This is a genomic window from Streptomyces sp. NBC_01803, from assembly GCF_035917415.1.
GTDB lineage: Bacteria > Actinomycetota > Actinomycetes > Streptomycetales > Streptomycetaceae > Streptomyces.
This window is the reverse complement of sequence record NZ_CP109073.1, coordinates 338,408-396,078: the sequence shown is the minus strand read 5'-3', so window position 1 is coordinate 396,078 and position 57,671 is coordinate 338,408. Positions and strand designations below refer to the sequence as shown.

47 protein-coding genes, 1 tRNA gene and 4 pseudogenes (2 of these 52 running past the window's edge) are annotated in these 57,671 nt (G+C 71.8%); 26 read left to right on the top strand and 26 right to left on the bottom strand.

The window, feature by feature from the left end; translation table 11 throughout:
- Positions 1-597: the 3' portion of an AMP-dependent synthetase/ligase gene (locus OIE51_RS01795; protein WP_326594956.1), read on the top strand. It extends 1,338 nt beyond the left edge of the window; the window shows 597 of its 1,935 coding nt (coding positions 1,339-1,935); its start codon lies off the left edge, out of view; its stop codon occupies positions 595-597.
- Positions 598-633: 36 nt separating this feature from the next.
- Here the strand turns inward: OIE51_RS01795 and OIE51_RS01790 are convergent, their stop codons facing one another.
- The 7 genes from OIE51_RS01790 to OIE51_RS01760 form a co-directional block, all read right to left on the bottom strand.
- A complete protein-coding gene (locus OIE51_RS01790; RefSeq protein WP_326594955.1) occupies positions 634-2,181 on the bottom strand; it encodes a hypothetical protein in 1,548 nt (515 codons plus the stop codon).
- Positions 2,178-4,358 (bottom strand): hypothetical protein, encoded by a 2,181-nt coding sequence (locus tag OIE51_RS01785; RefSeq protein ID WP_326594953.1) that lies wholly within the window; start codon positions 4,356-4,358, stop codon positions 2,178-2,180. Before OIE51_RS01785 ends, OIE51_RS01790 begins: the two co-directional genes overlap by 4 nt.
- A gap of 563 nt (positions 4,359-4,921) precedes the next feature.
- Entirely contained in the window at positions 4,922-5,716 is a 795-nt protein-coding gene (locus OIE51_RS01780; protein WP_326594951.1) for an SGNH/GDSL hydrolase family protein, read from the bottom strand.
- Between the two features lie 170 nt (positions 5,717-5,886).
- Positions 5,887-5,960, bottom strand: a tRNA-Met gene (locus OIE51_RS01775).
- A gap of 82 nt (positions 5,961-6,042) precedes the next feature.
- Complete coding sequence (locus tag OIE51_RS01770; RefSeq protein WP_326594949.1) at positions 6,043-6,621, bottom strand: hemerythrin domain-containing protein; 579 nt, start codon at positions 6,619-6,621, stop codon at positions 6,043-6,045.
- A gap of 523 nt (positions 6,622-7,144) precedes the next feature.
- A complete protein-coding gene (locus OIE51_RS01765) occupies positions 7,145-8,773 on the bottom strand; it encodes a serine/threonine-protein kinase (protein ID WP_326594947.1) in 1,629 nt (542 codons plus the stop codon).
- Positions 8,774-9,088: 315 nt separating this feature from the next.
- Positions 9,089-11,308, bottom strand: a complete 2,220-nt coding sequence (locus OIE51_RS01760) for an NADP-dependent isocitrate dehydrogenase (RefSeq protein WP_326594946.1) — start codon at positions 11,306-11,308, stop codon at positions 9,089-9,091.
- 542 nt (positions 11,309-11,850) lie between these two features.
- Here OIE51_RS01760 and OIE51_RS01755 point away from each other — a divergent pair.
- On the top strand, positions 11,851-12,627 hold the full coding sequence (locus tag OIE51_RS01755; RefSeq protein WP_326594944.1) for a hypothetical protein: 777 nt from the start codon (positions 11,851-11,853) through the stop codon (positions 12,625-12,627).
- Between the two features lie 459 nt (positions 12,628-13,086).
- Here the strand turns inward: OIE51_RS01755 and OIE51_RS01750 are convergent, their stop codons facing one another.
- The 4 genes from OIE51_RS01750 to OIE51_RS01735 all read right to left on the bottom strand — a co-directional run bounded on the left by OIE51_RS01750 (position 13,087) and on the right by OIE51_RS01735 (position 17,470).
- On the bottom strand, positions 13,087-14,349 hold the full coding sequence (locus OIE51_RS01750) for a glycosyltransferase (protein ID WP_326594943.1): 1,263 nt from the start codon (positions 14,347-14,349) through the stop codon (positions 13,087-13,089).
- Positions 14,350-14,518: 169 nt separating this feature from the next.
- The gene (locus OIE51_RS01745) at positions 14,519-15,376 is read right to left on the bottom strand and encodes a class I SAM-dependent methyltransferase (protein WP_326594941.1); all 858 of its coding nucleotides are present in this window, start codon (positions 15,374-15,376) and stop codon (positions 14,519-14,521) included.
- Positions 15,377-16,054: 678 nt separating this feature from the next.
- Positions 16,055-16,651 carry a dihydrofolate reductase family protein gene (locus tag OIE51_RS01740; RefSeq protein WP_326594940.1) on the bottom strand — a complete coding sequence of 199 codons (597 nt, stop codon included), beginning with the start codon at positions 16,649-16,651 and terminating at the stop codon, positions 16,055-16,057.
- Between the two features lie 477 nt (positions 16,652-17,128).
- Complete coding sequence (locus tag OIE51_RS01735; protein ID WP_326594939.1) at positions 17,129-17,470, bottom strand: hypothetical protein; 342 nt, start codon at positions 17,468-17,470, stop codon at positions 17,129-17,131.
- Between the two features lie 108 nt (positions 17,471-17,578).
- On the opposite strand from OIE51_RS01735, the gene OIE51_RS01730 reads away from it, so the two are divergent.
- The 4 genes from OIE51_RS01730 (at position 17,579) to OIE51_RS01715 (ending at position 20,302) form a co-directional block, all read left to right on the top strand.
- Positions 17,579-17,992, top strand: a complete 414-nt coding sequence (locus OIE51_RS01730) for a hypothetical protein (protein WP_326594937.1) — start codon at positions 17,579-17,581, stop codon at positions 17,990-17,992.
- 285 nt (positions 17,993-18,277) lie between these two features.
- Positions 18,278-18,619, top strand: a complete 342-nt coding sequence (locus OIE51_RS01725) for a hypothetical protein (RefSeq protein WP_326594935.1) — start codon at positions 18,278-18,280, stop codon at positions 18,617-18,619.
- Position 18,620: 1 nt separating this feature from the next.
- Positions 18,621-18,941: a hypothetical protein gene (locus tag OIE51_RS01720; RefSeq protein ID WP_326594934.1), complete on the top strand. Its 321-nt coding sequence runs from the start codon at positions 18,621-18,623 to the stop codon at positions 18,939-18,941.
- Positions 18,942-19,096: 155 nt separating this feature from the next.
- Positions 19,097-20,302, top strand: a complete 1,206-nt coding sequence (locus OIE51_RS01715; RefSeq protein ID WP_326594933.1) for an ROK family transcriptional regulator — start codon at positions 19,097-19,099, stop codon at positions 20,300-20,302.
- Between the two features lie 210 nt (positions 20,303-20,512).
- Here OIE51_RS01715 and OIE51_RS01710 read toward each other — a convergent pair whose 3' ends face one another.
- Together OIE51_RS01710 and OIE51_RS01705 are read right to left on the bottom strand one after the other, a co-directional pair.
- Positions 20,513-21,148, bottom strand: a complete 636-nt coding sequence (locus OIE51_RS01710; RefSeq protein WP_326594932.1) for a DUF305 domain-containing protein — start codon at positions 21,146-21,148, stop codon at positions 20,513-20,515.
- A 92-nt stretch (positions 21,149-21,240) separates the two neighbouring features.
- A complete protein-coding gene (locus OIE51_RS01705; RefSeq protein WP_326594931.1) occupies positions 21,241-21,648 on the bottom strand; it encodes a DUF6153 family protein in 408 nt (135 codons plus the stop codon).
- A 179-nt stretch (positions 21,649-21,827) separates the two neighbouring features.
- Here OIE51_RS01705 and OIE51_RS01700 point away from each other — a divergent pair, with 179 nt between their 5' ends.
- Positions 21,828-22,271 carry a MarR family winged helix-turn-helix transcriptional regulator gene (locus tag OIE51_RS01700; RefSeq protein ID WP_326594930.1) on the top strand — a complete coding sequence of 148 codons (444 nt, stop codon included), beginning with the start codon at positions 21,828-21,830 and terminating at the stop codon, positions 22,269-22,271.
- Between the two features lie 265 nt (positions 22,272-22,536).
- Here OIE51_RS01700 and OIE51_RS01695 read toward each other — a convergent pair whose 3' ends face one another.
- The 6 genes from OIE51_RS01695 to OIE51_RS01670 all read right to left on the bottom strand — a co-directional run bounded on the left by OIE51_RS01695 (position 22,537) and on the right by OIE51_RS01670 (position 27,901).
- On the bottom strand, positions 22,537-23,589 hold the full coding sequence (locus tag OIE51_RS01695) for a C40 family peptidase (RefSeq protein WP_326594929.1): 1,053 nt from the start codon (positions 23,587-23,589) through the stop codon (positions 22,537-22,539).
- Between the two features lie 836 nt (positions 23,590-24,425).
- Positions 24,426-25,025, bottom strand: a complete 600-nt coding sequence (locus OIE51_RS01690; protein WP_326594927.1) for a transglycosylase SLT domain-containing protein — start codon at positions 25,023-25,025, stop codon at positions 24,426-24,428.
- 492 nt (positions 25,026-25,517) lie between these two features.
- The gene (locus tag OIE51_RS01685) at positions 25,518-25,658 is read right to left on the bottom strand and encodes a hypothetical protein (RefSeq protein ID WP_326594925.1); all 141 of its coding nucleotides are present in this window, start codon (positions 25,656-25,658) and stop codon (positions 25,518-25,520) included.
- Positions 25,659-25,969: 311 nt separating this feature from the next.
- Entirely contained in the window at positions 25,970-26,719 is a 750-nt protein-coding gene (locus tag OIE51_RS01680) for a GAF and ANTAR domain-containing protein (protein ID WP_326594923.1), read from the bottom strand.
- 5 nt (positions 26,720-26,724) lie between these two features.
- Entirely contained in the window at positions 26,725-27,459 is a 735-nt protein-coding gene (locus OIE51_RS01675) for a GAF and ANTAR domain-containing protein (protein ID WP_326594922.1), read from the bottom strand.
- A gap of 52 nt (positions 27,460-27,511) precedes the next feature.
- Entirely contained in the window at positions 27,512-27,901 is a 390-nt protein-coding gene (locus tag OIE51_RS01670; RefSeq protein ID WP_326594921.1) for an STAS domain-containing protein, read from the bottom strand.
- 398 nt (positions 27,902-28,299) lie between these two features.
- Between OIE51_RS01670 and OIE51_RS01665 the strand changes: the two are divergent.
- Together OIE51_RS01665 and OIE51_RS26810 are read left to right on the top strand one after the other, a co-directional pair.
- Positions 28,300-28,676 (top strand): annotated as a pseudogene (locus tag OIE51_RS01665) (LysR substrate-binding domain-containing protein); the annotation flags it as partial.
- A 231-nt stretch (positions 28,677-28,907) separates the two neighbouring features.
- Positions 28,908-29,339, top strand: coding sequence for a CHAT domain-containing protein (locus OIE51_RS26810; RefSeq protein WP_442811842.1), 432 nt, complete (start codon positions 28,908-28,910; stop codon positions 29,337-29,339).
- Here the strand turns inward: OIE51_RS26810 and OIE51_RS01660 are convergent.
- The 3 genes and pseudogenes from OIE51_RS01660 to OIE51_RS01650 all read right to left on the bottom strand — a co-directional run bounded on the left by OIE51_RS01660 (position 29,281) and on the right by OIE51_RS01650 (position 32,158).
- Positions 29,281-31,080, bottom strand: a complete 1,800-nt coding sequence (locus OIE51_RS01660; protein WP_326594919.1) for a glycoside hydrolase family 15 protein — start codon at positions 31,078-31,080, stop codon at positions 29,281-29,283. The genes OIE51_RS26810 and OIE51_RS01660 overlap by 59 nt on opposite strands.
- Before the next feature lie 165 nt (positions 31,081-31,245).
- Positions 31,246-31,444, bottom strand: a pseudogene (locus tag OIE51_RS01655) (short-chain dehydrogenase); the annotation flags it as partial.
- Between the two features lie 303 nt (positions 31,445-31,747).
- Positions 31,748-32,158 (bottom strand): Fur family transcriptional regulator, encoded by a 411-nt coding sequence (locus tag OIE51_RS01650; protein WP_326594918.1) that lies wholly within the window; start codon positions 32,156-32,158, stop codon positions 31,748-31,750.
- 505 nt (positions 32,159-32,663) lie between these two features.
- Between OIE51_RS01650 and katG the strand changes: the two genes are divergently transcribed.
- Positions 32,664-34,895 (top strand): catalase/peroxidase HPI, encoded by a 2,232-nt coding sequence (gene katG, locus OIE51_RS01645; protein WP_326594916.1) that lies wholly within the window; start codon positions 32,664-32,666, stop codon positions 34,893-34,895.
- Between the two features lie 103 nt (positions 34,896-34,998).
- On the opposite strand, the gene OIE51_RS01640 is transcribed toward katG, so the two are convergent.
- Both OIE51_RS01640 and OIE51_RS01635 read right to left on the bottom strand, forming a co-directional pair.
- Complete coding sequence (locus OIE51_RS01640) at positions 34,999-35,355, bottom strand: hypothetical protein (protein ID WP_326594913.1); 357 nt, start codon at positions 35,353-35,355, stop codon at positions 34,999-35,001.
- 788 nt (positions 35,356-36,143) lie between these two features.
- Positions 36,144-37,016 carry a lamin tail domain-containing protein gene (locus tag OIE51_RS01635; RefSeq protein WP_326594911.1) on the bottom strand — a complete coding sequence of 291 codons (873 nt, stop codon included), beginning with the start codon at positions 37,014-37,016 and terminating at the stop codon, positions 36,144-36,146.
- Between the two features lie 802 nt (positions 37,017-37,818).
- On the opposite strand from OIE51_RS01635, the gene OIE51_RS01630 reads away from it, so the two are divergent.
- Complete coding sequence (locus tag OIE51_RS01630; protein WP_326594909.1) at positions 37,819-39,213, top strand: DUF7507 domain-containing protein; 1,395 nt, start codon at positions 37,819-37,821, stop codon at positions 39,211-39,213.
- A 419-nt stretch (positions 39,214-39,632) separates the two neighbouring features.
- Here OIE51_RS01630 and OIE51_RS01625 read toward each other — a convergent pair whose 3' ends face one another.
- Entirely contained in the window at positions 39,633-40,328 is a 696-nt protein-coding gene (locus tag OIE51_RS01625) for a type 1 glutamine amidotransferase domain-containing protein (RefSeq protein WP_326594908.1), read from the bottom strand.
- A 362-nt stretch (positions 40,329-40,690) separates the two neighbouring features.
- On the opposite strand from OIE51_RS01625, the gene OIE51_RS01620 reads away from it, so the two are divergent.
- The 6 genes from OIE51_RS01620 (at position 40,691) to OIE51_RS01595 (ending at position 48,393) form a co-directional block, all read left to right on the top strand.
- Positions 40,691-41,593, top strand: coding sequence for a LysR family transcriptional regulator (locus OIE51_RS01620; RefSeq protein WP_326600458.1), 903 nt, complete (start codon positions 40,691-40,693; stop codon positions 41,591-41,593).
- Positions 41,594-41,767: 174 nt separating this feature from the next.
- Positions 41,768-43,669 carry a WD40 repeat domain-containing serine/threonine protein kinase gene (locus tag OIE51_RS01615; protein WP_326594906.1) on the top strand — a complete coding sequence of 634 codons (1,902 nt, stop codon included), beginning with the start codon at positions 41,768-41,770 and terminating at the stop codon, positions 43,667-43,669.
- A gap of 482 nt (positions 43,670-44,151) precedes the next feature.
- Positions 44,152-45,621, top strand: a complete 1,470-nt coding sequence (locus OIE51_RS01610) for a radical SAM protein (protein ID WP_326600457.1) — start codon at positions 44,152-44,154, stop codon at positions 45,619-45,621.
- 56 nt (positions 45,622-45,677) lie between these two features.
- Positions 45,678-47,087, top strand: coding sequence for a hypothetical protein (locus tag OIE51_RS01605; protein ID WP_326594904.1), 1,410 nt, complete (start codon positions 45,678-45,680; stop codon positions 47,085-47,087).
- A 169-nt stretch (positions 47,088-47,256) separates the two neighbouring features.
- Positions 47,257-47,361, top strand: coding sequence for a hypothetical protein (locus tag OIE51_RS01600; protein ID WP_326600456.1), 105 nt, complete (start codon positions 47,257-47,259; stop codon positions 47,359-47,361).
- Positions 47,362-47,469: 108 nt separating this feature from the next.
- On the top strand, positions 47,470-48,393 hold the full coding sequence (locus OIE51_RS01595; RefSeq protein WP_326594903.1) for a hypothetical protein: 924 nt from the start codon (positions 47,470-47,472) through the stop codon (positions 48,391-48,393).
- A 56-nt stretch (positions 48,394-48,449) separates the two neighbouring features.
- Here the strand turns inward: OIE51_RS01595 and OIE51_RS26805 are convergent.
- Positions 48,450-48,548, bottom strand: a pseudogene (locus OIE51_RS26805) (hypothetical protein); the annotation flags it as partial.
- Positions 48,549-48,742: 194 nt separating this feature from the next.
- On the opposite strand from OIE51_RS26805, the gene OIE51_RS01590 reads away from it, so the two are divergent.
- From OIE51_RS01590 to pstA, 9 genes and pseudogenes are all read left to right on the top strand, one after another.
- Complete coding sequence (locus OIE51_RS01590; protein ID WP_326594901.1) at positions 48,743-49,681, top strand: terpene synthase family protein; 939 nt, start codon at positions 48,743-48,745, stop codon at positions 49,679-49,681.
- A 76-nt stretch (positions 49,682-49,757) separates the two neighbouring features.
- A complete protein-coding gene (locus OIE51_RS01585; protein WP_326594899.1) occupies positions 49,758-51,377 on the top strand; it encodes a prenyltransferase/squalene oxidase repeat-containing protein in 1,620 nt (539 codons plus the stop codon).
- Positions 51,378-51,434: 57 nt separating this feature from the next.
- The gene (locus OIE51_RS01580; RefSeq protein WP_326594898.1) at positions 51,435-52,667 is read left to right on the top strand and encodes a wax ester/triacylglycerol synthase domain-containing protein; all 1,233 of its coding nucleotides are present in this window, start codon (positions 51,435-51,437) and stop codon (positions 52,665-52,667) included.
- 235 nt (positions 52,668-52,902) lie between these two features.
- A pseudogene (locus OIE51_RS01575) lies at positions 52,903-53,020 on the top strand (IS630 family transposase); the annotation flags it as partial.
- Positions 53,021-53,653: 633 nt separating this feature from the next.
- Positions 53,654-54,439 carry a phosphate ABC transporter ATP-binding protein PstB gene (gene pstB / locus OIE51_RS01570; protein WP_326594897.1) on the top strand — a complete coding sequence of 262 codons (786 nt, stop codon included), beginning with the start codon at positions 53,654-53,656 and terminating at the stop codon, positions 54,437-54,439.
- A gap of 4 nt (positions 54,440-54,443) precedes the next feature.
- Complete coding sequence (locus OIE51_RS01565; protein ID WP_326594896.1) at positions 54,444-55,190, top strand: response regulator transcription factor; 747 nt, start codon at positions 54,444-54,446, stop codon at positions 55,188-55,190.
- Positions 55,191-55,434: 244 nt separating this feature from the next.
- The gene (locus tag OIE51_RS01560; protein WP_326594895.1) at positions 55,435-56,409 is read left to right on the top strand and encodes a phosphate ABC transporter substrate-binding protein PstS family protein; all 975 of its coding nucleotides are present in this window, start codon (positions 55,435-55,437) and stop codon (positions 56,407-56,409) included.
- 54 nt (positions 56,410-56,463) lie between these two features.
- On the top strand, positions 56,464-57,429 hold the full coding sequence (gene pstC, locus OIE51_RS01555) for a phosphate ABC transporter permease subunit PstC (protein ID WP_326594894.1): 966 nt from the start codon (positions 56,464-56,466) through the stop codon (positions 57,427-57,429).
- On the top strand, positions 57,430-57,671 hold the 5' portion of the coding sequence (pstA, locus tag OIE51_RS01550; RefSeq protein ID WP_326594892.1) for a phosphate ABC transporter permease PstA. It continues 706 nt past the right edge of the window; only the first 242 of its 948 coding nucleotides appear in the window; it begins with the start codon at positions 57,430-57,432; its stop codon lies off the right edge, out of view.

Here is a 57,671-nt window from a genome sequence, read left to right as displayed (position 1 = left end):
GGGAACTCGGTGCGGATCGGCGACGACGGCGAGGTGCTGATCAAGGGCGGCACCGTCTTCGGGGGGTACTGGAACAACCCGGCCGCCAGCCACGAGGCCCTGGACCCCGACTCCTGGTTCTCCACCGGCGACCTCGGCGCTCTCGACGCCGACGGCTATCTGAAGATCACCGGCCGGAAGAAGGACATCATCATCACCAACGGGGGCAAGAACGTCTCCCCCGCCGTCCTGGAGGACCGGCTGCGCAGCCGCCCCCCGGTCGGGCAGTGCGTGGTGGTCGGCGACAAGCAGGCGTACATCGGCGCGCTGATCGCGCTGGAGCCGGACGCGCTGCACCACTGGCTGACGGTGCGCAAGCGTCCGCTGGACACGCCGTTCGAGGAGCTGAAGCAGGACAAACAGCTCCTGGCCGACGTGCAGCGGGCGGTGGACTACGCGAACGAGGCCGTCTCGCGCGCCGAGTCCATCCGCAAGTTCATCCTGGTGGAGGGCGACTTCACGGAGGAGAACGGGCTGCTGACCCCGTCGCTGAAGGTCAAGCGCAAGGCGGTGACGGAGGCGTACGCCAAGGACATCGAGGAGCTCTACGGCGGCTGACCCCGGCGCGCTCGCCGTCGGCTCGTGAGGCGTCGCTCAGTTCCGGTTGGCCACCGCGCAGTCGGCGGGCGGGGGAGCGCCCTCGGGCCAGGCGACGCCCTCGAATGCGATCTCGGTGGTGTCGCCCTCGCCGGCCCTCAGTCGGACCACGGCCACCGCCTTGTTGTGGGCGCGGCCGTAGTTGTCGAGGCAGATCCAGCCGGTGACGCCCGCCACCCGGTTGTCCTCGCCGCGGACCTGCGGCCAGCCCTCGCTGATGTCGGACAGCGCGGGGATGGTCACGTCGTCCACGGTGGCGTTGCGGATCCCGGTCACGGCGGTCCGCACCGCGTCGTGCATGATCATGGTCCGGCCGTCCGCGAGGTTCACCCGGCCGGTCAGGCCGGCGTCGTCGATCAGCGTGAGGAAGTCGTCGTACTGCTCCTCGGAGCCGCCCGTGGCCGGCGCGTCGGGGCCCGACCACTCCTCGGGATGGCCGTGGGCGGTGTAGATGACCTCGACGCCGCTGCGCAGGGCGTCGAGGTCCAGCTCGTCGTCGGTGGCCAGGGTGGAGGCGGCGGAGATGGTCATCACGTCGTAGGTCTGGTCCTGACACCCGCGCCGCCCCAGGGCGTTGACGAACAGCCGGAGCTGGACCGGGCGCCCGGCGAAGTAGAGGGTGTCGATGGTCTCGGCGTCGCAGATGTTGTTGACCATCCGGTCGAAGACGTTGGGCAGATTCCCCTCCTGGTTGTAGTCCTCGGGCGAGGTGAACGGCTCCTCGGTGCGCGGGGTGCCCTCCGTCCGCGCGCGGAAGACCTCGCGGAGCGAGGCGACGTAGTTGTCGTCCTCCCGCTGGTCCGCCACCAGCAGGGTGCGTTCGGGATCCACACCGCCGGCGAAGTCGATCAGGGCCTCGGCCTGGTCCCCGCTGTCCGCCACCACCTTCACCAGGCCCGGGAAGGCGTCGGGCTCCTCCGGGCTGTTGCCGATGTCGTCGGCGGTCACCGGCCCGGTCACCACGGGGATGCCGTGCTCGTCGGTGAGCTCGCGCAGCGCCGACTTGTTCTCGGGAATGCTGACGTCGAATCCGGTGACGACCCGCAGGTTGTCCTCGGGGGAGCGGGCCATCTCCGCGAGCTGGTCGACCATCGGCTCCCACCAGACGCTCCGCTCACCGGGGTTGGCGAGGACCAGGCGGATGAGCGGGGGCGCCTCGTTCTCCCGGTGATTGGCGCGGTACTGCGCCAGGTAGGCGCCCTGCACCTGGGTGAGCACATGGTCCTTCTGCACGGGGTCGGGGTCGGTGAACGGCAGCACGAACGCGACCGTCACATACGGCAGGCCCGAGCTCTCGACCTCCGCGTTCTCCATCGCGACGCGGCCGAAGACATCCCGCAGGTACTCCTCGCCGAAGGCATACGAGCCGTCGGTCACGCCGACGCACTCGCCGTCGCGCGACACCACGCCCGGCGCGCAGGAGTCGTCGGGTCCGAAGACCCGGTACCCGAGCCAGCCCGTCGCCCCCAGCACGGCCAGCGCGAGCACCACGGCCAGCACCCGCACCCGCGGCGGCCAGCCCCTCATGACGCCCATGATCCTCATGTGTCGTCCCCTCCCCCCATCGGCACCGGAAGGTCCGGCGCCTGAATGCCCTCGGTCAGCCTCGCGGGCCAGGCGTGCAGCGCCGCCCGCCAGACCTCGTCGTCGTGCAGCATGGAGAGCGTCAGCAGCCCGGTCCGCACCCGCTCCACGTCGTCCTCGTCGGGCACCGCCGTCAGCGGGTCGGCCGCCTGCCACACCCCGCGCACCAGTCGGCTGATCGCCCGGTGCACCACCGGCCCGTCGGCTCCCGCGCAGGCCGGGCAGGGGCCGAGGCCGGGCACCGGCTCCGGGGCGGGTCCCCACGGCGGGTGCGGCGCGGCGCAGACGACGTTCACCGAGGCCAGCCAGGCGCGCGGCCCGATGTCGGCGGCGGCCAGGCGCTGGTGCAGGCAGCGGACGACGATCTCCAGCCGGCCCAGGGCCATGGTGTGGTGCAGATAGCCGAGCCGGTGGCCCACTGTGTCCTCGGGCAGGTGGGACGGGTTGTGGACGGCGCGCAGCAGGCGGTGCGTCTGTCGCCACTCGTCGGGTGAGGAGCGGCGCGTCAGCCGGTGCAGGAGCAGGGCGCGCAGCGCCCGGTCACCGATCAACGGGGTCTCGGTGGCCGACGGACCGGCCGGCTCCGTCGGCCAGGGCCAGGGCGCCTGGTACCAGTGGTCGCCGGCCAGCTCGGCGGTGACCGCCGCGAGCCGCCGGTCGGCGGCCCGCGCGCCCAGCTCCGGGTCCGGGTCCGGGTCCGGGCCCGGGTTCGGCGCGGGGTCCGGGTCGCGGTCGCCCAGCGCCAGCCAGAGGCGGCGCGCGGCCTGCTCGTCGAGCGCGGGCGCGAGCAGCGTCAGGTCTTCCCGTAACCGCTGGTCGGGGAGCAGCAGTTCGGCCAGCCGGTCGGCGACGGACCGGGCACGCTCCGAGGCCGGGATGTCCAGCAGCTCCGGTCCGCGCAGCTCGCCGCCGGCCCGCTTGCGGTCCGCCACCGCGTCCACCATGATCCCGGCGCAGCCCGGCCGGCCGCCGCTGAACCGGGCGATGAGTCGGGAGAGATGCGGCGGATAGCCCGCGTCGCCCGGGGCCCGGCGGGCGCTGAGCATGGCGCGGATGTCGTCGGCGCCCGCCCGCGGTATGCCGAGCCGCAGCAGCGGCCCGTCGGGCTCCGGGGTCTTCCGGCCCACCTGGCGGGTCGTGGGCGGCGCGGTCCCGTCGCCCAGCGAGGTGACGACGACCACGGGCAGGTCGGTCGGCTTGCGCGGGTCGCCCGCGGCGTCCGCCAGCGCCCGGCGGGCGCTCAGCAGCCGCTCCAGGAAACGGGCGCCGACCGGCGTGTGGGCGTTGTCCAGCAGCACCAGCGGGCGTGCCGCGCCGAACGTCCGGCTGAGCGCGCCGTAGTGGTCGGCGATGTCCGCGAGGAACGCCTCGATCAGCAGCTCCTCCACCGCGCGGCGCCCGTCGTCCTGCATCTGGAAGTCACCGACCATGGTGAACAGCCGCTGTTCGGCGCTCCCTTGGTACTGGGTGAGGCGTCCGCGCCACCAGCGCAGCGCGCCCCGGTCCGCCCAGCTCGACAGCAGCGGACCGCGGGCGGTCTGCAGCACCGCGGTGGCCACCGCCTCAAGTCCGGGCAGGCCGGGCAGGCTCGCCAGGTACGGGACGAGGGCGTCCAGCCACTGCCGGACGGTCTCCCGCAGCCGCCGCTCGTTGGGCTGCGGCTGCTTGAGCAGGGCCCGCAGCTCGTTCTGGGCCTGGGCCAGGGCGTCCGGGGTGAGGCCGGAGTCCGGGGGCTGCCACGCGGTGGTCGGCAACAGGCCGCAGGAGAGCCGGGGGAAGAAGAGCCGGCGGCGGAAGGAGCGGGCCGGCAGGCCGAGTTTGTAGGAGAGAAGGTAGAGCAGGTGCGTCACCGGCGAGGCGTTGGCCGACTCCTCCCCGGCGACATCGGCGAGGCCCGGCTCGCCGAACCCGGGCGCCGCCAGGTCGGCGAGCGCCAGCGGGACGCGGTTGCGGTAGCCGGCGGACAGCGCGTCGAGCAGCGCGCTCTTGCCGGCGCCCCGGCCGCCGACGATCTGGACCACCGGGCCGCCGCCGGGGAATTCACGGGCGACCCAGGCGTCGCCGAGTCGCTCCACCCCGACCAGCCGTGGCACCAGGCCGTCCAACAAGGCTTCCTGGCCGTATAGCTGATCCCCCATCAAGTCCCCCCGTTCGCCCCTGCTGCAGAGGATATCGGTGGCGGTTGCCGCGCGTTACCCGGACCTTCACTCCTCGCGCATCTTCGTCGGCGTTCAACGGTTATTGTGCGCGGCGGGCCGGGGTCGCGCGGTTCAGCCGGGGCGGGCACGCGCGGCGCGAGCAGGGCGACGTCGTCCTCGCTGTCGGCGGGCCGGACGCGGCTCAGCGGCGGGTCGCGGAAGGCGTCCGGGGGACGTCGGGCCGCCGCAGCCGGCCAGCCCCCTGGCCGAGGGGGTGCCCGGGGGACTCGACCAGGCCGTCGGTGGAGAGGACCACGGTGGACCGGGGCGGCGGGGGAGACGGCGGCGTCGGCGCGGGTGGTGACGATGCCCGTGCCGAGCGGCAGGCTTTGCCCGGTGTCGAGGAAACGGGACTGCCCGTCGTGGTGGACCACCGGGGGCGTTCACCAGCATCGACAAAGTCACCGCCTACGACCTCGGCTGAGCATCCGGTACCGGCGCCGGACCGTGCCGGGCCGGGGGCTCGGCGCCGGACGTCGCCGGCGCCGAGCGGTCGGGCCCGGTCAGTCCTTGGCGTTGAGGACGGGCAGGTAGCCGTTGGAGTGACCCAGGGAGGTCGGGTGGTAGGACTCCCAGGTCGGGTAGGCGAGGTCGTGGAGCCAGTCGTCTCCGGAGCACAGCTCATGGCTGGAGAAGGTGGCGCGCACGTCGCCGAAGACGAAGCCGTGGGCGGAGGCGCGTGAGGAGGTGACGGAGTTCAGCAGGTCGGCGGCGTCGTTGATGGCCTCGCGCTGGTCCTCGCCGAGTCCGGGGCACCACCAGGACGGCTCGATGTACATGCGCGGGTAGCCCAGGACGACGACGCGCGCGTTGGGCGCCCGGGAGCGGATGGCCCGGTACACCGCGTCGAGCCGGGCCGGGAGCGTGTTGCTGATGTAGTTCCGCGCCGTGGCGACGCGGTTCTGGCAGGCGCTGTCGGAGCCGGTCACACAGGTCGTCATGACGTCGGCGAAACCGGCGTCGTTGCCACCGACGGTGACGCTGACCAGCCCGGTGGACGAGCTCAGCGAGCTGAGCTGATAGTTCGTCACGTCCGTGGTCACGGCGCCGGAACAGGCGGGGAAGGAGAACGAGGAGGGGCTGTTCGCGGCGGCCCACCGCGCGGGGTAGGCGTTGTTGCTGCGGTGGCAGTCGCCGCTGGAGCCGATATAGCTCCCGGCGCCGTTGCCGGCGGAGTACGAGTCTCCCAGGGCCACGTAGGCGGGCCCGGCGGCTTGCGCCGGGCCCGTTCCCATCAGGGCGAGTACGAAGGTGAATATCAGCAGGGAGACGGCTGACAGGGACCGGGTGAGTCTCACGGAACCTCCATGGGCAGGATCGCTGCGGCAACTGTTCTACCGCGTGATCCGGCTCATCAGAAGTGTCCATGTCAAAAATTCTTCCGCTCGCCACGCGCCCGACGACAACGGCCGGGCCTGCCCGGACGCGACGAAGGCCCGGATCCTCATCGGATCCGGGCCTTCTCTCGTAGCGGGGACAGGATTTGAACCTGCGACCTCTGGGTTATGAGCCCAGCGAGCTACCGAGCTGCTCCACCCCGCGTCGACACGCTGAACTGTACGGCATCGCGGCCGCGAATCCCAAACGGCGGGTGACGCGGGCGGGGGAGCCCGGGCTCGTGGCGTCAGTCCTTTGACATCGCCTTCCGGACGGCGTCCCGCGTGCGGTCCACGACCGATGCGAGGGGGCCGAGCGCCATGTTCTTCTTCCCGCTCTCCGCGCCGGGGTGCGGGTGGGTCGGCGCCGTAGCCTCGGCGGCCTTGACCGCCTTGGCCATCTTCGCCAGCCGCTCGGGGTCGGTGTGCGCCCGCAGTTCGCTGAACTCTAGCCGCTCCTCGGCCTCCGCGTGTTCGAGCACCGCGTCCCGCAGCGAGAGGAACAGCGGCATGAAGTCCGGGTCACCGGGGTTCATGTCGTCCAGGCGGCTGAGCACCTCCTTGGCCTTCCGCTCCTCCTCCAAGCGCTGGTCGACCACCTGGTCGCCCCCGGCGAAGGTCTTGCGGGCGGCCGGGTGGACGACCTCCTCCTCGGCGGTCTCGTGAACGGCCAGCAGCCGCCGCAACCGGCCGAACGCCTCCTGGCGCGTGTCGCCGGTCGCCTCCTCCACCAGCGTGAACAGCTCGCGGATCTGCTGGTGTTGCCGCATCAGCAGGGCCACCACGTCGTTGTCCGTGCCCGCGGCGTCACTGTGTGTTTGGGCCATCTGTTCCTCCATTCGGGTCGTCACTGACGGGGACTGACCCAGGTACCCGGATCTGCCGAGAACAGTGCGGCACGATCCCGTTCCGGCGGCCGAGGGAAACGGCGGGCGCGCGCTCCTTCACTCCGATCGGCGTGCGCGGTTACTCCTTCCAGCCTGCTCCGCCGCGCCGGTGAGCACCCGGACGGCCGCTCGGCGGATCCGTCCGGGTAGGTCGCGCGGCCGACGTGACTGTCGGGGAACTCCGTCAGCTCGTGGCGAGCCGCTCGGCGAGGAGGACCGCCGAACGGTGGACGGTCCGGGCGCGCGAGTCGTGGCCGCCCGCGCACCACGACGCGTTTGACGCGTTCCGCGACGGTCGCCGGCGCGGCCGGGTCCGGCACGAAGCGCGTGAACGGCCGGATCCAGGAGGCGCCCAGGTCCATCGGTAGGCCGTCCCGTCCCGTCCCGTGACGTGACGTGTCGGGCCGGGCCGGGCGCGACGACCGGGCGTGGCGGCGAGCTCCGCCGCGCCCGCTCTGGACGCTCACCCGCGGCGCAGGTCGGCGCTGCCGGTCGTCTCGAAGAAACCGGCGTCATTCACGAAGCTGTACCGCAGGGTGTTCTCGTCCACCGGGGTGAGGGTGATGTCCACCTCGTCCACACACTCCGTCTGCCCGAAGGTGAGGTGCTCCAGGACATCGACCCGGTAGTCGGTCGCCTCGCGCAGCGTCCAGGTGCCGCCGCACTCCAGCCGCGTGTAGTCGACGGTGGCGACCTGTTCGCCGACCTCGCCGCCGCTGTACTCGACGATCACGTCGTACGGCGGGGTGCCGTCGCCCTCGTCGACCGTGCCCTCCCAAGTGCCGGTGAAGTCGAACGCCGTCTCCGGCCCGGCGGAGCCGTTGTCCGCGGGCTCCTCGTCGGTGCCGGACTCCTCCGGCGGCGGGGACTGCTCCGCCGTCCGCTCGTCCTCGGGCTCGGTGCCGACATCGGCCGCCTCGTCCTGTCCGTCCCCACCGTCGCCCTCGCCGGCGCCGCCCACGGCGTACACCAGCCCGGCGACGGCCACCACGGCCAGCGCGGCCCCGACCACCACGCCCAGGCCCCGGCGTCGGGACGCGGGTACGGGCGGGGGGAGGGGCGGAGTGGAGATCGTGGTGGACGGATGTGCTCCCGGTGGCGGTGGGGTGAAGCTGGCCGCCGAGGTCATCGTCGGTACGTTATGCGCCGTCGGCACCGGCGGAACGGCGCTCACCGTCGTCGGCGACGGACCCTCCAGGGCCAGCAGCCCGGCCGCCTCCCGGCCGAGCCGCGCCGTCAGGGTCGGCGGCAGCCAGACGCCCTCCGCGCTGTCCGGGTCGTCGTGCCGGGCGGCCTCCGCCGCTATCTCCGCCGGGGAGGGCCGGTCCGCCGGCTCCTTGGCGAGGCAGCGCTCCACCAGCTCCCGCAGCGGCCCGGCGGCGAGCCCGTCCAGCCGCGGCGGCTCCATGACGACGCGGAACATCAGCGCGTGCGCCGCGGAGTCCCCGCCGCCGAACGGCCCGGTCCCTGTCGCGGCGTAGGCCAGCACCGCGCCGAGACCGAAGACGTCGCTCGCCTCGGTGGAGCGTTCGCCCCGCACTTGCTCCGGCGCCATGTACCCGGGTGACCCCACCGAGACGCCCGTCCGGGTCGCCATGCTCGCCTCGGCCGCGCGGGCGATGCCGAAGTCGATGACGCGCGGGCCGTCCAGCGTGAGCAGCACGTTCGACGGCTTGAGGTCACGGTGCGTCACCCCGGCGGCGTGAATGGCCGTCAGCGCCCGGGCCAGCCCCTCCGCCAGCCGCCACACGGAGAACCCGGGCAGGGGGCCGTGCAGTTCGTCCACCACGTGGGTCAGCGAGGGGCCGGGGACGAACCCCGTGGCCAGCCACGGGATCTCCGCCTCGGTGTCGGAGTCCAGCACCGGCGCGGTCCACTCCCCGGCCACCCGCTGCGCCGCCGCCACCTCCTGGCGGAAACGGCGCCGGAACTCGGGCTCGTGCGCGAAGTGCGGATGGATCAGCTTGACGGCCACGGTGCGCCCGTCCGGCGTCCGGGCGAGGAAGACCTGCCCCATGCCGCCGGTGCCCAGCCGGCCCAGCAGCCGGTACGCGCCCAGCGTCTGTGGATCCGTCGGCCCCAGCGGCTTCACCGCCCGGCTCCTGCCCGGCGCGCCCACGTGAGAACCATCGTTCGCAACCCCCTGAAGTGTCCGGTCCGGTCGGCCGGAAGTCATCGTGCCGCACATTCTGGCGTCCCACCGGCCCCCGGACCACCACCGGCCGTCGGTTGTGCCCGAACGCGCACAGGAGACCGCCGCGTCCGTGACCGTCCTGTCGTGGGACGTGGGACGTGGGACGTGGGACGTGCGACCGGGGCGAGGCGGGGGCCGGCGCCCGCGGGGGACAACAGGGGAAGGGCCCTCGGCCCTTCCCCGTTGATGACGTGACCGTCCCGGTGGACTCCGTCAGCCGAGAGTCGCCAGGGCCTCGTTGAAGCTCTTCGACGGACGCATGACGGCCGCCGCCTTGGCGGCGTCGGGCTGGTAGTAGCCGCCGATGTCGGCCGGCGAGCCCTGGACCGCGAGGAGCTCGTCGATGATGGTCCGCTCCTGCTCGGTGAGCGTCCGGGCGAGGTCGGTGAACGCCTCGGCGAGCCGCGCGTCGTCGGTCTGCCCGGCCAGCTCCCGCGCCCAGTAGAGCGCCAGGTAGAAGTGGCTGCCGCGGTTGTCGATGCCACCCAGGCGGCGGCTGGGCGACTTGTCCTCGTTGAGGAAGGTGGCGGTCGCGCGGTCGAGGGTGTCGGCGAGCACCTGGGCGCGCGCGTTGTCCGTCGTCTGGGCGAGGTGCTCGAAGCTGACCGCCAGCGCGAGGAACTCGCCCAGGCTGTCCCAGCGCAGGTAGTTCTCCTTGACGAGCTGCTGGACGTGCTTGGGCGCCGAGCCGCCGGCCCCGGTCTCGAAGAGGCCGCCGCCGTTCATGAGCGGGACGACCGAGAGCATCTTGGCGCTCGTGCCCAGCTCCAGGATCGGGAACAGGTCGGTCAGGTAGTCACGCAGCACGTTTCCGGTGACCGAGATGGTGTTCTCGCCCCGGCGGATCCGCTCCAGGGAGAACGCGGTCGCGTCGACCGGCGCCATGATCTCGATCCGCAGACCGTCGGTGTCGTGCTCCGGCAGGTACTCCCGGACCTTCTCGATCAGCGTCGCGTCGTGCGCGCGGCCCTCGTCGAGCCAGAAGACCGCCGGGTCGCCGGTGGCGCGGGCGCGGGTGACGGCGAGCTTCACCCAGTCCCTGATCGGCGCGTCCTTGGTCTGGCACATGCGGAAGATGTCGCCCGCGCCGACCGCCTGCTCCAGCACCGCGTTCCCGGCATCGTCGACGACCCGCACGGTGCCCGTGGTGGGGATCTCGAAGGTCTTGTCGTGGCTGCCGTACTCCTCGGCCTTCTGCGCCATCAGGCCGACGTTGGGCACCGAGCCCATCGTCGCGGGATCGAAGGCGCCGTTGGCGCGGCAGTCGTCGATGACGACCTGGTAGATGCCCGCGTAGCTGCTGTCGGGGAGGACCGCGAGGGTGTCCGCCTCCTGGCCGTCCGGGCCCCACATGTGGCCGGAGGTGCGGATCATCGCCGGCATGGACGCGTCCACGATCACATCGCTGGGCACGTGCAGGTTGGTGATGCCGCGGTCGGAGTCGACCATCGCCAGGGCGGGGCCCTCGGCCAGCTCGGCTTCGAAGGACGCCTTGATCTCCGCGCCCCCGGGCAGCGCTTCCAGTCCCTGGAGTATGCCGCCGAGCCCGTCGTTCGGCGTCAGGCCCGCCGCGGCGAGCGTCTCGCCGTACGCGGCGAAGGTCTTCGGGAAGAAGACGCGCACCACGTGGCCGAAGATGATCGGGTCGGAGACCTTCATCATCGTGGCCTTCAGGTGCACCGAGAACAGCACGCCCTCGGCCTTGGCACGGGCCACCTGCGCCGCCAGGAACTCGCGCAGCGCCGCGACGCGCATGACGGAGGCGTCGACGACCTCGCCCGCCAGCACCGGCACCGACTCCCGCAGGACGGTGGTGCCGCCGTCGTCGCCCGCCAGCTCGATGCGCAGCGAGCCGGCCTCGGCGATGACCGCGGACTTCTCGGTGGAGCGGAAGTCGTCGGCGGCCATGGTCGCGACGTTGGTCTTCGAGCCGGACGTCCAGGCGCCCATCCGGTGCGGGTGGGCCTTGACGTAGTTCTTCACCGACGCGGGCGCGCGGCGGTCGGAATTACCCTCGCGCAGCACCGGGTTGACGGCGCTGCCCTTGACCTTGTCGTAACGGGCGCGGATCTCCCGCTCCTCGTCGGTCTTCGGGTCGTCCGGGTAGTCCGGCAGCGCGTAACCCTGCTCCCGCAGCTCGGCGATGGCCGCCTTGAGCTGCGGAATCGAGGCCGAGATGTTCGGCAGCTTGATGATGTTCGCCCCGGGCGTCTTGGCCAGCTCACCGAGCTCGGCGAGCGCGTCATCGATGCGCTGGGTCTCCTCAAGACGCTCGGGGAAGCCGGCGATGATCCGGCCCGCCAAGGAGATGTCGCGGCTCTCGACGCTGACACCGGCCGTCGCGGCATACGCCTGGACCACCGGCAGGAACGAGTACGTCGCCAGGGCCGGGGCCTCGTCAGTGTGTGTATAGATGATGGTCGAGTCAGTCACCGATACTCCGCTCCACGTGTTTCGTCTCGATGTCAAGATAACTCGTGATCGACCTTCCCGGACACCGGCCCCCATGTCGAGCCGCCGGGCCGGACGGCGCCAAGGTCATCCCTCCGGGGGCGCGAGGCGGACCCGGCCCCGCGCTTCACGGGCGCCCTCGTCCCCCGCGTTCACCATGGGGAACGAGTCAGTGTGCTGGGTGCGGGAAACCGCCGCGTTCGGTGGCGGCCTCCGAACGCCGTAGTTCGCCGCCGGAGGGTGTCTCGGGTGAGCTCTCCGGTGCGTCAGCCGTCGCGATGGCGAATGAGGAGAACCTGGGGTGTTCCGTCGCGAGAAGCCCGACCGGCCGGAAGGTGAACCCGGCCGGGTCGTCGACATCCGGTCCGCGGTGCGTGGACCGCACCGGCCGGTCCCTTGCGCGGGGCGCGCCCGCCGTGGCGGTTCTGTGCGGATCACCGCCCCGGCACAACCTCCGGCCAACGCCGCGGGTCGTCACCTTCGCACGTCCGACTCTTCATCATCGATTCACCTACGGGGCATCCATGACACTTCGCCGCAGCGCCGCGAGCGCCGCGCTGACCCTGGCCATGGCGTCCGCCGCCGTGCTCATCGCCTCCCCGGCCCACGCAACGGACATCCAGCCGGGCACCGGCGCGCAGGAGTGCGCCGACCTGACGCGCGACGAGGCGCTCACCGTGGAACTGATCGGCGTCCCCGATCCCATGGTCGCGGGCGAGTGGGCCGAGTCCACCTACCGCGTCACCAACACCTATGACCACCCGGTCGACACCCTCTACACCTTCGTCGAGGTCGGCGCCTACGACTCCTCATCGGGCGCGGACATCGCGAGTGAGAACCAGTGGTACGTCGACGGTGCCTGGGTCCCCATCGAGCCCGGACAGGTCGACACGGGCGTCTACTTCGGCGAGACCGGCCCCCTGCTGCCGGGCGAACACGCCGAGGCCCGGATCAGGACACGGCTCCAGGCGGACCCCCCGGAGGGCACCATCGGCTCCGCCGCGTTCTCGGCGACCTGGCCCGCCGGGTACGGCGTCTGCTACAGCTCGGCCAGTGACCTGGAGTTCGGCGTCACCACCGCCGAGCCGGCCCCCGGCAACGAGCCCGAGCCGGCCACCGGCGGCGCGACCACCCCCGGGGACGGCGAGCCGACACCGGTGACGCCCGTGGCCGCCCCGGAGCCCGAACTCGCCGCCACCGGCTCGTCCACCGGTCTCGCGCCGCTCGCCGCGGCCGGCGCCGTCGCCCTGGCACTCGGCGCGGGCATGGTCCGCACGGTGCGCCGACGCGCGACGAGGTGAGCGTCGCCCCGGGCCGGCGCGGTCGGCGGCCCGTCAGCGCAGTCACAGCCGTACGGCCCGGGGCAGTTGGTCCACCACGTCGCCCTGGCACTCGGCGCGGGCATGGTCCGCACGGTGCGCCGACGCGCGACGAGGTGAGCGTCGCCCCGGGCCGGCGCGGTCGGCGGCCCGTCAGCGCAGCCACAGCCGTACGGCCCGGGGCAGTTGGTCCACCACCAGCCAGGCCGCGCGGATCCGCCTGCTCGCCGCGTCCGGCCCCTGCGACGCCCGCCTGGACCGGGCGGACATCGGCCGACCTGGGCGTCCGGAAGGGGCAGGGCCCAGGATCTGAGGGAGCGTTTCGGCCACGGCGGCCCGCGGCCCGCGGCCCGCGGCACGCGGCGACGCCGTCCTCCGGTGGTGCGAGCGGCACGGCTGACGGACGGCCGCTGGGGCTCACTCCGGACCGCCGCAGTGGCCTCACCGTTCGGCGACGGTCTTCTCGATCAGGTCGGCCGCCCGCCCGACGGCGTCCTCGCCGCGCAAGAGCGCGGCCAGCCGCCGCGCGCGGCGGCGGACGTCCGGGGCGAGCACCGCCGCCGCCGCGCGCGTCAGCGCGCGCTCGCTCAGGTCGGTGAACAGCAGCGTGCGGCCCACCCCGAGCCGTTCCAACTGGCGTCCCCAGAACGGCTGGTCGAACGCGACCGAGCAGACGACCGTCGGCAGGCCCGCCCCGATCGACGCGGCCGTCGTCCCCGCGCCACCGTGGTGCACGGCGAACCGGCAGCGGGGCAGGACGGCGTCGTGGTTGAAGCCGCCGACCACACGGACCCGCGCCGGGTCCACGCCCCCGGCACCGATGTCGAACGCGCTCCACCCGGCGCCGACCAGGGCACGCACCCCGAGCGTGCGGCTGACCTTCTCGATCACCGCGAGCGTGCCGGGAACATCCCGCACGGGCATGCTGCCGAAGCCGAAGAACGCGGGTGGCTCCCCCGCCGCGAGCCACTCCGCCAGCGCGGGGTCCACGGCGTCCTCACCGAGAAGACGCCGCTGCTCCCGCGACAGCCCGAGGAAGCCGACGAGCGGGCGGTGCGGGTCCCAGTCGGCGAGCTCGGGGACGATGTGGCGGCTGTACGCCTGGAGTTCCGCCGCGCCGGAACGCGCCAGCCGGACGGGGGTGGGGTCTTCGGCCGGGGGCAGGCCGAGCTTCGCGCGGAACCGGTTGACGTAGCCGCCGGTCATCCGCCACTCGGCGTGGTACGCGAGGGTGTGCGTCAGGCGGTTGACGAAACGCGGGTAGCGGTGCTGCGGGACGAACACCGAGGGGAACGCGCCGTTCTGGCGCCTCGGCGCGTGGTGCAGACACACCAGCGGAATGCCCCGCGCCTCGGCGATGCACGCCGTCTCGTCCTCGGTGATCAGCCCCGTCACCATCACATCGGCGTCGCGCGCCATCTCGGTCAGCACCGCCTGCGGCCCGTCGGCGACCTTGAGCTTGTAAGCGAGCAGGCCCTTGACGTACTTGCCGCTCTGGCCGTCCGCCAGCAGCCGCCGGCCCTCCTCGGACTCCAGGAAGTCCTTCGCCCTGACCCCGATGGAGACGGTCGTCAGACCCAGTCGCGCCCCGAAGTCCAGGAGGTCCGCGGGCAGCGCCACCGAGACCTCGTGCCCACGCCTCGCGAGTTCGGCCGCGAGGACCACGGTGGGCTGGACATCGCCCCTGCTTCCCAAGCCGGTCATGGCTATGTGCACGGTCCCGGACCTCTCCCCGGCCGAAGGTGCGGAAAGCCACCACGATAGGAGCCTCCCGGGACCCGACCACGCCCGGTCGTCTTCTTTGTGCGCACCCGGCCAAGCGAGCCCGGGCGTTGCTCATCGGCCGCACAGGAAACCGGCGACCCTCACGGCCTCACGGCTTCGGGGCACGGGCCTCGATGATCCGGACGCGGTCGGCGCCGGGACCGTCGACGCCGGGCAGGATGTCGCGGAACTCGGCGGGCCGGTGGAGCGTCGCCGTGGCGAAGCCCGCCCCCCGCAGCGCCGCCTCGGCGTCGGTGGCGGCGGTGTACGGGAAGTGCAGGCGCCCGCGGACCACGGTGGAGATCACCCGCTTCGTGGCGGACTCCAGCGGCCCGCTGTTCTCCTGCCCCAGATGCAGGTCCGACAGATAGACACCGTGCGGGAAGCGGCCCGTGAGCTGAGCGATCCGCGTCCACAGCGTGGTGAGGGCGGCGGGCTCCAGATAGCTCAGCAGCCCCTCGGTGATCACCGCCAGACCCCGCTCCGGGTCGAGCCGCCCGGACAGCTCCGCCAGGCTCAGCGGCCCGCTCTCCTCCAGCACGTCCACCGCCTCCACGAGGTGCCGGCCGGCCGACGGGCCCATCCGGGCCAGGGTCCGGCGCTTGCGCTCGGCCATGCCCGGCAGATCGGCCTCGACGTAGGTGATCCGGTCCCCGAAACGGGTGGCGAACGACCGCCCGCGCGGCGACATGCCGGCCGCGAGCTCCAGCACCTGCCCGACCCGGCCGGAGGTGATCTCCTCGGTCAGCAGATGGTCCATCACCCGGTGCCGGGCCAGCAGCAGCCCTTCGAGCGTGGGACCTCCGAAGGCTCTGCTGGCCGCCATCAGCGGCCTCAGCCCATACCACGCCAGGCGGCCCTGCGAGGTGGCGAACTCGCGAGCCCCGACGCCGTGGCGCGCCCACACGTACCCCGTGTAGTGGGCCGTGGGGCTGATCCTGGCGGAATCGCTCGATGAGGGTGTCATAACGGCGTCCTAGGGTCGCGGCGGGCGCCGGACCGGGGGACGCGGGCGCGGAGGCGCCGAGGGACTCGCCGGCAACAGGCGCCCGCCGGGGGAGGGTGGCGGAGCTGCCGCGGTGTGGTGCTTCGCGTCCGGCAATCCTACGCGGGCGTGCCGGCCACTCCTCACCTTCTCTCACATCGCTTCACCGGGCCTGGCGTCCGGCCACGTGAGGGCAACTGTTCGCTCACCTCGGGAGTCACATCGGGAGTGGATGCCGTGCCCTCGGCATCGCATCACGACCTAGGGGCCATGAAGATTGTCTTTCTGCTCAACAACGCCTATGGCATAGGCGGCGCCATCCGCTCCGTGGCGACGCTTTCCGACGCCCTTGCCGCCCGCCGGGAGGTCTGACCGCGTGGCGGCGGGGGCCGCTTCGCGTCCGTCCGCACGAAGGACGGCGGACGTTTCCGGGGTCTCACGACCGCGTGGCTCCTGGCCACTCTCACGGCGGACGCCCCGGCGCGAGGCGACTTCGGCGCCGGGTGCCCTCTCGGACGACACCCCGAGTACGTCGATGTCCGCCGCACACAGGCGCGGCCCGGGAGGTGGGCACGGACTGGTAGGAACCCCGGGGAGCCGTGGTTCGCCGCTCGCGCCGGGCGCCGGAACCGTAGGGTTCGGCGCCCCGCTGCGTCGTGCCTACTTCTCGGTGGCCGGTCGGTAGGTGGAAACCTGCACGCCGGCGGGGCTGGTGACGGTGGAGACCAATTCGAGCGTCCGGAGCCCACCGTCGTCGGGGAAGATCGTCTTGCCGCCGCCGAGGAGCACCGGCTCGATCATGAGGCGGAGTTCATCGACCAGGCCCTCGCCCAGCAGGGTGCGCACCAGGGTGGGGCTGCCCATGACCAGCAGGTCGCCGCCGTCGCTCTCGCGCAGCTTCTGGATGCGGGCGACGGCCTCCTCGCCGGGGATGCGGGTGGTGTTGTGCCACGTCAGCTGGTCGTCGCCCAGGGTCTGGGACACGACGTACTTCGGGATGGCGTTCATCCGGTCGGCGAACGGGTCGCCGGCCCGCGCGGGCCACGCCGCGGCCATGGTCTGCCAGGTGCGGCGACCGAACAGCAGCGCCTCGGCGCCGGTCATCGCGTCGTCGAAGGCACCGCCCACGATCTCCGGATCGAAGAACGGGTGCGACCAGCCGCCGTGGGCGAAGCCGCCGTCGGTGTCCTCCTTGGGTCCCCCCGGCGCCTGCACCACGCCGTCCAGGCTGATGAACGCGATGATCACGATGCGCATGGGATTGCTCCTCTTTCTCACTGCCGGTGTACGGCCTCACTTTTGGCGTACGGAGATAAAGACCGCCACACCGTTCCGAAGTCATCGCCCTGCGCCATCCCGGAGCAGTGACGTGGATCACACTGCTGTGTGTCCCTCCGCTGCCGCGCGGCGGGGCCGAGAGGACCCCCAGGCTCGGAGGGCGAAACCCGGGGCCCGCACCCGGCCGGGCTTCTCTCCGTCGACTCTGCGTTGACGTCCTGCGGGAGTTCGGGTTCCGCGTCCCCCAGTGACCCGGGACCGCCTGCCGCCTGCCGCCTGCCGCCTGCCGGCGTTCCGGGGGTGCCGGCCGACCCGGTCCGGGTCGGGGCGGCCGGCACGGAAGACGCCCGCACGGCCGCCGGTCGAAGCCGTTGTGCCGGGACGGCAACGGAACTGGCGCGGTCCGCGGCGTTTTCCGCGAGATCGGGACCGGGTCCGGGGTCCGGGTCCCGGGTGTCAGAGAAGGGCGCGCAGTTTGTCGGCCACGTCCGTGGCGTCGAGCAGCCGGGCGCCGTCGGGCAGCAGGATCAGAACGCCCGAGTGGGCTCGCGCCGCGACCCCCGCCCGCTCCCAGATCAGGACGATCTGCAGAATGACGGCTTGGTAGGCATGGTGAGCGTCGCTTCCGCGCGGCTTCCCGAACCGGCGGTGGAGCTCTTTGTCCACCCGGTTCCGGGCTCGCTCACGCCCGAGCCCCACCCCCGCGAACGTCGCCACGAACGTCGCGGCGGCGAGAGGGACGATCTTCTCGCCGAGCAACGCCTCGACACCGGCACCGGCACCCGAGTTCACGGTCATGAACGGCACGCTACCGGTAGGCGCGCCGGTACCGCCCGGAGAGTCGCCCCTTACCGGATGGGTGACCCCCATACCTCCGGAGTGACTGAGGGTGACATGCTGGTTCGCATGACCCCATCCCGCATACACATAGCCATCGCGCTCGCCGCCGCCCTCGCCTTCACCGCCGCGTGCGGCGGTAGTGACGACGGCGGCGGTGAGAACGGCGGCGAGGAAGAGGCCGCCGCGCTGGAACAGGCCGTCCGCGACCACACCGAGGCGTACTTCACCGATCCGGCCGCCGCCTACGCGATGCTCTCCGAGCGGTGCGCCGACGAACTCGACGAGGACGAGTACACGGCGCAGCTCGAACAGTTCGCCGCCGACCTCGGGCAGCTCTCCGTCGAGACGTTCAGCGTGGACGAGATCGACGGCGATGAGGCTCACGTCACCTACACCGTGGGCGTCCCGATGATCGACGGCGGCCTGGTCGGACAGCCCTGGGTGCGCGAGGACGGCGAGTGGCGCTACGACGCCTGCTGACCGCGGCGGCCCCAGTCCGCACCGGGCGACGCCACTTCCGGGAACGAGAACACCGGTGAGTACCCCCGTGACGCGGTGCGGGCGGTTGATTCCCGGTCGGGCTCGGCCACCAGTGCGCGGGGGAGTCCCGGGACGGCACCGCCGATGTCGTCCCGGCCTCCACGTCGCTCACCCCACAACGTCTCGGCCCCCCGGATACCTCGGGCGATGCCGACCCGCCTCGTACGGCCACCGCGGTGGGCCACCCGGCGATCAGCGGTGCCGGATCGCGCTACCTTCTCCGGCATGGAGCCGCTCGCGTTTGACTACGAGGACCTGCATCTGCGTGGGGACCGGGGGGTGTTCGAGCTGTTCGACCTGGGCAGCGCCGGCCACGCGTTCCGGGTTCCACCGCGCTGGCTGGGGGCGTTGGCGCACTACAAGTCGGCGCACTACAAGAAGCCGGAGAAACCCGGCGAGTTGTTCTTCGGTGTCGTGCGTGATCCGAACGCCGCGCTCTACGGCACCGACCGGCTCGCCTTCAGGTTCGCCGGCTCACAGGCGGTCCGGGTGCCGCCCGGCGACGAGCCGTTGTTCCGCGCGTACTTCACCCAGGTCGCCGCGCTCGCCGGCCGGCGGGTGGTCTGACGTGGAGCCCAAGGTCTTCGAGCATGACGACGTGCATCTGCGGGTCGATCACGGGATCTTCGAGCTGTTCCGGCGCAATCGCGTCATCGGGTCATACCGGACGCCGCTGAGCTGGGTGAAGGTGCGCGCCGAGGCGCGCAAGGGTGGTCTGACCCGGCTGCACTTCGGCAATGTCGAGCCGCTCGACGAACCGATCTACGCGAGCACGACGAGCTCCAGACACCTGTTCGTCACCATCGAGATCCCGACCACCGACGAGCCCCTCTACCGCGCCTTCTTCACCGAGCTCGCCCACCTGTCCGACCGCCCGATCGCCCCGTAGTCCCACCCGCCCACCGCCCCGCCCACCGCCCTGCCCACGCCGCCCGTGCCTGTCGCGCGGACGCGGCACCGCCCCGCGGTCGGCTCGATGCCGACCGGTCGCGGAGGCGGAGCCGAGCCGCCAGGGGGGTAGCACCGGTCCACTAGACTCCTCGCATGTCCTCGGAAACTGTCGTGGGGGGATTCCGCCAGGTCGTGGGGGGATCCGCAGCACCGGGCACAGTCGCCGAGAACACACGAGCCGTGGTGTTCGCCGAGCTGCTGACGGGCGGACCGGCCTCCCGGACCGAGCTGTCCCAGCGGTTGGGCCTGTCCCAGTCGACCTTGACGCGTGCCGTCAACCCGTTGATCGAGCGCGGCTACCTCCGGGAGGTCGGCGTGCGGTCGTCCTCCGGTGGCCGCCCGCAGCGGATCGTGGCTGTGACGCGGGAACGGCACTTTGTGGTGGGAGTGAAGCTGGCCCCGCGCGCCGTGACGGCCGTCCTCACCGATCTGGAGGCGACCGTCGTGGCCCGCAGCGGGCTGCCGGTGGCAACGGACGCCGGTCCCGCCGAGGTGTTGGCGCTCGCCGGACAGGCCGCCTCCTATCTGCTGCGGGCCCACGCGCCTTCGGCGGACCGGCTGCTGGGTGTGGGGGTCGGCCTGGGCGGGCATGTCGACGCGTCCCGGGGTTGGTGCGTCCACTCCGGGGTCATGGGGTGGGACGGCGTCGACGTGGCCGGTCCGCTGTCGACGGCGCTGGAGCTGCCCGTCGTGGTGAACAACGACGCGAACGGGCTGCTGGTGGCGGAGCGTTGGTTCGGCGCGGGCCGGGACTGCGAGTCGCTGGCGGTGGTGACGGTCGGCGCGGGCATCGGCTGCGGGCTGATGCTTCGGGGCGAGCTCTTCACCGGGACGACCGGACTGGCCGGGGAGCTGGGTCACATCCCGGTGCTGCCCGGCGGGCCGGTGTGCTCGTGCGGGAACACGGGGTGTCTGGAGGCGGTGGCCTCCGATGGCGCGGTGCTGGCCGCGATCGAGCGGGCCACCGGCCTGCCCAGCGCCACGATCGCCGATGCGCTGGTGCGGGCCCGGGCGGGGGAGCGGGCGGTGCTGACGGCCTTCGAGGAGATGGGCGCGGCCCTGGGGCGGGCCATGGCGACGCTGTGCAATCTGGTCAACCCGGGAAAGCTGGTGCTGACCGGGGAGGGACTTATCGCCTGGGACCTCTTCGGCCCGGCGTGCCGCGAGGCGCTGGCTGTCCACGGTTTCTCCACCGCGGCCAGTGACTGCGAGCTGGTGACGCATCCGGCGGACGACGACTTGTGGGCCCGCGGCGCGGCCTGTCTGGCGATCCGGGAAGCGGTCCAGGCCACCCGCTGACCGGACACCGCTCAGGTGTGGCCGCCGGGGCCGTGCTGGCCGTTCGCCCGGTCGGGGCGGTCAGCGGGCGTCGAGCTCGTCGCGGATCGGGCGGACGGCCCGTGGTGCCCCCATACCCTGAGCCCCGCGCAGTCTGCCGGAATCCGCGACCGCCGAGCCGGAGCCCGAGCCGGGGCGGAGGCGGTCCGGCCGCCTCCGCCCCGGCGGGTGTCAGCCCTCGCCGAGGAGCTCGTTCATGGCGCCGATCTCGGCGGTCTGGGAAGAGATGATGTCCTCCGCCATGTCCAGCGCGGGCCGGTAGGAGCCGTCGGCCTGCTCGGTCTCGGCCATCTCGACCGCGCCTCGGTGGTGTTCGATCATCATCTCCAGGAAGGCGGTGTCGAAGGCCGTGCCGGAAGCGTTCTCCAGCTCCGTCATGTCCTCGGCGGACATCATCCCGTCCATGTCCATGTCGCCGCCCATGTCGTGGTCCGAGTGATCCATCCCCTCCTCGGGGATCGCCTCGCCCCACGCGGCGAGCCAGCCGGACAGGGTCTCGATCTCCGGGGCCTGCGCGGCCCGGATCTGCTCCGCCAGCGTCCGCACCTCGTCCGAGGTCGTCTGGTCCAGAGCGAGGTCGGCCATCTCCACGGCCTGCTGGTGGTGCGGGATCATCCCCTGGGCGAACGAGATGTCGGCCGCGTTCTGCTCTCCGTCCTCGGCGGGAGTCGTGCTGGACCCGCTGGGCGCGGAGCTGTCTTCGTCGTGGCCGCCGCCGTCGCTCCCGCAGGCGGTCAGTGCCAGCGCGATGGTGACGGCGCCCGCGGCGGTGGCGAGGCGCACGGCGGAACGGTGGGAATGCTTCATGGTCATGATCATGTGACTCTCTGCGTAAAGGTGATGACTGGCGTGCCTGGGCGCGGTCACCGGCCGATCGTGGGCCGTGCCGCGCGAGGCGCCTAAATGCGCAGGAGTTGCAGTTCGCTCAGGGATGGCGGGGCCCGTCCCCCGCCGGGCTCGTCCACGAAGGAGCGCGTGAGCGGCGGGCTCGCGGTGCCGGGCGGCAGGACGGCGAGTGGCGGGGGGCTGAGCGGCGGGGCGGAGGCCACACCGCCGGCCGCGCATTCCGCGTCGGCGTGTTCCGCGTGCCCGCCCTGCCCCGGGTGCGCGTGCTCGACATCGGGCTGAGCGCCCGTGGCGGCGGCGGAGGCCATCGCGTGCTCGGTCCCCGACGGCGCGTACGGTGTGGCGGTACCGGGCGCGAGCCCGTGCATGGCCATCAGGCCGATGAGGACGGCGAGCGCCATCAGCGTCGGCCCGGCGCCCGCCCGGACGGGCGAGGCGGCGGACGGGCGCTGCGATGACATGAGGACCATCGTACGGACCCCCCGTCCGTCCCCCGCGTCCCGGTCGCCACTCCGGAGCCGGTGCGGTGCCGGCCGCACGTGATCGCCCGTGCGTCGTCCCGATCACCCTGAGGCCGGGCCGCCGCGGCGGCGCCCGGACTCGCGTTCGAGAGTTGATGAGATGGTTGTATGATCGAACCATGGGGAAGGATCGTGTGACCGACGACCCGGCCGTCTTCCAGGAGACGATGGGGACCTTCATCCGCGCCTTCGGGCTGCACCAGCCGGAGTTGACGCCGCACGGTCAGCCGATCCCGGTCTCCGAGGCACATGCCCTGGGCGAGCTGGCCCGCGAAGGGGAGCTGCGGCAGGTCGAGTTGGCCCGACGGCTGCGCCTGGTGAAGAGCACGGTCAGCCGCCTGGTGGGGCAGCTCGCCGCCCGTGGGTGGGTGGAGCGATCCTCGGCCCGCGCTGACGGACGCGGTGTCGTGTTGCGGCTCACGCCCGCCGGGCAGCGGGCCGCTGAGGAGTTGGCGACCGCGCGACGGGAGCGGTTCAGCCGACTGCTCGGATCGATTCCGGAGCACGAACGGGCGGGCGTGCTCCACTCCCTTGGCGTCCTCGTCGAGGCGCTGGACGAGTGAGGAACAGGCGCCGGGCATTCCTGGTCGGCGCCGGCCCTGGCCACGTCCGGAGTGGCCGGGGGCGCGGCCGTGGCCGTGACGCTGTTCGCCGGACCGGCCACGGCCACGGGCGGGCGGCGGAAGGAGGTGGCGGAACGGGGCCGCTCCGTCGTGCCGTTCGGCCTCGACCGCGGTACGCGCCGTTTCACGTCCACCGCGACGGGCACTGACGACAAGTCCCTGTGCGGGGGGTTCCCCGGCCGGGGCGGGCACGGGACTCGGGACGTCAGCCGACCCGCGTGCCGAACTGGAACGGCATGGCGTTGATGGAGATGTACTCCACGACGGAGCCGGGCCGCGGGGCATGGATCACCTGGCCGTTGCCGGCGTAGAGACCGACGTGGTGCAGGTCGCTGTAGAAGAACACCAGGTCGCCGGGGGCGAGTTCGCTCATGCCCACCCGGGTGCCGACGCCGGCCTGGGACTGCGAGGTGCGCGGCAGGGAGACGCCGGCCTGGGCGTAGGCCCAGGAGGTCAGGCCCGAGCAGTCGAAGGAGCTGGGGCCGGTGGCGCCCCAGACGTAGGGCGAGCCGAGCTTGGTGGCGGCGGCGGAGAGCGCCGCCGAGCCGCGGGAGGAGCCGGGGACGTCGACGAAGTCGGCGCGGTCGTCGGAACGGTCGGCGCGCGCGGCCTCGGCGGCGCGATCGGCCTCCGCCTGCTCCTGGGCGGCGAGCCTGGCCTGCTCCTCCTCGGTGAGCTGGTTGAGGAGCGACTGCGCCTCGTTCAGCTTGTCCTGGATCGTTTCCTTCTGGTCGCTGAGCCGGCCGCGCAGCTCCTCCAGCTCGGCGAGCTTGTCGGTGGCCTCCTGGCGCTGCTGGTCCAGGTTGCGCTGCCGGTCCTCGATCAGCCGCAGCGTCTCGGCCTGCTTGCCGCTCACCTGGTCCAGCGTGGACGCCTGGTCGAGATAGGCGTCGGGGTCGGCGGAGAGGAAGAGGTGCAGCGACGGGTCGATACCACCGTTGCGGTACTGGGCCGACGCCACCGAACCGACGCCCGAGCGCAGCTCGTTCAGCTCCTCCTGGCCACGCGCGGTGGAATCCTGCAGATCGTCCACCTCGGCCTGGAGCTGCTCCTCCTGCTCCTTCGCCCCGTTGTACTCCTCGGTGACCGCCTCGGCCTCCTCGTACAGCCGGTCGACCTCGTCCTGCACCTCTTCGATGGTCGGCTCGGGCTCCGCCTGGGCGGATTGGGAGGTGATCGCGACAGTAGCGGCTGCGGTGGCGCCGAAAATGGTCACGCGGGCCCGGCTGGGCTGCTTGGGACGACGGTGGGACGCCACTGGGGCGAGCTCCTTCTTCCTCAACCGCCTACCGGGTCTCGCACGTGATCCCGGCTCCGCGACTGACGCGGACTCAGCGGTACCTCCACAGCCACCCCGGATGAGTGGACTCCCGCGCGAAGGTTCGACGCCAGACCCTAGCGAGCCCTTACCCGTTCCTTCAAACTCTGGCGAGCATTTTTTACTTACCTCACACCGGTCGCGATGGGGCACGCACGCTGTGTGGGGGGCACGCCAGGAGATAACCCGGCGCAAGGAGCGAAAGGGACGCGGCGGACAGCGCGCATCGGCCTGCGGGCCGTCGCGGGGATCGATGCCGATCCGGACGCCGGGATCGTGGCGCTCCCCGCGCGCGCTCCAGCACCGGGAACGCCCGGCGGCGGCTGAGGCGTGGACCGCGTCCGCCGCTTTCGGGGTGAGCCGGACGTGGTGCTCTCGGCGTGGGCCGGGCACAGCGTCCCGGGGTTCACCCGGCGGGTCTCCGTGCGGATCTCGTCCGCTGGCTCGCCGTCCGCTGATCGGCCGCTACGGCCGGGTCCCCTTCGAGCCTGCCGGGCACCGCGCCGCCGGCCGCCGGAGGCGGCTTCGCCCCGCGTGGGCTGGGGCGGCGCGGTGCCCGGCAGGGGGAGTGGTGGCTCGCTCCGCGTCGGCGGCGTGCGGAGGTGCGGCGTGCGGGGTGCGGAGGTGCGGAGGTGCGGAGGTGCGGAGGTACGGAGCTGCGACGGACGGTAGCGGTGCGGGGGGTGACGGCGGTGCCACGCGGAACGCCCCGCCGTGGGGCGGGGCGTGTTCTGGCGTGCGGGCGTGCGCGGTCAAGTCGCTTGGCCGTGGTTCGGTCAGTACGCGCTGTCGACGTTGTCCATGGAGCCGTAGCGATCGGCGGCGTAGTTGCAGGCGGCGACGATGTTGGCGACCGGGTCGTAGGGGTCGTTGGCGGTGCCGTCGACGTGGTAGGTGTCGAAGGTGGGCTGTATGACCTGGAGGAGTCCCTTGGAGGGGATGCCGTTGATGGCGTTGATGTCCCAGGTGTTGATGGCGTGGGGGTCGCCGCTGGACTCGCGCATGATGTTGCGGTGGATGCCCTCGTAGGTGCCGGGGATGTCGTGCTTCTTCATGATGTCCAGGGCCTCGCGGATCCAGCCGTCGAGGGTGTCCGGGTAGGTGGCCTCGGCCTGCTTGTCGGCTTCGGCCGCCTGGGTCTGGAGGGGCGCGCGCTTTCCGCTGATGGCGTCGCTGAGCGTGTTGAGCGTGAAGCTGTCGGCCTCGGCGGTGGACGTCACGGAGGTAGTGGTCTCGGTCGTCGCCGGCTCGGCGGCGGTGGCGGGGCTGGGGATGATCGAGAAAGCCAGGGCGGCAGCGCCTGCGGCGGCGACGCCGGCCATCGAGACCTTGCGGCTCACGGTCGAGCGAAGGCCATGGGTGCTGGTCGCGGGCATGAAGGAGTACCTCATTCGCATCGGGGAGACGCCGTCTTCGTGGCGGCTTCGTCAGTGTGCGAAGCGGCGGCCCCCCGGGCAAAGGTGTGATCTACGACCCCGGCTCGTAGCCCCGGCTCGTCACTCCCCGCCCGCCCCGCCTCGGCCGCGCGGGTGTCTCCTGTCCCGCTTCGTAGGTGACGCGGCCCACGTGCCCCGTATCACATCGCGTCCGCCAGTCACCTACAGACCGTCACACCCGCGGTGCGCGCCGGAGATGACCGACGCCCGCGCCATGACCGGCTGTCATTGATCGGATCCGATCCCGCGACGGTGAGCGTCCCCGGCCCGGCGTGGCCCTCCACCACGACGAACGCGCCGGCCGGACCGCGAGGCCGCTGGATGCCCGATTCGCCTCGGGCCGGGTTCTGTTTCGCCGGGCGGGTGCGGGTGAGAGGGCCCCTGCCGCCCCCCGTTCACGGCGGCAGGGGCCCTCGGCTCCCTCACCGGCGGTCAGTCAGCGGTCAGCCACAGCATCGTCGAGATGAGGATCATCGCTCCGGCCAGGGCCGCGGTGGCGGCGGGCAGTCGCACCTCTTCCGGGAACGCGCGGGACGCGGAGTGCGGGTCCAGGTACCCCGCCGGATCCAGCACGGCGCCATCGGCGCCCGGGCGCGGAGGCCGGCCGGCCTCGCGGGGGTCCGCCTGCTGTTCTGGGCGGATGGCGAGGGGGGACGGCGAGATGACGGGTGAGACGATCCTGCGCTACCGGATGGTGCTGCGTGACCGCCGTCAACGAGGGGTCCGAAGCTCTGCCAGGAGCCTGTCCGCTTCCCTCCGGGCGGGCTCCAGCATCGGGTCGGTGGAGTCGGGTATCCGAACCTTCGGAACGCTCATGCGTTGACCGTCCTTGGCGGCTGCTCGGTGCGCCGTCTGCTGTCCGGCATCTGTGGTGCGCCGGGCGGTCAGTTCCACGATGTTGTGCGGTTGGGGTGTGGGATCGCAGTGGTGTCAAAGGTGCCGCGTGCGATCTCGCGGGCCAGCGAGGCGAGCTGGAGGTTGTGGGCGCGGGCGTAGCCGCGGAAAGTGGCGAAGGCGTCGTCCAGGGAGACGTGCCAGCGTTCCGCGAGGATGCCCTTGACCTGTTCCAGGACGATGCGGCTGGTCAGGGCGTGCTGGAGTTGGGCGCGCTCGACTTGGCTGTGGTCCAGGGTGCGCTGCTGGAGGATGGCGATGGTGGCGATGTCCGCGAGGGCTTGGGCCAGGGTGATGTCCTGGTCGCTGAGGGGGGCGGGGTCGGTCTGGAACAGGGCGAGGGCTCCGATGATCCGGCCGCGCAGCCGCAGCGGGATCACGTTGGTGGCCACGAACCCGGTTTCCGTGGCGCGGGCGACGAACTGAGGCCAGCGCGCGGTGGTTTCGGGGTCGGCAAGGCTGATGTTGGTGCGGGCCTGGCCGCTGTGGTAGCAGTCCACGCAGGGGCCCTGGTCGTGTTGCAGGGCGAAGAGTTCCAGCAGCCGGGTGTGCTCGTCGGAGGCCGCCATGGTCTGCAGGGTGCCGTGGGTGTCGGCCAGCAGGATGCCGACCGCGGCCACGTTCAGCAGTTCCACGCAGCGCACCGAGAGTTGCTGGAGGAAGTCGATGAGGTCGAAGTCGTCGGTCAGGGAGTCGGCGACTTCCACGAAGACCTCGGTCATGCGCTGTTCGCGGGTCATGTCGATCAGTCCTTGTCTTCGGCGGTCGGGGGCGTGCTGTTGCCGCCTGGGTCCAGGTGAAGGCGCCGGTCCACCACGTCCTGTGAGATGTCGGTGATGGAACGCCCGCTGCCGTAGGCGTGCGCGCGCAGCCGCAGCAGGGCTTGGGGCAGAGTCAGGGCGAGTTGGACGCTGAGCATGCCGGTTGCCTGGTGGACCACCGCGTGCTGGAGAGAGTGGGGGGAGTCCGCCGGGAACGGGGTGCCTGGCTGCGGTGTGCTGCTGCCCAGGCAGCGGGCGGTGAGCGCGGCGGCCAGGATCGTGGCATCGTCGGTCTGCTGGGCGGTCATCGGTCCGGGGGTGCGGCGTACGGCGGTCAGAACGCCGACGTTGATGGCGCCGATGCTCATGGGGAAGCAGAAGACGGCGCGGGTGTCCAGGGCGGGGGCCTCCATGACCAGGGCGGGCCAGCGGGCTAAGGGAACCTGGGCGAGGTCTGGTGCCCACACCATCGCCCCGGTGCGGATCGCGTCGGGGCCCGGCCCTTGCCCGAGGGTGAACTGCAGGTCCTCGAAGCGGCGCGTCGTGGCGTCAGAGCACCACAGGAGCTCGGCGAGATCGCCCTCGGTGACCAGGGAGACCGCGAGGCCGTCCACGCCCATGGCCCGGGCGCCGGCCGCGGTGACAACGTCGGCGATGGTGTCGGACCCCTCTGTGGGCTGCAGCACGCGCAGGATCCGGGCCATGCTGTCGCTGATCACCCGGCACCGCCGTCGAAGCCGGGCGGTTCCTTGTTCGCGGCCCCCGGCCTGGTCATGAGGCCACCTGTCTGGGACGCGCGGCGGCCATGGGATCCGGAACCCGGGGACAGGCGGGTGCGGTGTGCGGTGTGCGGAGGAGGAAGCCCGTGCCGCTCAGGTTCAGGAGCCGGGCCATCGGGGGAGTTGGATGGTGCAGGCGAAGGAGGCCCCCTGCCGAGGCGGTTCGCTCGGCGGCGGCCAGGAGGGCGTTGAGGCCGCTGACGTCGCAGAACGCCAGGGTGGTCAGGTCGATGTCGATGGCGCGGATTCCCTCGCGCAGGCAGTCCCCGACCATCACGCGCAGCGCAGGCGCCTCGTGCAAGTCGAGCTCACCCGCCAGGGTGATCGTTGTCTGGTATCCGCAGTCGCGCCGGTAGAGGTTCAAGCTGGGCAGAACAGGCATAGGGCCTCAGTTCCTGTGACCTCAGGCGCGACACCGGCTCGGGCCGGGGCATCCCCGACCCGCCTGGCACGCGTTCCCTGTGGTCGGACGCCTGGATCAGGTCAGGCGAAGCTTTGCCTCGGCAACCCTGCGGTCCAGGACCGCCAGTGGAAACCGCCTCGCCTCGAAAGATGTGCCGGCGGCGTTTCGATGGATCATCCGCTCCCCGCAGGCACCTGTACGACAACAGCATGGGCCACGCCGGGGTCTGGGACGTTACTCGTAGCATAGCCCCTGCGCCTCCCCCGGTTGTCGTTCCCGGGCGCATCTTCCACCGGCATCCTGCCGCGCCCTCGCGAGAGTCACCGCGGAAGTCATTCCGCCCCACGCGCCCGCCCCCGGCTATGGGCTCGACTCGCGACCACCGGCTGGCCGGCAAGGAATCCGTCACTCTGGACGACATCGCCGACGAACCCCTGCCCCGGGCGCCCGACCCGACCTGGAACGCCTTCTGGCGCATCGACCCCCGACCCGACGGAAGTCCGGCACCGGACGGTCCTCTCGTCGAGGCCGTCGAGGCCATCGAGGACAAGCTCGAACTCATCGCCGCGGGGCAGGCCATGGCCATCGTCTCGGCCGGCCTCCACGCCACCCTCCGTCACGACCTCACCACGGTCCCCCTGCACGGCCTCGAGCCGGGCCACCGGGCCACGTCGTGCTGGCGACCCGCGCCGACGATCACAACCGCCTGCTCGCGGCCTTCCGCAGGTCCGCCCGAGCCCATCTCACAGGTCCCTCCCGGCCGAACCGGCGAGCGCCCCCCGGACACCGTCATAGGAATGACCGGCTGACGTTCCCCGAAGGCTCGGTCAGCGGAGAGGCGCGGCGGGTGCGCCTCCGATCCCGGACTCCCCGCTCCTCAGCGGCGTGGGCGGGGGCCACCGCGCCGCCCCGGCAGCACCGGTGAACCACAGCGTGATCCACTTCGCCTGCCACGACGTCGGCGACTGGAGCAGCCCCGACTCCGGTGCCGTCCTGCTCCACGGCTACGCCGCCTTCCCTCACCGTGATCGAGGTGGCGAACAGTCACCTGCCGGGGGCCGCTCTCGCCCACCTGTCGGCGTGCGACACGACCCGCGGCGCCACTCCGCGCCCTCCACGACGAGGCGATCCACTTCACCTCCGCTCTCCAGCCGGCGGGACACCGGATGTCATCGGCACACGGTGGCCCGTCAACGACCAGGCCGCGCGGCGGATCGCCGACGCCTTCCACGCCACTCCCACCCTCGACGGCACCGCGCTTCCCCACCCCGAGCAGGGTCCGTCGCCCCGGTGCGTCGAGGTCGTGCTCGCCCTGCCGCGCGTGTGCCCGGACCACCGGCTCCCCGACCCGCTGACGCTCACTCTCCGCCGGCGAGGGTGGCGATGGGACTGCCGGAGAGGTAGCGGGCGGTGTTGACCAGGCCGACGGCGCTGAACGCCTGGGGGGTGTTGCCGAGCTGCCGCCCCGCCCGCACGTCGAACTCCTCGCTCAGCAGACCGACGTCGTTGCGCAGCGACAGCAGCCGCTCGAACAGCTCCCGCGCCTGATCGGCGCGGCCGGTCCCGTGCAGGGCGTCGGCCAGCCAGAAGCTGCAGGCCAGGAAGGCGCTCTCGCCACCCGGCAGGCCGTCCACGTTGTCGTCCGCCTCGTTGGCGTAGCGCCGCACGAGCCCGTCCTCGCCCAGCTCTCGCGACACCGCGTCCACCGTGCCGCGCATCCGCGGGTCGCTCCATGGCAGGAAACCCGTGCGCGGGAGGAGCAGCAGCGCGGCGTCCACGCCCCGCGAGCCGTAGAACTGGGTGAAGGTGTTCCGCTCGCTGTCATACCCCCGTTCACACACTTCGGCGTGCACCTGGTCGCGTAGCGCCGCCCACCGCCGGACGTCCCCGGGCAGGCCCAGATCGCGCACCGCGCGTACCCCCCGGTCGAACCCGGCCCAGGCCATCACCTTCGAGTGCACGAAGTGCCGGCGGTCGCCCCGCACCTCCCACAGGCTGTTGTCGGGCTGGTTCCAGTGGCCCTCCAGATGCTCCAGCAGGGCGCGCTGGAGATTCCAGGCCGACTCGGAGGGGGCCAGCCCGGTCTCCCTGGCCAGGTGCAGGCTCTCCAGCACCTCGCCCCACGTGTCGAGCTGGTGCTGATCGGCGGCGGCGTTGCCGATCAGCACCGGCGCCGAGCCATGGTGGCCGTCGAGCCAGTCCAGGGTCTGCTCGGGCACCCGCCGCGAGCCGTCGAGGTCGTACATGATCCGCAGCTCCGCCGGGTCGCCGGCGACCGCGCGCAGCAGCCACTCGCGCCAGGCCCACGCCTCGGCCACGAAGCCGGTGCCCAGCAGCGCCTGGAGGGTGAACGTCGCGTCGCGCAGCCAGCAGTACCGGTAGTCCCAGTTCCGCGTGCCGCCCAGGCGCTCGGGGAGCGAGGTGGTGGCGGCGGCGACAATGCCGCCGGTGGGCGCGTAGGTGAGCGCCTTCAGGATCACCAGGGCGCGGCGCACCTCGGCTGCCCACTCTCCGTCGTAGTCACAGGCGGTCATCCAGGAGGTCCAGAAACGCTCGGTGTCGGACACCGCCCTCAGCCCGTCGGTCGGCTCGGGTGCCGGCAGGTGCGAGCGCTGGTGGGTCAGGACGAACGGGACACGTTGCCCCGCCTCGACGGTGAAGTCCGCCCAGGTCGTCGTGTTCGGCCCCGCGTGCGTGCCGACCGGGGTGTGCAGCCATACCGCGTCCGGGCCCGCCACCGCGCGCAGGTCCCCGTCCTCCCTGGTCACCCACGGTCTGATGTGCCCGTAGTCGAAGCGCAGGCACAGGTCGGTGCGCACCGGTACGCGGCCGGAGATCCCCTCGACGACGCGTACCACGGCGGGCGCCGCGCGGCCCGGCGGCATGCAGTCCACCACCCGCACCACGCCCTCGGGCGTGTCCCACTCGCTCTCCAGCACCAGAGAGTCACCGCGGTAACGCCGGCGGGTGGCCGGCCCCCCGCGCCGCGGGCCGAGCCGCCAGCGGCCGGCGCGTTCGTCGTGCAGCAATGCCGCGAAGCAGGCCGCCGAGTCGAAGTCCGGCAGGCACAGCCAGTCGATCGAGCCGTCCCTGTCCACCAGGGCGGCTGTCCGCAGGTCGCCGATCAGCGCGTAGTCCTCGATGGCTGAAGTGGGCATCGGTCCTCCCAGGGCGGACCGATGGCGGCTCGCCACCCCGCCGAGTATCCCGGACCGGTCCGCCCGAAACCCGCGCGGACCGGTCCGCCCGAAACCCGCTGAAACCCCCCGAACCCGCTGATGCCGGACGGTGCGGGCGCTCAGCCGGGTGCCCGACGCTTCGGATCACCGGGGAAGGGTGCCTTCGGCGTCGGAGTAGCCTGGTGGGGCCGTCCGGGCCCACCCGCGCCATGCGCACGATGATCTCCGCGCCCTGCTCGACGGTCTCGATGCCGGTGTTCCCGTTCAGGTCGGTCTTGGGGAAGCCGGGCTCCACCGCGTTGATCCGCGTGTCCGGGAACGCCCTCGCGTACCGCGCGGTGATCCGACCCGGCGGATCGTGTCGCCCACGTGCGGGGTGATCCACCGCTCCCGTTCGACGCGGTCGTGCGCGACCGCGCCGTGGTGGCCGGCCGGATCGGCGCCTCCGGCACCCCACAGCGCGGAAGACCCACCGCGGACCGCGGCGGGCCAGACGAAGTCGCCCGGTCTCGGTCAGCGGGGCATTACGGTGGGGCACGAGGGCCTCCTCGGGTCGATGTAGATGTCGCAATCCACACCGAACCGGGAGGCCCTCACCCGTTCAAGAACCCAGCACGCGTGTCACCAACGTCCCGGGACAACACACCTAGACGCAGGACGGGCACAGCCCGCGGTAGGTGACCTCGACCGTGGACACCGTGAAACCGAATCGTTCCTCCGACGGGAGGGCGGCCAGCGGATCGCCGGCCGGGTGGACATCGCGGACGGTGCCGCAGGCGGAGCACACCAGGTGCTGGTGCGGGTGGTGCGCGTTGGGGTCGTAGCGCTTGGCGCGGCCGTCGGTGGCGACCTCTATGACCTCACCGAGGGACACCAGCTCGCCCAGCGTGTTGTAGACGGTCGCCCGGGAGATCTCGGGCAGCCGCCGTGCCGCGCGGGCGTGCACCTCGTCGGCCGTGAGATGCACGTGATCACCGTCGAGGACCTCCGCGACGACACGCCGCTGGGAGGTCATCCGCCAGCCACGCCCTCGCAGCCGCTCCAGCAGGTCGCTCATATCGGTTCACCTATTCAGGCTCGGTGGGACATCTCAGGTTAACCAGTGGACGTCCGGGTTCCGATCGGGCAGGGGGGGTTGGTGCGCTTCTTGACCTGAACCCTGTCTAAAGTAAGATCTGCTCCGGCGAAAGCCAAGGGGCAGGAAGACTCCGGTACGGCAGGAGACAGAGACGTGACGGGACCACCGCTGAGGAGCCCGTGGTGCCGGCCCGCGAGTGACGGCCGCTCGTGTCGAGCTGCCCGAGACCGTCCGGGGCGGTGACCCCCTCGGCGTCGAGGCGATCACCTCGAACGGCCGGCGGCTCGCCCGGTTCGGGAGGGGCGTCGTATCGTCGCTGACGCCGGCCGCGCGGTCGACGAGTCCCGCTGCCCGACCGCGTCCGACGACCACGGCTTCTCGGCCGACGAGAGGCGAGGTCATCCACCGGGGCCCCGTGCCCCGACTGTTCCACCGCCCGCAGTTTTCCCTAGCACCATCGTCCGCCTGGGCCGGAAGGATTTCCATGTCTGAGAACCATGATGCAATCGTCGTAGACGCGAAGACGGAGGGCGGAGGTGGCTGCCCCGTCGCCCACGGGCGCGCCGCCCATCCGACTCAGGGCGGCGGAAACCGCCAATGGTGGCCGGAGCGGCTCAACCTGAGGATCCTCGCCAAGAACCCCGCCGTGGCCAATCCCCTCGGCGAGGAGTTCGACTACGCCGAGGCGTTCACGTCCCTCGATCTCCCGGCGGTGAAGCGGGACATCGCGGAGGTGTTGACGACCTCGCAGGACTGGTGGCCGGCCGACTTCGGCCACTACGGCCCGTTCATGATCCGGATGGCGTGGCACAGCGCGGGCACCTACCGGATAAGCGACGGCCGCGGTGGCGCCGGGGCGGGTCAGCAGCGCTTCGCCCCCCTCAACAGCTGGCCGGACAACGGCAATCTCGACAAGGCCCGCCGCCTGCTGTGGCCGGTCAAGAAGAAGTACGGCCAGAGCCTCTCCTGGGCCGACCTCATGATCCTCGCCGGCAACGTCGCCCTGGAGTCGATGGGCTTCGAGACCTTCGGTTTCGGCGGCGGCCGTGAGGACGTCTGGGAGGCCGAGGAGGATGTCTACTGGGGTCCCGAGAACACCTGGCTCGGCGACGAGCGCTACACCGGCGACCGCGAGCTGGAGAGCCCTCTCGGCGCGGTCCAGATGGGCCTCATCTACGTCAACCCGGAGGGTCCGAACGGCAACCCGGACCCGCTCGCCGCCGCCCGCGACATCCGTGAGACGTTCCGCCGGATGGCGATGAACGACGAGGAGACGGTCGCCCTGATCGCGGGCGGCCACACCTTCGGCAAGACCCACGGCGCGGGCCCGGCGGACCACGTCGGCGCCGACCCCGAGGCCGCCCCGCTGGAGGAGCAGGGCTTCGGCTGGAAGAGCTCCTTCGGCTCCGGCAAGGGCGGCGACACGATCACCAGCGGTCTGGAGGGTATCTGGACCCACACCCCGGTGGCGTGGGACAACAGCTTCTTCGAGACCCTGTTCGGCTACGAGTGGGAGCTGTTCGAGAGCCCCGCCGGTGCGAACCAGTGGCGGCCGAAGGACGGCGCCGGCGCGGGTACCGTCCCCGATGCCCACGACCCGGCGCGGAGCCACGCCCCGACGATGCTGACGACGGACCTCTCGCTCCGGTTCGACCCGGCCTACGAGCAGATCTCGCGGCGCTTTCTGGAGAACCCCCAGGAGTTCGCGGACGCCTTCGCCCGCGCGTGGTTCAAGCTGACCCACCGCGACATGGGCCCGATCGTGCGCTACCTCGGCCCGGAGGTCCCGACCGAGACGCTGCTGTGGCAGGACCCCCTCCCCGCGGTGACGCACGAGCCGATCGACGGCGCGGACATCGCCGCCCTCAAGGGCCAGGTCCTCGCCTCGGGCCTGTCGGTCTCCCAGCTCGTGTCCACGGCGTGGGCGTCGGCCTCGTCCTTCCGCGGCAGCGACAAGCGCGGCGGCGCCAACGGCGCGCGCGTCCGCCTGGAGCCGCAGCGTGGGTGGGAGGTCAACGACCCCGACCAGCTCGCGACGGTGCTGCGCACCCTGGAGGGCATCCAGGAATCCTTCAACGCGGCCCAGACCGGGGGCAAGCGGGTCTCGCTCGCCGACCTGATCGTGCTCGCCGGTGGCGCGGCCGTCGAGCGGGCCGCCGAGGACGCCGGCTTCGCCATCGAGGTGCCCTTCGCACCGGGCCGCGTGGACGCGTCGCAGGAGCAGACGGACGTGGAATCGTTCGCCGCGCTCGAACCGACCGCCGACGGCTTCCGTAACTACCTCGGGAAGGGCAACCGGCTGCCGGCCGAGTTCCTGCTGACCGACCGGGCGAACCTGCTGACCCTGAGCGCCCCCGAGCTGACGGTCCTCGTCGGGGGCCTCCGCGTCCTGGGCGCGAACCACCAGCAGTCGCCGCTCGGCGTCCTCACCACCACCCCCGGGACGCTGACCAACGACTTCTTCGTCAACCTGCTCGAACTGGGCACGACGTGGAAGGCGACGTCCGAGGACGCGAACACGTTCGAGGGTCGCGACGCCGCCACGGGCGAGGTCAAGTGGACCGGCAGCCGCGTCGACCTCCTCTTCGGGTCGAACTCCGAGCTGCGCGCGCTGGCGGAGGTCTACGCGAGCGACGACGCGAAGGAGAAGTTCGTGCACGACTTCGTCGCGGCGTGGGACAAGGTCATGAACCTCGACCGGTTCGACCGCGTCTGATCACGACGTCCAGGCCGGCCCCCGCCGGGCCGGCCTGGACGTCCTCGGCGGTGCCGTCCGGACCCCGAGTCCCGGCGGTTCCCGGCCGGGTGACCGAGGCCGATCAGGGGACGGTGCAGATCACCGTGGCCCGCAGGGACTCGGTCGTGGAACCGACGTTCCTCCCGATGACGGACCAGCCGAAGCCGTCCGCCGCGGAGTCGGTCACGTGGATGTCGAAGGCGGAGGTCCGAAAGCCGCCTCCGGTGGGCTGGGACCCGCCCGGGCATGTCACCGTGGCCGTGCCGATGCCACCCGGCGCCAGGTCGATGTAGTCGCCGGAGTGTTGGGTGTACTCCGCCATCGGTGCCGCGCCGTCCCCCAAGGGTGGCTTCTCGCTGCCGTCCTGGGCGGCTGCGTGGGCTATGCCGACCGTGAGAATCGCTATCGTCGCCCAGACGATGATCCGGTTGCGTTGCATCTCAACCTCCGCGTGTGGCCGATGCGTTGACGGTCCTCCGGGGGTGGCGACCGCCCGCTCGAACATTACGGAGGGCAGGGGTACGACCACAGGGCATATCACCGGGCGCGTGAAGCGTGGGCTCCGCTCCCCGGGGCGGGCGAGCGCCGCCCCATGGCCCCGGGCGTCGAATTCCGCCGCGCTGCGCCCGCGTCCGCCCTCGTCGGTGAGGGAGGCGTGCCGGTGTGGGGCCCGGCGGTGGGTCCGCCGACGTTCCCGGCGCCGGGGGCTCACCCCGGCCTGGTGCCGCGCTCAGGTGGCCGGGCCGCGGTGCGGGATGCCGTCGGCTCACCTCCTCCAGCGCTGTCCGGAGGAATCGGGCGGTCCATGGCGACCGGCTGCCCGCCGGCCAGAGGGCCAGGGTCTGGTACGGCGCCGCGTCGACTACCGGGCGGTACGTCGCACCGGGCCGGACGTTCAACGCGGTCGGCGAGGCGGGCACCCGTGCCACGGCCTGGTCAAGGGCCGGTCCTGCTCGCGACGATCTCCGCCGACGACCCCACCGGCGTCTTCCGCGGCCCGCATTCCCTGGACGACGTCATCCCGTGGTGAGCACCCGACGACGCTCCCAGGACGCACCCGGCGGCACCCGACATCAGACCGTCGTGGGGGCGATGAGGAATCCGTCCCCCCACCGCTCGCCGTGACGGCACCGCCCCGTCACCTCCCGGGCCGGCGCGGACGACGGCCCGGGAGGTGACGGCGGTGACAACGGTGACAGCGGTGGACGACGGGACTGTCTGTCGCGGTTACTTCCCGGAGGCGGTCGGGTCGTGGTCGCCGTAGGCGAAGACCGACACCGCGTTTCCGTTGGTGTCCCTCAGGCGCGCGGTGTCGCCCTCGTTGTTCCAGATCGGGCGCCCGATGCCGAAGGAATGGCCGCCGTCCTCGGGGCGGACCTCGTTGGTGTGGACCCGGATCCGGCGGCCGGGCTCAAGCGCCGTGCCGGGCGGGAAGGTGAAGTCCTGACCGGCGTCGTCGGCGCTCAGCGTCCAGCCGGAGATGTTGGCCGGCTCGGCACCGCGGTTCAGGATCTCGACGAACTCGTCGGACTGCCCCGTCGACGCGTTGCCGATCGCCTCCACGCGCGAGATGTGGAGGATCGGCTTGACGGGGACCGGGGTGAGCAAGGCGTAGATGTCCGCGCTGTTGGATTTGCCCTCGGGGCTGACGAACTGATGGACGTGCTTGTGGTTCTGCCAGAAACCGGTGATCAGCACGTTGTAGGCGGCACCGTCGACCGTCACGACCTCCTGCTGGGGATGGACGACCGGCAGGTCGACCAGATCCTCCGGTCGCGGTCCCTGGTTGGGCGTCTCGTTGTGGTGGAAACGCAGGACGAAGTCGATCTCGGTCCCCTCCTCGAAGGCCACGTTCACCGCGAGACGCACGTCGAACTGGTCCTGCGGTAATGGCGGGATAGGGAAGTTGTGGTGCGTGAACGTGCCCAGCACGAATTCGGTGCCGTCGACTCTCACGGGGACGGGGCCGCCCTGGAAGACGTAACCACTTTTCACACTGTCCGCGACAGCGCCCCATGTGATGTGTTCATTGTTCACGGTGAACTGCGACGCGTTCACCTTGGGAAGCACCCAGGTACCGGTGGTGACCACTGTAGCCATGGCAGGTGTGTCCTCTCTCCAGATCCCCGAATGAGCCACCTATCGGGCTGCTGTTGCATTCGGGGGTACGCCTGCATTCACCCGTACGAGGGAGGCGGGGCGGGTGAAACGCGAAAAGGGAGCACATGTGATGGCCGGTGACCAGGGCATTGGCCCGACCTGGCGCGAAACGGCCGTTCGGGCCCGACGGGCACAGCACGGCCGGCCGTTCCTGTCGCGCCGATCACGAGTGCCTTCAGGTCGCCGACCATGCCGGTGGTGGAGCAGCGGGTGCCCGCATTGTCAATGAGGCCGTCCGGCTGACGGCCGACACCGGACACATCTGGTGCTGACTCAGCGCGTCATTTCTCGCGAACATCCACGAACTCGTTGATCATGACCCGCCGTTGAAAATCATCAAAATCGCTGCCTCTAAAACGTGAACGAAGCCATCCCGGCCCGATGTCACCGGTCTGGCCGAAAAGCACGTCAACTCACCGCCGGGTATGTTTCACTCGCGTGGGGGATATGTGCCACCAGCCCCGGTAGGCGTTTCGGCCATTCGGTCGAGGCGTCGCCGCTGGCTTCGGTGAGGCGATGGTGCGCCGGCGGCGCGGCCCCCGTGATCGGTGCGGGCGACACGCCGTTCACCCACCGGGACGCGGGCCGGGCAAACCCGCCCGGGTGGGATTGGCCGGGACGACCCCCGGTCACTTCCCGTTCCGCGCCGCATGCGTTGTGCTTCCCATGCCACCAGCGCCGCTCCGGACCCCGCGTCCGGCCGGCGGCGCGACCAGGCAGTGCCGAGCCGAGAGGGAAGTCAGTGACCATCCCCATCCCGATCCGTGTAGCGCTCGTCAACGGCAGCTTCGAGCAGCCGGTCGTCACCAACTACGAGATCCTGCCGGACGCCTCACAGGCGCAGGCACCGAAGCGGGTCCCCGGCTGGCTCACCACGGCGACCGATCACATGATCGAGCTGTGGCACTCCGGCTTCCAGGGCGTGCCCGCGGCGGACGGCGCCCAGTTCGCCGAGCTCAACGCCAACCAGGTCGCCACGCTCTACCAGGACCTGCCGACCACACCCGGCACGGTTCTGTACTGGCGGCTGTACCACCGTGGCCGCAACGGCGAGGACACCATGGCGCTGGACATCGGTGCCCCGGGCGCGGTGGTCGAGCAGCGACGTTTCACCGACGGCAACACCACCTGGGGTCACTACACCGGCACCTACACCGTGCCGGCGGGCCAGACGACGACCCGGTTCGCCTTCCGTTCCGTGTCGGCCGCCGGCGGAAACCAGGGGATCGGGAACTTCCTGGACGGGGTGTTCTTCGGTACCGCTCCTCTTGTGGTGCTCACCAAGTCCGCCATCCCCGTCGGCCCGCTGGAGGTGGGCGACGTGATCACCTATCGCGTCACCGCGAGGAACGAGGGCGGTGGCGCGGCCGAAGCCCTCACGCTGACCGATGTCATCCCGGCCGGCACCACGTACCTGCCCGGTTCCCTGCGCATCGTCGAGGGTCCCAACGCCGGCCCCAAGAGCGACCAGGAGGGGGATGACGAGGCGTACTTCGACGCCCAGGAGAACCGGGTGGTCTTCCATCTGGGCAACGGCGCCACCGGCGGGCAGCCGGGCAGCCTGCCCAACACCGAGACGCTGCCCGCGGGGACCACGGTGGAGTACCGGGTCACCATCGATGAGGCCGCCGCGGGCGGGCTGATCGCCAACACCGCCACCGCCACCTACGAGAACCATCTCGGACCCACCCCCGAGCCGCTGACCGCCACGTCCGACGAGGCCGTCACGGAGGTCCGGCCGGCCGCCGACCTGACCGTGGTGAAGGCGGCCGACGCCACCACCGTCACCGTGGGCCAGACCGTGACCTACCGCCTCACCGTCCGCAACTCCGGCCCGAACCAGGCCACCGGCGTCACCGTTTCCGATCCGCTCCCCGACGCCCTCGCCTTCCTGTCCGCCACCGGCTCGCCCGGCACCTACGACCCGGACACCGGACTGTGGAGCATCGGCGACCTCGCCAACGGCGCCACCGCCACCCTCACCCTGCGGGCCAAGGCGACCACGGCCGGCCCTCTCACCAACACCGCCACTGTGCACGGTGACGAGAAGGACCCCAACCCCGCCAATAACACCGACACCGTCACCATCTGCGTCAACCGCGCCCCCTCCTGCTGCGATCGTCCCTGCGATTCCTGATGAGCGGCCGAGTCGTCGTGGGGCGCCGGGCGGCGAATCGTGGGAAGCCACAGACACGGCGGACGACTGAAAGCCACACCCAGCGCCCTGGGTGAGTCAACGCTACGAATGGCTCGCTCATCCCGGTCGACAAGGTCGGGACGGCTGACCGTGAGGCGCGTGATCCGCGGGCGCGTGATCGTCCCGCGGACCGCAACGGCCCTGGCATACCTGACGCTGCTTCGTGGTGAGGCTGCCGGGCGGCCGACGCGGGCCTCCTGCCGACCCGCACCAGTGACCGTCCATTGCCCGCGCCCGGCCCGGCACGCCCGGCCGGGCGCGGTTCGCTTCGCCGACGGCGAGGCGCGGCGGCGCCGGGCGCCCGCCGCCTGGTGGAGGCGGCGTCCAGCACCTCGTCGAGCCGGGCGGTGGCCATGGCGTCAGGCCAGCCTTCGCAGCAGCTCGTCGGCCAGCGGCGCGGAGGAGGCCGGGTTCTGGCCGGTGACGAGGGTGCGGTCGGTGACCACGTGCGGGGCCCACGGCTCACCCTCGGCGAAGTCGACCCCGGCCTCGACCAGCCGGTCCTGGAGCAGCCAGGGCGCCTTGTCGGCCAGCCCCGCCTGGGTCTCCTCCACGTTGGTGAAGCCGGTCAGCCGGTAGCCGGCGAACGCGTTGGTGCCGTCCTCGCGGGTGGCGGCCAGCAGGGCGGCCGGCCCGTGGCAGACCACGGCCAGGGGCGTGCCGGTGTCCAGCGCGCGGACCAGCAGCCGCCCGGAGTCGGCGCTGGCCGACAGATCCTCCATCGGGGCGTGGCCGCCGGGGTAGAAGACGGCGTCGTAGTCCGCCACCTCGACGTCTTCCAGTCTGACCGGGCGCTTCAGCTCGGGGATCGCCGCCGTGGCCGCGGCCATCTCGGCGGCCTTCTCGGGGCCGCCGTTGACCTCCGGCGCGAGGCTGGCGCGGTCCACGGTCGGGACGACACCGCCCGGGGTGGCGACGGTGATCTCGTGGCCGGCGGCGGTGAACGCCTGGTAGGGAACGACGGCCTCCTCGGCCCAGAAGCCGGTGGAGTGCTTGGTTCCGTCCGTCAGCGTCCAGTGGTCCACGCCGGTCATCACGAACAGGATCTTCGACATGTGCGGTGCTCCGCGTCTCTCGGGGGGTTTCTCGGCTGTCTCTCGGCTGTCTCCCGGCGGTCGGTCCCCCTCGGGGGACCGACCGGCCGCCGCACGGTGTCTCCGGGCTGTGCGCCCTGACCCCGTGTGCGCGGTCCGTCAGGGTGCCGATGCCCTGACCGTAGGACGGACTGCCCCAGAGATGCCAATAGTGTCCACGATGTCTGCCATCGGAATCCCGATGGGAAGGCCGGTCGCGCGCCGGGCGGGTACGCTTCCGCCCGGGAGGGCCTAGAGTCGTCCGCGTGCCGCACCGACACCCCGAGGAATCCGCGCCGGCGGCGGGTCCCGCCTCCGAGCGGGAGACCGCGGCGGCGGACGGGCTGATCGACCTCAATCTCCTGCGCACCTTCGTCGCCGTGCACCAGGCCGGGTCGTTCACCGCCGCCGCGCACCTGCTCGGCCTCTCCCAGCCGACCGTCACGGCCCAGATCCGCGCGCTGGAGCGGCGGCTCGGGCGCGAGCTGTTCGAACGCCTGCCGCGGGGCGTGGCGCCCTCTCCCTACGCGGAGGAGCTGGCCGCCCGGCTCGCGCCGCCGCTGGACGCGCTGGCGACGGCGGCGGGCGCGGACCGGGGCCCCGGCGAGGCCCCGGTGGCCCCGGTGCACCTGGCCGGGCCGGCCGAGCTGATGGGCGCGCGTGTCCTGCCCGAGCTGGCGGACCTGATCGGGCGCGGCGTGCGGCTGCGCATCACCCTGGGCCTGACCGATCCGCTGCTGGCGGAGCTGCGTGCCGGCCGGCACGACCTGGTGATCGCCAGCACCCGGCCGCGCGGGCGGACGCTGGAGGCGATGCCGCTGCTGGACGAGGAGTTCGTCCTGGTCGCCGCCCCCGTGTGGGCGCGGCGGATCGGCGGCCCGCGGCGGGTGGCGGAGGAGGGGCCGGCGGCGCTGGACGCCGTACCGCTGATCACGTACGCGGAGGACCTGCCCATCGCCCGCCGGTACTGGCGCTACGTCTTCGGCCAGCGGCTCACCCGGCAGGCCGCCGTGACCGTGCCCGACCTGCGCGGGGTACTGGCGGCGGTGGTCGCGGGCGCCGGGTTCAGCGTGCTGCCCCGCTACCTGTGCCTGGCCGAGCTGGCCTCGGGCGCGCTCGTTCCGCTGCACGTCCCGGCGGACGCGCCGCTGAACACCGGCTTCCTCGTCCAGCGGCCCGGCGTCCCCGCCAACCCGCACGTCGCGCTCGTCCGCGACCACCTCCTGCGCGTCGGCAAGAGCTGGTAGGCCCCGCGAGGCAGGACGGCCCCGGCCCGCGCCCGCCGACGCGGACAGGGGGCCCGTTCACCCGCCGGGGCGCCGGGCGCGTCGCCCGTGCCCCACCTCGCAACGCGGGACCGTGGCGGTGTGGGCCTAGGATGCGGGGCCGGGGCAAGTCGGTGCCGAGTAGAGGATGTCGTGATGCCGGACGAGGTGTTGGCGGGCCGGTACCGGCTGGTGCGGCAGCTCGGCGAGGGCGGCATGGGGCAGGTGTGGCAGGCCCATGACGAGCGGCTCGGGCGTGATGTCGCGGTCAAGCTCATCTCGGTGCTCGCCGGCGGAGGCAGTGGCGGCGGTGAGGCCCGGGCCCGTTTCCTGCGGGAGGCCCGGATCACGGCCCGTCTCCAGCACCCCAACATCATCACCGTCCACGATCTGGGCGAGGCCGAGGGGGCGGAGGGCGCCACGCCGTTCCTGGTGATGGAACTGCTGCGCGGCCGGGGCCTGGACGCCGTGCTCCGCGAGGGCACCGTCGCGCCGCCGGACGCGGCCCGCTGGGGCGCGCAGATCTGCGACGCGCTCGCCGAGGCGCACGCCGCGGGCGTCCTGCACCGGGACGTCAAACCCGCCAACATCCTTGTCGCCGGCTCCGGTCCGGCGCGAACGGTGAAGGTGCTCGACTTCGGCATCGCGCGAGCGGCGGACTCGTCGGTCACCGGGGACCGGCTGACCCGGACCGGGTTCATGGTCGGCACCCCGCAGTACATGGCGCCGGAGCAGGCGCGGGGACGGCCGGAGCCGGGCAGCGACCTCTACGCGCTGGGCTGCGTGCTCTACGAGATGATCACCGGCCGCCTTCCGTTCACCGCGCCCGAGGCGGTCGGCTACCTCACGGCGCATCTGACCGAGACACCGCCCGCGCCCAGCGCCGTCTCCACCGGTGTGCCGGCCGGATGGGACGCGGTGGTGCTCCGGCTGCTGCGGAAGGACCCCGGGGAGCGGTACACGTCCGCGGCGGCCGTCGCCGAGGAGTTGCGACGACTGGAACGGCGCTCCGCGGTCCCGCTCGTGCCCGGCTACACCCCGACCCTGCTGGGCGGTCCGGCCCGCCCGGACGACGGCACCGACCCGGACGCGGACACCAGGACCCGGCTGCCGTCCGCGCCCGAGCCCCGCGGAACGCCGAAAACGCCGGGCGCCCGGCGTCTGAGGACGTTCCCCGTCGGCAGGCCGGTCAAGGTCGCCTTCTCCCCGAGCGGCACCCAACTGCTCCTCACCGGCGACGACGGCCCCCTGCGCGTCACGGACCTGACGGGCCGGGAGCAGCTCCTCGGGCCCCCGGACAGCGCGGTCGCCGACCAGGCCACGGCGGCCTTCCACCCCGACGGGCAACACCTGGCGGTGGCCGGCCGGGACCGGACCCTGCGCTTCTTCGACATCGCCGACGGCCGGGAGCTGCGGCGCGTCGCCCAGCGGGCGACGGTGGGTGCGCCCGTGTTCAGCCCGGATGGCAGGCTGCTGGCCACCGCGGACGCCGACCGCGTCGTCCGGCTGCGCGACCCCGAGACCGGATACCCCTACAGCGAGACGATCCGGCGGTCGGACCAGCCCAGGGGCTTCTGGCGGGGCACCCCCGCGTTCAGCCCGGACGGGACGCGGCTGGCGATCGGCGACGGCAACAAGGTCCGCGTCTACGACGTGACCGGCGACCACCCGGCGCAGATACTCAGGATCAGGATCTCGCGGGCGGTGGCGATCCCGGACCTGAGCTTCGGCCCGGACGGGTCCACCCTGGCGACCGTACGCCTCTCCTCGCTACGCGGCGGCGGACGGGTCCACCTCTGGAACACGCGGACCGGCGGGCGGCTCCTCGGACTGGACACGCTCAGGGGGGTGCTGAGCCTGGCCTACGGCCCGCGCGACATGCTGGCCACCGCCGGATCGGACGGCACGGCACGGATCCTGTCGGCCCTGACCGGCGAGGAACTGCTGAGGATCGACCACCCCACCTCGGTCACCTCGGTGGCGTTCAGCCCGGACGGAACACTCCTCGCCGCCTCCGCCGCCGACGCCACCCTCCAGTTGTGGCAACTTCTCGGCTGAGTCCCGCCGTCACCGCCGACCCGGAGGTAGCGGTTGGCTCCCCGCCGAGTCCGGCGCGGTGCCGTACCTCCCGCTGGCACGGTCGGTGTCCAGGTCGGCGCAGCGCCCCGCACGCAGATGGCTGAAGCGCCGCATGCCGCGGACGTGGCGCGCGAAGATGTCGCCGCAGCCGATGATCCCGGCTCTGAAGGAATACCTGCTCGACCCGCGTCGATGGTGCGGCTCGGCTATGTGAGCACCGCACGTGACGAGGCGCCAACCTCCTCCCGCGGCACGGCAGTAGCCGGGTGGCCGACGCCACGACGCCTGCGGGCAGCCCCCGGGACCGGACCTCGTTTGCTTCCTTGACGACCAAAAGTAAGCATGCCTAAATGGATCGCGGGCCGCCGAGAAAATGGGGCGGAGTGTCGCGACCGGCGAGTCGTGGCCGCGGCGGCCCTTCCGGCACGTCGACCTACCGCGAGGGAGCGGCCTTGTCCGACATGCATTTCATGCCCAGCGCGTTATATTCCCGCGCCGCCGCTCTGGAAAGCCTGGCGGCACACGACTCACGATTCCCCCGCAGCGCCGCGGCGGAGATCCTGCGCGATCCGGCCAATGAGAAACTGCTGGGTTACGTCTTCTCAGAGGCTTTCACCCATGTTTTTCCGGGAGACCGGGCCGGCCACCCTCCGCGGGATTTCTTCGCCGAGCTGGACGAGGAACTGGCGTCGACGCCGAGCTACCATCTGTGGACCCTGGTGCCCTTGTGCCGCTACCGGTGCCACTTCTGCCAATTCCCCATTATGGTGCTCAGCGCCGATGAGGAACGATCCGCCGAGGCGGGCAGGCGCTGGGTCGACGCGAATATCGCCGAAGCGCGTCTGTGGCTGGAGGCGGTACCGTCACTGGCATCCGCTCCGGTCGGGGAATTCTGCCTTTTCGGGGGCACACCCACGGCGATCGCCGCTTCGCAGATCGAGCGGCTCATGGACTTCTACACCACGAACTTCAACTTCACGCCACAGACGTCGCTGCGAGCCGAGGGAAGTCCCGACACGCTGACACCGGACATGGTGGCCCGACTACGCGGTATGGGTTTCGCCAACCTCACCTACGGCATCCAGTCCTTCGACGACCGGCTGCTCGAACTCGCGAACCGCCGCCACACGGGAACGGAGGCGGAAAAAGCTCTCCGCCACGCCCGGGAACACGGATTCGCCCGCGTCGACGGCGATCTGGTGTACGGCCTGCCCGGCCAGGACGTCCCCTCCTTCCTGTCGGACATCCACCGGATGATCGACCTCGGGTTCGACACGATCGTGGCCATCAAGCTGCATCTGCGGTCTTTCGGCGAGGTCACCTCGGCCATCGGGCACGTCGCGCCCACGCCCTGGGAGAGTGCCCAGGTGCGCCGGCGCATCGCCGAATCCGGGCATCGCTGGCCCTCGCTGGGCGAGCAGTACCAGATGCGCGAGGCAGCGGTCAGCCGGCTCCACCAGGCGGGGTACTCCGAACATCCCACCACCTACTTCCCCCACGACGACGCGGGCCCGCAGCACTGGCGCTCGCTGAACCTGGACCAGGAACGGCAGTACCCGCAGGTCGGGATCGGACTGGGCGGCTACACCTGGAGCAGCCTGTCGGAGGCGAACGTGGTCAGCGACCCGCGCCGGTACCAGGAGGCCATCGCCGCGGGCCGCATCCCCCTGGAGACCGTCACCTCCATCAGCCCCAACGAGCGCGAGGTGCGCGCGGTCCGCATGGCGCTGTCCACCTGCCAGCCGCTGCGCGACGACATTCACCAGGCGCGTTTTCCCGGCAGTTCCCTGTTCGGGGCACGGTGGAGCCCGGCCCTCCGGGCACTCGCGGACCGGGGTCTGGTCACCGTGGACACCGCCGCGCGGACCGTCGCGCTCACGCCCGTGGGAATGACCCTCGTGGAAGCGATCATGAACGCCGAGATCCGGTGACCGGCAGCCATCGCCGCCATGTCAGGGGAGAGCACCCCCAGTGAGAGGAACACATCGTGCGCGTCGGGTTGATCTCAGGTGATGGACTGCCCGTCTCCGGGCTGCTGACCATCTTCCGGAACGTCAGGGATCTGGGTCGCGAGATGGGCCTGGTCGAGGACACGGTGCCGGCCGATCTGGGCTTCACCTGGCGCCCGGACAAGCCGGGTTTCTTTCCGCACGGCCCCGCCCGGGCCTACGCGCCCGACTGGCTGGTCGTCGAGAACACCGGTTCGTCGGTGGACATCGACTGGACCGCGCGGGAGCGGGAACTGTCGCGGATACGCGCGGATGTGGCGCGTCACGACGAGCTCACACCGGTCGGCCGGACCTCGCTGGAAGACCGGATCGAGGCGGTCTGCGAGCCATACCGGCGAGGCTTCCTCGGCTGGCTGGAAAAGCACCGTGTCGACTGGGTGTTCGCCCTCAACATGACGCTGTCGGACGCGGTCCCGGTGACCCTCGCCCTGCACCGCGCGGCAGCCGAGTACTACGCGACCAGGCCCGGCGGAGTCCTGTTCTGGGATCACGACCTCTTCGGCAGCTGCGCCATCCATGACGAAGCCTCCGGCGCCCGCTTGTACCCCGAACAGCCGAACCGGTGCACGCCGGTACCGCGGCCCAACGCGTTCACGCGCTGGGCCGTCGTCTCCGAGTCGCTGGCCCGGGAGGCCCGCTCCTACCCGACCGGGCTGACTCCCGACATCGTCCCCAACATCCTGCCCCGCGTCCCCGATGGCCCGCTGGGAAAGCGGCATCACGCCTTGGCCCGTCAGCACGGCCTGGTGGGGGGCCGGCCCATCCTGCTCGCCCCGGTCCGGGTCTTCGGCGTCAAGGGCGTCGAGGTGGCGATCGAGCTGACGGCCGCCATGAAGTCCCTGGCCACCGCCCGGAGCACGGCCGTACCGTATCTGCTGGTGTTCGGCAGCCTGACCGAGGACCCGCTCTATGCCGCCGAGGTCATGGCCCGTGCGCGGCACCTGGGGATGGACGGCGATGTGATCTTTTTGGACGGCGTGCCACTGGCCAGCTTCGAGGACCCGCACCGCGGCTGGCAGCTCGATGAGGTCGATCTGCTGCGCCTCGCCCAAGCCTCCGCCGGCGGGGTGGTGTTCACCCCCGGCGTGACCGACGTGGAGACCGTGGGACTGGCCCCCGGACTGGCCGCCATCGCCGGGCTGCCGGTCGCGGTCACCGCCTACGAGGTCTTCCGCGGCATCTACGGCGAGCACTTCTCCAGCATCCACGTCGGGCTCACTCGGGACGGCATCCGGGCAGCGGCGGCGGAGTTCCTGGAGGTGATCGGCCCCCACCGGACCGGGCACGCGGTCGCGGCCGGCCTGGAGAGGAACCGCGCACTGGTGCGCGACGCGTTCTCCGACACCCCCTGGCGCGGCCTGCTGCGGCGGCTGGCGCGAGCGCTGTGACGGGCGGGGCTCGCGTGGAGAAGGTCAAGGCCGTTCCTGCGGCTGGACCCTCCGTACACGGCCGCGGTCCCGGGCTGCGTGCGGGCGGACGCCGCACTGGGCACCCTGTGCCGGCGTCTGGCGGCCCGGCCGCGGGACGTGGTGACCGAACCGGGCGGAATCGGGAGACATCGTCCTGATCGACAACTACCGGACCGTTCACGGCCGCCGCCCCTTCCGGCCGTGCGATGACGGCTCCGACCGCTGGCCCGCGCCGCACGGTCCTCAGCCGTGATCCGCGCCGGTGGCGAACGCCGCGCTCGTCCGCCGCCGACCCCGTCGTCGGGCGCTGAGCCCGGCGCCGTGACTCCCCCTCCACCCACCGCGAGAGAAGGAAACCGCCGTGCAGACACCGTCCTCGCATGACCTGTCCCGCTGGTGCGAACAGCACCTCGGCTCCCCGGCCGCCGAACAGCTCTTCGCACACGTGCACCTGTCCGCGGCCGTCGGTCTGCGCCTGGCCGACGGCAGACGGGTCGTCGTCAAGGCCCGGCCGGCGGCCCAGCGGCTGCGGGGCTGCTTCCAGGTCCAGCAGCACCTGTACTCGGCGGGGTTTCCCTGTCCGCGTCCCCTCGTGCGGCCGACAGGGCTCAATGACCTGGAGGCGACGGCGGAGGAACTCGTGCCCGGCGGGACCCTGCTCGCCGACCATCCCGACGCGCCCGAGCTGTTCGCCGCCGCCCTGGCCCGGCTCGTGGCGGCAGCGCCCGCCGTCACCGCCGTCGACACTCTCGCGCCGGCACCCCCCTGGATCGGATGGGACCACGACGACTCCCGGCCCTGGCCGTGGCCCGACGACATGGACATCGATCTCAACGATCTGCCCGAACCCGCCTGGCTGGCCCGGACCGCGCGGCGGGTACGCGCCCGACTCGCGGACAGCGACCTTCCGGATGTCGTCGGGCACGGCGACTTCGAGTCGCAGAACACCCGATGGAGCGGGCGCGAGCTCCACGCGGTGCACGACTGGGACAGCGCGGTCGCCCGCCCCGAGGCCGCTCTGGCGGGTCAGGCGGCGGCCGTCTTCGGGACCACGGGCGCACCCGGCGAGACCACCCCGCTCCCGGCGAGCGAGCGGTTCCTGGACGCCTACGAACGCGCCCGGGGCCAGGCATGGACGCGGGAGGAGCGCGAGGTGGCGTGGGCGGCGGGACTGTGGGTTCTGGTGTTCAACGCGAAGAAGGAGTCGGCGAAGGAGGCCAACGGGCCCGAATGTACCCACCTGGCCACCGAGGTCGACGAACGACTCCGCCGGGCCCGTGCCTGATCGAGGTCGACCACGACGATGTTGGTCTCCGGCGCCGTGGCTGCCTCCGCGCCGAGTAGGTCGGTCAGCCCCTCGGTGAGTCGGCGTGCCCGCCCGTGGTCGTCGGCGAGGCGCTGGACATGGTGCCGGAGCGCGTAGGTATCCGGGGCCGCGATGATCCCCGCCTGGCGCGTCGCGCCCCCCGAACCGTTGCTTGTGCCGCCGGCCCCGATCGATCAGCTCCTCCGACCCGCGAGCACGGCCCCGACCGGGGCGCCCACGCCCTCGCTGAGGTCGATCCAGACGGTGTCGAAGGGCTCGGCCCACCGCCAGGCGGGGATGCCAGCGGTGCTCTGACAGGATCGTTGGCATGGCTGGCTCTTCATCAGTGGGTACGGTCCCGCAATCCGAGGCGCTGACGGCGTGGGCGCGGGGGGCGGGCTTGGTGACGGATGCCCGTGAGGCGCGGCGTCTGGCGGCGATGCGGCTGGAGGTGCTGGCCAGTGGCGCTGTGCCGCAGGGCCGCGCGGCGGACGTTGCGCTGACGGCTCAGTGGGCAGCGTTCATCTGCTGGGTGGACGATCACATCGACCGGAGTGGGCTGGGGTCTGCCTCGGGTGAGCTGGAACGGTTCACCGCGCCGTTACGCCAGGTGCTCGCCCCCGGCGGCCGGGACCGCATGGCGACGGCTCCGCATGCGGTGGTGCTGGCAGGGCTCTGGGAACGTACAGCCGCGGGCATGTCTGCCGAGTGGGGAGAGCGTTTCGCCGCGGATTACACCGACTTCCTGGACGCGTCCGAGGAGGAGGTGGCCCTGCGCCGTGCCGGGGCCCGGTTGGCATTGACGGAGTACATTCACTTGCGGCGTCGCACGATCACCCTGCTGCCCATGCTGGATGTGCTGGAACACACCGGTCACGCTCCTTGGGTGGCGGCGCCGCAAGTGCACGCGCAGGTACGGGACCTGCGGTGGGCGGTGGCCGACATCGCCGGCTGGGTGAACGACGTGGCCTCGCAGGCGGACGACGCGGCGGTGGGCCAGGACAACCTGGTGGCGGTCGTGGCCCGGGAGCACGCCTGCTCCACGGCACAGGCCCGCGAGCGCGTGGCCGCCATGATCAGGGAACGCCGCTCCGGTGTCGCCACCACCGCGGAGGCTTTGCGGGCGGGTTTTGGCCTGCCGCGGGAGCGGGAAGAAGAGGTGCGCCGCTACGTGGATCTGGTGGAGACGTTCATGGCCGCGACGCTGCGCTGGCTCGCCAGTACCGGCCGTTTCGCTCCCGACACCCCGGCGCATACATCCGATTAGGCCGGCAGATCCGCCAGCTTGCCGGCCGGGTCCCTGTCACCGGACCGGCGAAGCGATGACGCCCAGGACGGACCCCATGAGAATCCCTCCGGCCCCCAGCGGCCTGCCGTGCTGGCCCCCCACCGCATTGCCCTCCGGTCTGATTCCTGCCACCGGTCGGCTGCGCGACCGTCTTGTGGCCCGGGTCGGGCCCGACGGTGGGGTGCGCGGCCCGTGCGGCAGCCGCGTCCTGGAGACCGCCCTGATGCTGGTTCTCCTGGACCGCACCGGCCTGGAACCCGCCGCCCGGAGCCGGTTGGCCGCCTACCTGTCCACGCACCGCGACGCGCCCAAGCCGCTCGACCGGCTGCTCGCACGGGCCGCCCTGGACGGCCGGGCAGCGAGGGACGAGCTGGACGTGGAGGAACTCGTCGCTCAAGCACCGGACTTCACCGGCCCCCGCAAGCGCGCCCTGCTGCACGCGGTCCTCGTGCTGCTCGGCGCCACCCCCACCGCACGGCTCCCCGCCCCGGAAGCGTTCTCCCTGAACGGCCTGCACATCTGGGCGTGCGTCCAGGTCACCGCGGTCAAAGTCATCCTCGCCCTCGCAAGCGGCAACCCACACCGCATCGAGGAGCGTGACCTGGAACTCCTGCGTTCGACCCAGCGGGCCGGGAAGGTGTGGGAGGGCAACCTTCTCATCCATCTGTCCACCCTGCACGCACTGGCCCCGCTGCCGCACCAGCACCGCCTGGTCTCCCAGGGGATACGCACCGCGCTGGAGCACCAGCGCGACGATGGCGGGATGCCGTTCATCCGTGACGAGGACACCTGGGTCACCGCCACGGCCGGGATCGCCCTGCACGCCGCCGCAGCCCCCGCACCCGTCGTGGGCGCCATCGCCCGGCGCCTGGTGCGCCTTCAGCATCCCGGCGGCGGTTGGTCCTACACCGATGGCGCCCGACTCGCCGACGTGGACTGCACCTCGGTCGCCATCGAGGTCCTCCACCTGGCAGGCCACGACACCTACCGCACACCGGCCAGGCACGCCCTGGACGTCCTGCGCCACCTGCGCGGGGAAGACGGCGGATTTCCCACCTACCTGGCCGGGGCACCATCGGAAGCCGGCATGACCGCCGCCGCCGTCAACGCCCTCAGCACTCAAGGGCCGGCACACCAGGCCATGGTGGACACGGCACTCGCCTACCTTGCCTCCCAGCAGCGCCCGGACGGTTCTTTCCCGCCGGACTGGAGCAGCAGCCGGCTGCACACCGTCTTCCGAGCGGCCCTCGCCGCCGGCCGCCACCCCGGCGTGACGACCACCGGAAGCCCCGCACAGCGCGTCATCCAGCGGGCCGTCACGCTGGTGCGGACCTCCCAGAACCCGGACGGCGGCTGGGGTCAGCAGGACGGAGATGCCAGTGACGCCCTGAGCACCGCCTACGCCCTGAACACCCTCAGCACGCAGAGTGCGCCAACTCCGGCCGTCGCGCGGGGCGTTGCCTATCTGCTCAGCCAGCAGCGCGCCGACGGGGCGATCACCAGCATCCCGGACTCGATCGGGCCCCGCCCCTTCGGCTTCGCCGTCCCCGTACTTGCCGACATCTTCGCGCTCCTCGCCCTCGGCCACCTCACCCGCCGCCTGTGCCCCGCACCGCAGGAGCGGACCCGGGCCGCGCCTCCCTCTCCCAAGAGGGAACCCTCCGCTCGCCGGTGACCCCGGTCATCGGCCACCACACCGCCGTCCGCTCGGCCCACCCCGAAGGAAGCCACCGTGGCCGTCCCCGCACGCCCGACACCCATGGACCTGACCATGCACACCATGGCCCAGAACCAGCCGGCGCTGCTCCTGCACATCGGCGTCAACCTGCACCTGGAGGGCACCGCCCCACCCCTGGCCGCCCTGCGCGCCCACGTCAGCGACCACCTGCACCGGCTGCCCCGTCTCACCCACTACCTGGCAGGGCCCGGCCTCAAAGCCCGCTGGACCCACGACCCTGCCCCCGATCTCGACCGCCGGATCCGCGAACACCGCGTTCCGCCCGGCCAAGCGGCCCTGGACACGGCCCTCCAGGACCTGCTGACGCACCCGCTACCCGACAACGGGCCGCCCTGGGACCTGTGGCTGCTGCACGGCTACGCCCCGGACCGGTACGTCCTCTGCTACCGGACCCACCACACCACCCATGACGGCGGCGGCGTCATCAACACCCTTCACACCCTGTTCGGCACCGCACCGCCGCCCATCCCGGCAGCCCGCGCGCCCCGGGCAACCCTCCGCGCCTACACCCGCACCCTCAAGGGAATGCTCAGCTCCCTCAACACCAACGACTGCTGGGACGACCCGGCACACCCCCTGCACGGCAACCGGGCAAGCGCCTGGGCACAGGTACCCACCGAAACCCTGCGCGCCACCGGGGCCGCACGCGGCGGAAGCGCCAACGACGCCCTGCTCGCCGCCCTCGCCGGCGCGCTACGCGCCTGGAGCCGTGAACATTGGCCACGCATCACCGACCGGCCCGTTCCAGCCGTGATGATGGTGGACCTCAGCCGCCCCGGCGAACGCCACCGCCCGGGGAACGCTTTCACCTTCTCCCCTGTCGCCCTGCCCGTCGACCTGCCGACTCCGGACGCCCGCCTCGACGCCGTCATCGCCGCCACCCGCGGGCCCAAAGACCGAGCCCAGCGCGCGGCCATGCGCACGATCACCGACCACACTCCAGCACGCGCCTTCCACACGCTCGCCAGCCGACTCACCAGCCCCTCCCGGGCCATCGTCGACACCTCCCACGTCGTCTTCCCCGAGCCCCTCCACCTCCACGGCACTCCCGTCGTCCACATCCAGGGCTTCACCTGGCTTCCCCGCCACCACCCCGTCTCAGTCGCCGCGTGCACCTACAACGGCACCACCAGCGTCTACTTCGTCACCGACCAAGCGCTCCCCGGACTCCACCGCGTCCCCGCCCTGTGGGAACAAGCCGCCTCCCAGGCCCTCCCAGCACACTGACACCACGGCCAGCAGCAGCCGGAACGGTAAATCGAACGGCTCCCTTCCGTCATCGGTGGTGACGAAGGGCAACGGGGACCATCGCGCGCTCGCCACCGTCTACGGCACCAGCGAACGCGCCGCCATCCGCTACGCCGCCGCCGCCCGACAGCTCCTCACCACACCCCCCGAACGCGATCGCACGGGGGTGGATCGTCATGAACCCGGCCAAGCGGTGCGCCTCGATGCCGCTGTTCAGTGGGCGGGAGGCCCGTGCCCGCCTGCTCAGTCCTGACGACGAGGACTTCGTCGTCCAGACGGCCACCACCCGACCGGTCACGCTCGGCCAGCCCTGCACCCGCTGGTCGACGAAGTCCCCTACCGGGGCGCGTCGCGGCTGCCGATCGCTCACTGCGCCGTTCGCGGAGTGATCAAGGCATGCGCGGAGCTCGAACGCACCTGTCCATGCAGAGGCGGCAAGCTCACCATCGCGACCGGGTAACCGCCGTGTCGCTGCCACGACTCATCCTGTGTCCGTGCGGCGGTCGCGGGCAGCGGACTGCCAACAACGCTCGTGGTCAATGCGCCGAGCCTGTCCTCCTGGGTGGTGTGCGCTGCCGCGCGGCCCCCGTCATGCCGTACCCGGAGTCCTGCACGCCCTCGCGGTCCTCGCTCACGCCCCGCGACGGCGTCGGTGACCGTCCAGGCGAGTATCGTTCGCGGTCGGCGGTCGGCGGTCGGCGGTCGGCGGTCGGCGGTCGGCGGTCGGCGGTCGGCGGTCTGAGGCTGTCAAGGGTGCCTCTCGGTGGATCGCACGGTGGAGAACGTCGCTGTTCATCCACGGTTCACCAGATTATGTGAAAGTGGCTACCCGTGGCTCGTTACATGGTGAACGTCCTCATCGGACACCGACACCCCACGCTTCCGGGAGCCGGACCATGGCAGCTGGTCTTTCAACATCCATTGCGTCACGGCGCGGCGGAACGCCGTCCCAGAACGCCCCGGTCGTGTTCGACCTGGGCGGGCTGGACGTGGCCTACGGCAGTCATCGCGCCGTGCGTGACGTGTCGATGGCGATCCACGAGCGGGAGGTCACCGCGCTGATCGGCCCCTCCGGCTGCGGCAAGTCGACGGTTCTGCGGTGCCTGAACCGTACGAACGACCTCGTCGTGGGTGCCCGGGTCACGGGCAAGGTCTCCTATCGCGGCCATGATCTTTACGGCCCCGAGGTGGACCCCATCGAGGTGCGACGCCGGATCGGGATGGTGTTCCAAAGGCCGAATCCGTTCCCGAAGTCGATCTACGACAACATCGCCTACGGGCCCCGGGTGAACGCGGCCGGGGGCGCGAAGCTGAGCAAGTCGGAGCTGGACGACCGGGTGGAGGAGGCGCTGAAGTCCGCCGCCCTGTGGGACGAGGTCAAGGGGAAGCTGAAGAGCAGCGGGCTGGCTCTCTCCGGCGGTCAGCAGCAGCGACTGTGCATCGCCCGCGCTATCGCGGTTCGTCCCGACGTCGTGCTGATGGACGAGCCGTGCTCCGCCCTGGACCCGGTGGCCACGGGCAAGATCGAGGACCTGATGACGCAGCTCAGGGACGAGTTCACCATCGTGATCGTCACCCACAACATGCAGCAGGCCGCCCGGGTCTCCGACCGCACCGCGTTCTTCACGGCCGAGGTCGACGAGGCCGGGGAGCGGTACGGGCACCTCGTTGAGTATGACGGAACCGAGAAGATCTTCAACCGCCCCGCCGACCAGCGGACCGAGGATTACATATCGGGTCGCTTCGGCTGATCACGTGGATGACCGCATGCTTCCCGTAACCGATTCCCCCGCTCCGGCTCCGGGTGCGTTCTCTCTCGGCGCCCATCCGGTGGTGTTGCTGGCTGACCCCGACCAACGCGTCAGGCAGGGGCTGAGCGCCCAGCTCGCCCGGTACCGGGTGTCCGTGGTCCACTGCCCCGACGGTGTGGCGACCCTGCTCGAAGTGGGCCTCAACCGGCCCGACGTGATGTTGCTCGCCGCGGACCTGCCCGTGGTCGACGCCGCGACGGTGCTGCGCGCGGTGCGCTCCCGGTTGAACGTCCCGGTGGTCCTGGGGGTCGGGCCGAACGACGCCGCGCAGGTGGGGCCGGCGCTTGCCGCGGGGGCCAGTGCCTGCGTGGCCCGGCCCTACCGTTCGCGCGAGGTGGCGCAGTTGCTCAACCTGACCGACCGGAGCCAGGGCGGTTATGAGCCGCTGCTGGTCTGCGGGGAGCTGACCCTGGATCCGCAGACGTACGAGGTGCGGTTGCGCGGCAAGCTCGTCGGCCGGCTCGCCTTGCGTGAGTTTCAGTTGTTGCACCTGCTGATGGTGAACGCTGAGAAGGTCATCCGTCGGGACCGGATCCGTGCCGAACTGTGGGGAGAGACAGAACGCACCTCCAATACCATCACTGTTCACATCCGCCGCCTCCGGGAGCGCCTCGGCGATGATCCCCACCACCCGGAAATCATTCAGACGGTGAGAGGTATCGGCTACCGGCTGGTACCGCCCCTTGGCTGATCAGAGCCCCTCCCGGGCCCGGCTGAACGTCGCCGGGCCCGGTGCTGTCTGAGGTCTCCGCGGCCAGAGCCCTTTCTTAACGATTCCAACTCTTTTTGTGAAACTGCCGGTTTCGCGGAACGTATCTGGCTGTTCACCTTCCGGCCCCCGCTGCTTCGCTGCCCCCTCCTACGTTCTCCCCGACACCTTCAAGTCATCTACACCCCGGCCGGTGCGGCCGGGGTTGAAACAAGGAGCAAAGGCCATGCGCAACTGGCGCGCCAAGACCGCCGTGATCGTCGCGGTGTCCGCCCTGGCCCTTTCCGCTTGTAGCAGCGACGACAGTGACGAGAGCGGCAACGGGGGCAGCGGGGGCGACGGTGAGAACCTGTCGGGCGACATAGCCATCGACGGTTCCAGCACGGTCGCGCCGCTCTCCGAGGCCGCCGCCCAGCTGTTCATGGCGGAGAACCCGGACGTCCGCATCTCCGTGGGCACCTCCGGCACCGGCGGCGGTTTCGAGAAGTTCTGCAACGGCGAGACCGACCTGAGCGACGCCTCCCGTGAGATCGAGGAAGACGAGATCGCGGCCTGCGAGGGCAACGGCATCGGCTTCGACGCCGTCCAGGTCGCCAACGACGCCCTGTCGATCATCGTCAACCCGAACAACCCGGTGGAGTGCCTGACGGTCGAGCAGGCCCGGCAGATCTGGGACCAGGACTCGCCGGTCAGCGACTGGAGCGACATCGAGGGCGTTGACGCCGGTGACCTCGGCGAGGTCACCCTGTACGGCCCGGGCACCGACTCCGGCACCTTCGACTACTTCACCGAGGCCATTAACGGCGAAGAGGGCCGCATCCGCACCGACTACACCGACATCGGCGAGGACGACCAGGCCGCCATCACCGGTGTGGAGGGCGACGAGGCCGCCATGGCCTTCGTGCCTTACTCCTTCGTCCAGCAGGCCGGTGACGCCGTCAAGTCGCTCCAGATCGACAACGGTGAGGGCTGTGTCGACGCGACCCTGGAGAACGTGCAGAGCGGCAGCTACGCCCCGCTCGGCCGCGCGCTGTACGTCTACGGCAGCGACCAGGCGCTGGCGAAGCCCGAGGTCGTGGAGTTCCTCCGGTTCTACCTGGACAACTCCACCGACATCGCCGAGGCCGCGACCTTCGTCCCGATGACCCAGGAGCAGATCGACGCGGGTCACGCCACCATCGAAGAGCTCGCTGGCAGCTGACCTTCGCGAAACAAACGAACAGCGAACAGCGAACAGGGAGTAGGACACCCACCTATGCCAGCTCTCAGCAGCGGCAACGTGGCCTCCGGCGCCGGTGCGGAAAATCCGCACCGGCCGCTGGGGGCTGCGCGCCCGCGTTACGGTGAAAAGGCGATCAAGGCGCTTCTGGCGCTCTGCGCGGCGCTGTCGGTGGCGGTGACGACGGCTATCGTCATCTCGCTTCTGCAGCCCACGTTCAGTTTCTTCGGCGAGGTCTCGATCTCGGACTTCCTGACCGGGACCCAATGGGCGCCGGGACAGGCCAGAGCGCAGTTCGGAGTGCTGCCCATCGTGGCCGGCACGCTGATCGTGACGGTGACCGCGCTGCTCGTCGCGGTCCCGGTCGGCTTGCTGTCGGCCATCTACCTCTCGGAGTACGCGCCCAGACGGGTGCGCCAGATCCTCAAGCCGGCGCTGGAGGTGCTGGCGGGCATCCCGACCGTCGCCATCGGCCTGTTCGGTTTCGCGTTCCTGCGCCCGCTCGCGGAGGACGTGCTGCCGTTCCTGGAGTGGCAGGGCCCCTTCTCCATCGGCGTCGCCGGTGTCGCGGTGGGGCTGCTGATCATCCCGCTGGTCGCCTCGATCTCCGAGGACGCGATGCGTTCGGTGCCGTCGGGGCTGCGTGAGGGCGCCTACGCCCTGGGGTCGACGAAGATGCGCGTCTCGGTCCGCGTCGTCTTCCCCGCCGCCATCTCCGGCATCGTCGCCGCGATCGTGCTGGCCGCCTCGCGGGCTGTCGGCGAGACGATGGTCGTGCTGATGGTCGGCGGCGCCGGCAACCCGGAACTGGTCTGGAATCCCCTGGAAAGCGCTCAGGCCATGACGGCCTATATCGGCCGCACCGCCACGGGAGACATCGCCACCGGCACGATCGTCTACGACACGATCTTCGCCGTGGGCTCGCTGCTGTTCGTGATGACTCTGGCGATGAACATGTTCGCCATTCGCCTGGTCCGCCGATTCCGTGAGGTGTACGAGTAAATGTCCACCGAGGAGAAGACACCACGCGTCTCCGAGCGCACCCGGCTCGCCGTGGCCGGTGCCCGGGCGGCGAGCGAGAGCATATTCAGGGAGGGCGGTCGCGGCGGCAGGACGGGCAACGCCCTGTTCTTCGCTCTGCTGCTGCTCGGCATAGGCATCGCCCTGATCGGCCTGGTCACGATCCTGACCTGGTCCGCTGTCGAGGGCGGCCCGAGGCTGAGCTGGGACCTGTTCACCGAGGG

Bases quoted from the DNA above. Each gene is read 5' to 3' on its own strand.
- OIE51_RS01710 (WP_326594932.1), bottom strand. From the start codon at position 21,148: ATGAAGCATTCCCACCGTTCCGCCGTGCGCCTCGCCACCGCCGCGGGC.
- OIE51_RS01670 (WP_326594921.1), bottom strand. From the start codon at position 27,901: ATGCCTGTTCTGCCCAGCTTGAACCTCTACCGGCGCGACTGCGGATAC.
- OIE51_RS01585 (WP_326594899.1), top strand. From the start codon at position 49,758: ATGAGAATCCCTCCGGCCCCCAGCGGCCTGCCGTGCTGGCCCCCCACC.
- OIE51_RS01625 (WP_326594908.1), bottom strand. From the start codon at position 40,328: ATGTCGAAGATCCTGTTCGTGATGACCGGCGTGGACCACTGGACGCTG.
- pstC (WP_326594894.1), top strand. From the start codon at position 56,464: ATGCCAGCTCTCAGCAGCGGCAACGTGGCCTCCGGCGCCGGTGCGGAA.
- OIE51_RS01635 (WP_326594911.1), bottom strand. From the start codon at position 37,016: ATGGCTACAGTGGTCACCACCGGTACCTGGGTGCTTCCCAAGGTGAAC.
- OIE51_RS01700 (WP_326594930.1), top strand. From the start codon at position 21,828: ATGGGGAAGGATCGTGTGACCGACGACCCGGCCGTCTTCCAGGAGACG.
- OIE51_RS01610 (WP_326600457.1), top strand. From the start codon at position 44,152: ATGCATTTCATGCCCAGCGCGTTATATTCCCGCGCCGCCGCTCTGGAA.
- katG (WP_326594916.1), top strand. From the start codon at position 32,664: ATGTCTGAGAACCATGATGCAATCGTCGTAGACGCGAAGACGGAGGGC.
- OIE51_RS01730 (WP_326594937.1), top strand. From the start codon at position 17,579: ATGACCCCATCCCGCATACACATAGCCATCGCGCTCGCCGCCGCCCTC.
- OIE51_RS01735 (WP_326594939.1), bottom strand. From the start codon at position 17,470: ATGACCGTGAACTCGGGTGCCGGTGCCGGTGTCGAGGCGTTGCTCGGC.
- OIE51_RS01715 (WP_326594933.1), top strand. From the start codon at position 19,097: ATGTCCTCGGAAACTGTCGTGGGGGGATTCCGCCAGGTCGTGGGGGGA.
- OIE51_RS01740 (WP_326594940.1), bottom strand. From the start codon at position 16,651: ATGCGCATCGTGATCATCGCGTTCATCAGCCTGGACGGCGTGGTGCAG.
- OIE51_RS01660 (WP_326594919.1), bottom strand. From the start codon at position 31,080: ATGCCCACTTCAGCCATCGAGGACTACGCGCTGATCGGCGACCTGCGG.
- OIE51_RS01745 (WP_326594941.1), bottom strand. From the start codon at position 15,376: ATGACACCCTCATCGAGCGATTCCGCCAGGATCAGCCCCACGGCCCAC.
- OIE51_RS01725 (WP_326594935.1), top strand. From the start codon at position 18,278: ATGGAGCCGCTCGCGTTTGACTACGAGGACCTGCATCTGCGTGGGGAC.
- OIE51_RS01590 (WP_326594901.1), top strand. From the start codon at position 48,743: ATGGCTGGCTCTTCATCAGTGGGTACGGTCCCGCAATCCGAGGCGCTG.
- OIE51_RS01790 (WP_326594955.1), bottom strand. From the start codon at position 2,181: ATGAGGATCATGGGCGTCATGAGGGGCTGGCCGCCGCGGGTGCGGGTG.
- OIE51_RS01690 (WP_326594927.1), bottom strand. From the start codon at position 25,025: ATGCCCGCGACCAGCACCCATGGCCTTCGCTCGACCGTGAGCCGCAAG.
- OIE51_RS01755 (WP_326594944.1), top strand. From the start codon at position 11,851: ATGACACTTCGCCGCAGCGCCGCGAGCGCCGCGCTGACCCTGGCCATG.
- OIE51_RS01770 (WP_326594949.1), bottom strand. From the start codon at position 6,621: ATGGCCCAAACACACAGTGACGCCGCGGGCACGGACAACGACGTGGTG.
- OIE51_RS01640 (WP_326594913.1), bottom strand. From the start codon at position 35,355: ATGCAACGCAACCGGATCATCGTCTGGGCGACGATAGCGATTCTCACG.
- OIE51_RS01560 (WP_326594895.1), top strand. From the start codon at position 55,435: ATGCGCAACTGGCGCGCCAAGACCGCCGTGATCGTCGCGGTGTCCGCC.
- OIE51_RS01650 (WP_326594918.1), bottom strand. From the start codon at position 32,158: ATGAGCGACCTGCTGGAGCGGCTGCGAGGGCGTGGCTGGCGGATGACC.
- OIE51_RS01705 (WP_326594931.1), bottom strand. From the start codon at position 21,648: ATGTCATCGCAGCGCCCGTCCGCCGCCTCGCCCGTCCGGGCGGGCGCC.
- OIE51_RS01750 (WP_326594943.1), bottom strand. From the start codon at position 14,349: ATGACCGGCTTGGGAAGCAGGGGCGATGTCCAGCCCACCGTGGTCCTC.
- OIE51_RS01615 (WP_326594906.1), top strand. From the start codon at position 41,768: ATGCCGGACGAGGTGTTGGCGGGCCGGTACCGGCTGGTGCGGCAGCTC.
- OIE51_RS01680 (WP_326594923.1), bottom strand. From the start codon at position 26,719: ATGACCCGCGAACAGCGCATGACCGAGGTCTTCGTGGAAGTCGCCGAC.
- OIE51_RS01785 (WP_326594953.1), bottom strand. From the start codon at position 4,358: ATGGGGGATCAGCTATACGGCCAGGAAGCCTTGTTGGACGGCCTGGTG.